Raw genomic sequence first — 50,458 nt, 5'->3', positions numbered from 1 at the left:
CTTGCAAGTATGGGACAACTAGTGAAATTACCGACAAGAAGGGAAAGGGCCTTCCCGAGAGTGGTAAAGGAGAGGCCCTGGAAATACCCCACAGCCCCGAAAAAGAGCCAGTCAGTTGCTTAACTGACTGGCATTACTCGTCATGAGAGGTTTTTTTATCTACCGCCCCCACTTTTTCCTGAAACGTTGCATATCGCGGCGAATTCCTGGAATCCAGCCCGCAATCCGGAACACTCCCCAGGTACAGACACTGAATTTCTATACAGCGAATTGCTACTCTGCTCAGACCAACAAGGAGGGGCGAACAATGATTCAAAACCAGACACTACCCCGTGAGATTTCCAGAATGGCTCGTCAACTGACCGTGAGCTATGTCAGAAAACGCCACCAGGATCCCAAAACACGGCGCACACGGCATTACAGCCGCCATCCAAGCCTGGTGCTAACCGGCAACTGGCTGGAAGAAGCAGGCTTTCCAACGGGCGCTGTCGTCAGCGTATCGATACAGCAAGGTTTGCTGATCCTGCAGGCAAAACAGCAAGGAGGTGACGCCGGGAGTTAACGGTAGCGGAGCGTCACTTTTCGTTGAGATTTTGGCTCGCCAGCAAGCGCAGTTTTTGCTGCGTGATCGTTGTCGTTCATGCGACAATGACGCCAACGATCGGTATAAAAAACACCTGAATATTATTGTTTTTCAACGAAATGGACATCATAACTCCATGGCCACACTTGAAAATTTCGACGCCCATACGCCCATGATGCAGCAGTACCTGAAGCTGAAAGCCCAGCATCCGGAGATCCTGCTGTTTTACCGTATGGGTGATTTCTACGAGCTGTTTTATGACGATGCCAAACGGGCCTCGCAGCTGCTCGATATCTCGCTGACCAAGCGTGGTGCCTCCGCAGGCGAACCCATCCCGATGGCGGGCGTGCCGCATCACGCTGTCGAAAACTATCTGGCGAAGCTGGTCAATCTCGGCGAGTCCGCGGCCATTTGCGAACAGGTTGGCGACCCGGCAACCAGCAAAGGCCCGGTTGAGCGCAAAGTTGTGCGTATTGTTACGCCGGGCACCATCAGCGACGAAGCCCTGCTTCAGGAACGCCAGGACAACCTGCTGGCCGCCATCTGGCAGGACAGCAAAGGCTACGGCTATGCCACGCTGGATATCAGCTCCGGCCGTTTTCGCCTGAGCGAACCCGCCGATCGCGAAACCATGGCGGCCGAGCTGCAGCGAACCAATCCGGCAGAATTGCTGTATGCCGAAGACTTCGCCGAAACGGCGCTGATTGAAGGGCGTCGCGGCCTGCGCCGCCGTCCGTTGTGGGAATTTGAAATTGATACCGCGCGCCAGCAGCTTAACCTGCAGTTTGGCACTCGCGACCTGATTGGTTTTGGCGTAGAAAACGCACCGCGCGGCCTGTGTGCTGCGGGCTGCTTGCTTCAGTACGTCAAAGATACGCAGCGCACGTCCCTGCCGCATATTCGCTCCATCACCATGGAACGTCAGCAGGACAGCATCATCATGGATGCCGCGACGCGCCGTAATCTGGAGATCACCCAGAATCTGGCCGGGGGCATTGATAACACGCTGGCGGCAGTGCTTGACCGCACCGTCACGCCGATGGGCAGCCGCATGCTTAAACGCTGGCTGCATATGCCAGTCCGCGATACCGCGATTCTGACCGAGCGCCAGCAAACAATCGGCGCTTTACAGGACAGATGCGACGAGTTGCAGCCTGTGCTGCGTCAGGTTGGCGATCTGGAACGTATTCTGGCACGCCTTGCATTGCGTACCGCCCGTCCGCGCGATCTCGCCCGCATGCGTCATGCTTTCCAGCAGCTGCCGGAGCTGCGCCAACAGCTGGCGGACGTTAACAGTCCGGCTGTGCAGAAACTGCGCGAAACCATGGGTGAGTTCAGCGAGCTTCGCGAATTGCTCGAGCGCTCAATCATTGAATCACCGCCGGTGTTAGTGCGAGACGGTGGTGTTATCGCCCCGGGTTACCACGAAGAACTGGATGAGTGGCGCGCGCTGGCAGATGGCGCAACCGACTACCTCGACAGGCTGGAAATTCGTGAACGCGAACGTCTTGGTCTGGACACGCTGAAAGTGGGCTATAACGCCGTTCACGGCTACTACATCCAGATCAGCCGTGGTCAGAGCCACATGGCGCCAATCCATTACGTCCGCCGCCAGACGCTCAAAAATGCCGAGCGCTACATCATCCCTGAGCTGAAAGAGTACGAAGACAAAGTTCTGACTTCTAAAGGCAAGGCGCTGGCGCTGGAAAAACAGCTTTATGACCAGCTGTTTGACATGCTGTTACCCCATCTGGCCGAGCTTCAGCAGAGTGCCACCGCGCTGGCAGAACTCGACGTTCTGGTGAACCTTGCAGAGCGTGCCTGCACCCTGAACTACACCTGCCCGCAGTTCAGCGATAAGCCCGGTATTCGTATTACTGAGGGCCGCCATCCGGTAGTCGAACAGGTCCTGAATGAGCCGTTTATTGCCAACCCGCTGAACCTGTCACCGCAGCGCAGAATGCTGATTATCACCGGGCCGAACATGGGCGGTAAAAGTACCTATATGCGCCAGACCGCGCTGATTGCGCTGCTGGCCTATATCGGTAGCTATGTTCCGGCGCAAAAAGTGGAAATTGGCCCTATCGACCGGATCTTCACCCGCGTTGGCGCAGCCGACGATCTTGCCAGCGGCCGTTCAACCTTCATGGTGGAGATGACGGAGACCGCCAACATCCTGCATAACGCCACCGAGCAGAGCCTGGTGTTGATGGATGAGATCGGGCGCGGCACCTCCACCTACGACGGCCTGTCGCTGGCCTGGGCCTGCGCAGAAGGGCTTGCTAACCGCATCAAAGCGCTAACGCTGTTCGCCACCCACTACTTCGAGCTGACCCAGCTGCCGGAGAAAATGGAAGGTGTGGCGAATGTGCATCTTGATGCGCTGGAGCACGGCGATACTATTGCCTTCATGCACAGCGTGCAGGACGGCGCGGCAAGCAAAAGCTATGGTCTGGCGGTCGCCGCATTGGCTGGCGTGCCGAAAGAGGTTATCAAGCGTGCGCGTCAGAAACTGCGCGAGCTGGAAAGCCTGTCACCGAATGCGGCAGCGACTCAGGTCGACGGCACGCAGATGTCGTTGCTTGCCGCCCCAGAAGAGACCTCCCCGGCGCTGGAAGCGCTGGAAAATCTGGATCCGGATTCCCTCACACCGCGTCAGGCGCTGGAGTGGATCTATCGGCTGAAAAGCCTGGTGTAAGCGCCCGCCCGGCGTGCTGTGCGCCGGGCCGTTTTCCCGAAGGCTAGAGTTTTGCCAGCAGCAGTGAAATATCCAGCTTCTGCAGCGCCTTCACAGCGCTTTCCGGTAATCCCTCGTCGCTAATCACCTGTTCAAACTCCCCCAGCGGCAGCGCAAGCCAGGTCGCCACTTTGCCGTATTTACTCGCATCGCAAACCAGCACGCGACGGCGGCTGGCCGCAGTCACCGCTCGCTTGACCGCCACTTTGTTCTCGGCCGGGGTGGAGATGCCGTTCAGATTCCACGAAGAGGCTGAAATGAAGGCCTGGTCGATCATCAGGTTGCGGATCATCGCCGCCGCCGCTTCGCCGACGCAGGAGCGGTTTTCACGGCAGACGGCGCCACCGGTGTGAATGATCGTGCAGTCACTGTTATCAAGAAGGAAATCGGCAATCACAAAATCGTTGGTGACCACCGTCAGTTTTTCAATCGCCGTCAGCTCACGGGCGATCGCAAGCGTCGTCGTGCCAGCGTCAAGGTAGATACAGCTCTCCGCCGCCACCTGGCTTGCCGCCAGTTTGCCGATGGCCACTTTCTGCGCGGCCGCCAGCGCGGTTTTCATCTGGTGAGAAGGCTCCTGTGCCACTCGCGAAGAGGACTGCACGCCGCCGGAGACCAGCATCACAGCCCCCTGCTCCTCCAGCTTCTGCAAATCCCTGCGGATGGTCATGTGCGACACCTGCATTCTTCCCGTCAGCTCAGCGATGCTGATAACGCCCTTCTCCGCCACCATATCCAGAATTGTTTGTCTGCGCTCTACCGGGATCACCCTGCACTCCTTTCTCTGCCGCCAGTTCTGGCGTCTATCATATCAGTTTGTCGACCCCCTTCACGACCAGCTTCACAAAAAATCACATGATTTGTGATAATTTGTGACACCCCGCACTTTCATCGACCTGCTCATCGCTTACATTCACAACATAGAACAAATTATAACTTAATTTAACACGGAGCGAAGATGGAACCTGAATCTCATGTCGGCGTGGTCGGGCTGGGCTCAATGGGCATGGGTGTTGCCCGTTCCTGCATTCGTGCCGGGCTGGCAACCTGGGGCGTTGACCTTAACCCTGCGGCCTGTGAGGCACTGCGTCAGGAAGGCGCGCAGGGCGTCGCGACGGATGCGGCTGAGATAGCCGCTCGCCTTGATGCACTGGTCGTGCTGGTGGTGAATGGTCAGCAGGTCAAACGGGTGCTGTTTGGCGAGAAGGGCGTTGCGCAGCGGCTGAAGGCGGGATGTACAGTGATGGTCTCCTCCACGCTCAGCGCCACGGATGCCCGCGAGATAGCCAGCCAGCTTGCGGCTCTCGGGATCGCTATGCTCGACGCCCCGATTTCCGGCGGTGCCGCCAAAGCCGCCAGCGGTGAGCTGACGGTGATGACCTCCGGCAGCGAACAGGCTTTCACCCGGCTGAAACCGGTGCTGGAAGCCATCGCCACAAGCGTTTACCGCATTGGCGATGAACCTGGCATGGGGTCAACGGTAAAAATCATCCACCAGTTGCTGGCAGGCGTCCATATTGCGGCCGCCGCCGAAGCGATGGCGCTGGCAGCCCGGGCAAACATCCCGCTGGAGCTGATGTATGAGGTGGTCACCCACGCGGCAGGCAATTCGTGGATGTTTGAAAACCGGATGCGCCACGTCGTCGAGGGCGATTACACCCCGCGTTCGGCGGTCGACATCTTCGTTAAGGATCTGGGTCTGGTGGCAGACAGCGCCCGAGCGCTCAACTTCCCGCTGCCGCTTGCCACCACTGCTCTCAATATGTTCACCAGCGCCAGCAACGCCGGGTTTGGCCAGCAGGACGACAGCGCGGTGATCAAAATTTTTTCCGGCATCAGGTTGCCCGAAGCGACACCACAGGAGAAGGGATGATGAAAATCGGCGTGATTGCAGACGATCTGACCGGGGCGACGGATATCGCCAGCTTTTTGGTGGCTAATGGCCTGCCAACCGTGCAGATGAACGGCGTACCCGTGGAGGATGCGCCCGCCGCCTGCGAAGCGGTGGTTATCGGGCTGAAAACCCGCTCCTGCCCGGCCCCCGACGCTATTGCGCTATCGCTTTCGGCGCTGAGCTGGCTCCAGGAGCAAGGGTGTCGGCAGATCTACTTCAAGTATTGCTCCACCTTCGACAGCACCGCGCAGGGGAATATCGGCCCGGTGACCCGCGCCCTGATGACCGCGCTCGACACCCCCTTTACCGTCTTCTCCCCGGCGCTGCCGGTTAACGGTCGCACGGTTTATCAGGGTTATCTGTTCGTGATGGATCAGCTGCTGGCAGAGTCAGGAATGCGCCATCACCCGCTTAACCCGATGAGCGACAGCTACCTGCCCCGGCTGGTGGAAGGCCAGGCCACAGGGCGCTGTGGGGTCGTCAGCGCGCAGACGCTGGATCAGGGCGCAGCAGCCACCCGGGCAGCGCTCCAGCGCTTGCAGGACGAAGGATATTCCTGGGCAGTGCTGGATGCACTGAACGAGCGCCATCTGGAGATCCAGGGTGAAGCGCTGCGCGATCTGACGCTGGTGACCGGTGGTTCCGGGCTGGCGATTGGCCTCGCCCGTCAGTGGGCGCGCGCCGGAGCGAGTGCTGACAGCGCCGCCAGCGGCTATCCGCAGCCAGGGCGTGCAGTCGTGCTTTCCGGCTCGTGCTCGGAGATGACCAATCGTCAGGTTGGGCACTATGCGCAGCTGGCCCCGGCGCAAGCCGTGGAGGTGGCACTCTGCCTCAAAGATCGTGAAGCCTACGCCAGTGAACTGGCGGCGTGGGCGCTGGCGCAAACCAGCGAGCTGGCACCGATTATCTACGCCACGGCTTCGGCGCAGGCTCTGAAAGAAATCCAGGCGCAGTTTGGCGCAGCCCGCGCCAGCGAGGCCGTTGAAGCGCTGTTCGCCAGCCTCGCCGTGAAGCTGGCCGAAGGCGAATTCCGCCGCTTTATCGTGGCCGGAGGTGAGACCGCCGGGGTGGTCTGCCAGCAACTGGGGATCACAGGCTTCCATATCGGCCCAACCATCTCGCCGGGCGTGCCGTGGGTGAAAGCGCTGAATCAGCCCGTTTCGCTGGCGCTGAAGTCCGGTAATTTTGGCGATGAAGCCTTCTTCTCCCGCGCCCAACAGGAGTTCCCGGTATGAGCCAACAGGAAGCCCGGCTTCGTGAAGAGATGGTCCGCATCGCCCACTCCTTCTTTCAGCGCGGTTACGCCACCGGCTCGGCGGGTAATCTTTCTCTGCTACTGCCCGACGGTAATCTGCTGGCGACCCCGACCGGCTCCAGCCTGGGCAATCTCGATGCAGGAAGGCTGTCAAAGGTGAGCGCTGAGGGCGAGTGGCTGAGCGGCGACAAGCCGTCGAAGGAGGTACGTTTTCATCTGGCGCTGTATCGCAACAATCCGCGCTGCCGGGCCGTGGTGCATCTGCACAGCGCGTGGTCGACGGCCCTCTCCTGCCTGCAAGGGCTGGATCCACAAAGCGTTATTCGTCCGTTTACCCCCTATGTGGTGATGCGGATGGGAGATATTCCGCTGATCCCTTACTACCGCCCGGGTGATGAACGTATTGCCTGCGATCTGGCGGCGCTGGCCGGTCAGCATCAGGCCTTTTTACTGGCCAATCACGGCCCGGTAGTCTGCGGCGAAAGCCTGCAGGAAGCGGCCAACAATGCCGAGGAGCTGGAGGAGACCGCGAAGCTTATCTTTATCCTCGGCGATCGTCCGATCCGCTATCTGAGCGCCGACGAAATAGCGGAACTAAGGAGCTAAGCCTATGCCACGTTTTGCTGCCAATCTGTCAATGATGTTTACCGAAGTGCCGTTTATGGAACGCTTTGCCGCCGCCGCGCAGGCGGGTTTCCAGGCGGTGGAGTTTCTGTTTCCCTACGACTATCCGCCTGCCACGATCCGCGAACAGCTTGATAAGTATGGGCTGACGCTGGCGCTGTTCAACACCAGCCCCGGCGAAGTCAACGCAGGTGAGTGGGGCCGCAGCGTCCTGCCGGGCCGGGAGCAGGAGGCGCGGGAAGATATTGACCTCGCGCTGGAATATGCGCTGGCGCTGGGATGCGAGCAGGTTCACGTGATGGCGGGCGTCGTCCCGCAGGATGCCGACCCCGAAGCCTGCCGGGCCACCTTTATCAGCAACCTGCGCTACGCCGCAGAGCGCTTTGCGCCGCACGGCAAACGCGTGCTGGTAGAGGCACTCAGCCCCGGCGTGAAGCCCGGCTACCTCTTCGCCAGCCAGTATCAGGCGCTGGCGATCGTCGATGAGGTGGACAGAGCGAACGTCTTTCTTCAGCTCGACACCTTTCACGCCCAGAAGGTGGACGGCAACCTCAGCCATCTGATCCGCGAGTATGCGGGGCGCTATGTCCACGTTCAGGTGGCTTCGCTTCCCGATCGCAACGAACCCGACGACGGCGAAATCAATTACCCCTGGCTGTTCCAGCTGTTCGACGCCGTGGGCTATCGCGGCTGGATCGGCTGCGAGTACCACCCAAGAACCACCACCGCAGCAGGGCTGGGCTGGCTTGCCGCCTGGCGCTGAGATACCCCCTACAATCAGAAATGAGGAGTTCCGGATGCAGATTATCATTACCGGCGGAGGCGGCTTTTTAGGCCAGAAGCTCGCCAGCGCCCTGTTACAGGCTTCGATCCCGTTCGATGAACTGCTGCTGGTGGACCTGAAGATGCCGCCCCGGCTGTCAGACTCTCCCCGCCTGCGCTGCCTGGAGGCCGATCTGACCCGCCCTGGCGTGGTTGAAGACCTGATAAGCGACCGCACCGGCGTGGTCTACCATCTGGCGGCTATCGTCAGCAGCCACGCCGAAGAGGATTTCGATCTCGGCTGGCAGGTCAATCTCGATCTGACCCGCCAGTTACTGGAAGCCTGTCGCCGCCGACCGGGGATCCGCTTCGTCTTCTCCAGCTCGCTGGCGGTCTACGGCGGAACGCTGCCGGGAACCGTTACCGATGCCACCGCGCTGACGCCCCGCTCCTCCTACGGCGCGCAAAAAGCCGCCTGCGAGCTGCTGGTGAACGACTACACCCGCAAGGGCTATGTCGACGGACTGGCGCTGCGCCTGCCGACCATCTGCGTACGTCCGGGCAAGCCGAACCGCGCAGCCTCTTCTTTTGTCAGCTCGATCGTGCGCGAGCCTTTGCAGGGCGATACCGCCGTCTGTCCGGTGCCGGAGAGCCTGCGGCTTTGGATCTCAAGCCCGGCGACGGTGATCGCTAATCTGCTGCGGGCCGCGACCCTTCCCGCTCCCGGCGACGCCCGCAGCCTCAATCTGCCGGGTCTCAGCGTCACCGTCGGCGAGATGCTGGAAACCCTGCGCGCGGTGGCAGGCGATGAAGCACGCGCCAGAGTCAGCCAGCAGCACGACGAGGCCATTTCCGCCATCGTCGCCTCCTGGCCGGGGCGCATCGATAATCAACGGGCGCTGGCGCTTGGTTTTCAGGCTGACGACAGCTTCCGCGCCATCGTCGATCGCTTCCTCACCGAAGATCTTGCGGAGGCGCCATGAGCAGCCTGCCAACGCCGATTATCGGCCTGATTATCGCGGTCTTCGTTCTCGTCTGGCTGGTGCTGCGCACCCGCGTCCACGCGCTGATCGCCATGCTGGCGGCGGCCTGTATCGCCGGGCTCATTGGCGGTATGGGCAGCGAGAAAACCCTGTCAGTGATCGTCAGCGGCTTCGGTTCGACGCTGGGCAGCATCGGTATTGTTATCGGGCTGGGGGTGATGATGGGGCGGCTGCTGGAAGTCTCCGGTGCCGCTGAGCGCATCGCCTGGAGCTTTATCAAGTGGCTTGGTAAGCGGCGGGAAGAGTGGGCGCTGGCGATCACCGGCTATATCGTCAGCATTCCAATCTTCGTCGATTCGGCGTTCGTCATCCTCTACCCGGTGGCGAAAGCGCTGGCGAAAAAAGGCAAGCGCTCGCTGCTGACCCTTGGCGTGGCGCTGGCGGGCGGACTGGTGGTGACCCACCATACGGTGCCGCCGACGCCGGGGCCGCTGGGCGTCGCCGGGATTTTCGGCGTGGATGTCGGCGCGATGCTGCTGACCGGAATGGTGCTGGCGGTGCCCTGCGTGATCGGCATCGTGTTTTATGCCCGCTGGCTGGATAAGCGCTATCCCGACTTCACGCCGCAAACCCTTAATCCGCAGGAAGTAGAGGCGGCACTGGAGCGCTACAACGCTGAAAAAGAGCAGAAGGATCTGCCGAGCCTGACGCTGTCGCTGCTGCCGATCGTCGTGCCGATTGTGCTGATCTTCCTTAAAGCGATCCTCACCACGCTCGCCACAGTCGAAGGACTTGACGGGTTGCTGGAAAATCCGCTGGTGGCCGCGATCGGCTTTGTGGGCAGCCCGATCATCGCCCTGGCGGTAAGCGTGCTGCTGGCGGTCTATACCCTGGTGCCAAAGATGGACAAACACACTACCGCCGAGCGGCTGGAGGAAGGCTTGCAGAGTGCGGGGATCATTCTGCTGGTGACCGGTGCGGGCGGCGCGCTGGGGGCTATTTTGCGCGAAAGCGGTGCAGGCCAACAGCTGGCGGAACAGGTGGCGAATCTGTCGATTTCGCCCATTCTGATCCCGTTTATCGTCGCCACGCTGGTGCGGCTGATCCAGGGCTCCGGCACGGTGGCGATGATCACCGCCGCCTCGATTTCCGCGCCCATTCTGGCGCAGATCCCCGGCATCAACATGCTGCTGGCCGCGCAGGCGGCGACGATGGGGTCGCTGTTCTTCGGCTACTTTAACGACAGCCTGTTCTGGGTGGTCAACCGGATGATGGGCGTGTCCGACGTCAAGCAGCAGATGGTGGTGTGGTCGGTGCCGACAACCATCGCCTGGGCTATTGGCGGTACGGGCGTGGCGCTTATCAACCTGCTGTTCGGCTCCGGCGGCAGTTGGCTGGATCCGTTACTGCCGGTGGTGGTGCTGGCGGCAATCATCCTCTGGGTTCGCCGACAGGCGCTGGGCATCAAGCAGGCGGTCAGTGAATAATGGCTAAGGCCCAAAAAGCAAAGACCCGCTATCAAAGCGGGTCTTTTTTATAGGAGGAGATTTTACTCGCGGAACAGCGCTTCGATATTCAGCCCTTGCCCCTGCAGGATTTCACGCAGGCGGCGCAAACCTTCTACCTGAATCTGACGGACACGTTCACGAGTCAGGCCAATTTCACGGCCAACATCTTCCAGTGTCGCAGCTTCATACCCCAGTAAACCGAAACGTCGCGCCAGCACTTCACGCTGTTTGGCGTTCAGTTCGAACAGCCATTTGACGATGCTCTGTTTCATGTCATCGTCCTGCGTGGTGTCTTCCGGGCCGTTGTCTTTTTCATCGGCCAGGATGTCCAGCAGCGCTTTTTCGGAATCGCCACCCAGCGGGGTGTCGACCGAGGTAATGCGCTCGTTGAGACGCAGCATACGGCTGACGTCATCAACCGGTTTGTCCAGTTGCTCAGCGATCTCTTCGGCGCTCGGTTCGTGGTCCAGCTTATGGGACAACTCACGTGCGGTACGCAGGTAAACGTTGAGCTCTTTGACAATGTGGATAGGCAGACGAATGGTACGGGTTTGGTTCATGATAGCCCGTTCAATGGTCTGACGAATCCACCAGGTTGCGTAGGTCGAGAAACGGAATCCGCGTTCCGGGTCGAATTTTTCGACCGCGCGAATCAGCCCCAGGTTGCCCTCTTCAATCAGGTCCAGCAGTGCCAGACCACGATTGCTATAACGACGGGCAATTTTCACCACCAGACGCAGGTTGCTTTCTATCATCCGGCGGCGCGAGACGACATCACCACGCAACGCACGACGTGCGAAATACACTTCTTCTTCGGCCGTTAGCAGTGGGGAGTAACCAATCTCCCCAAGGTAAAGCTGAGTCGCATCAAGCACACGCTGTGTGGCGCCCTGCGATAACAGCTCTTCCTCAGCCAGGTCGTTATCACTGGGTTCCTCTTCTACTAAGGCTTTCTCATCGAAAGCCTCTGCTCCGTTCTCATCAAATTCCGCATCTTCATTTAAATCATGAACTTTCAGCGTATTCTGACTCATAAGGTGGCTCCTACCCGTGATCCCTGGACGAAACACACCTCACGGTTGTTTCGCCAAATTATCGCTGCGGCAAATACTGCAGCGGGTTGACGGATTTCCCCTTGTAACGAATTTCAAAATGCAAGCGTGTTGAACTGGTTCCGGTGCTACCCATAGTAGCTATCTTCTGCCCCGCCTTGACCTCTTGTTGTTCCCGGACCAGCATTGTGTCGTTATGGGCGTAGGCGCTCAGGTAATCATCGTTGTGTTTGATGATAATAAGATTACCGTAACCGCGCAGTGCGTTACCGGCATAAACGACGCGCCCATCTGCGGTCGCGACGATAGCCTGTCCTTTACTGCCTGCAATATCGATACCTTTGTTGCCGCCATCGCCGCCACTAAAGTTTTCGATGATTTTGCCGTCAGTCGGCCAGCGCCAGGAGGAGATCGGCGAACTGGTAGACGTACTGCTTGCAGTTGGTTGGGTTGTACTGACAACAGGTGCCGTAACAGGCGCTGTGACAGGCGTCGCAGGCTTGTTATTAGGCAACATTTTGTTAGCACTTTGTTCACCTGAATCCTCAGAATACGTAATTGTTGGTTGAGACGCAACCACTGCGGAGGAATTTTGTGCAGGTTTTGAGACTAATCCAGGCGAAGCGGTGCTGGCTTGTTCACTGGCCTGTGCTACGGCGTTATTGCCGGTAATGGGCTGGCCGCTCGCGTTGCCCACTTGCAGAACCTGACCAACGTTCAGCGCATAAGGTTCAGCCACATTGTTGCGCTGCGCCAGGTCACGGAAATCGTTCCCGGTTACCCATGCGATATAGAACAGGGTGTCGCCGCGTTTAACGGTATAAGTGCTGCCACCGGTATAGCTGCCTTTTGGAATATCACCGTATTTACGGTTATAGACAGCATGGCCATTAACAATCTGGACGGTGCTTTGCGAGCTGGCTGCAGGCTGCGTCTGCATCGGCTGAATTTGGGGTTGTACAGGAGCCGTTTGCACAGGCTGTGGCTGTGGAGCCGTCTGCGGTGCCATGCCCCCTTTTTGCGCCGGGGTAATCAACATTCCAGAATCGGAGCCTGTGCCGCCGACAGAACTGACCGGAGCTGGCGCATTATTGGACGAGGTACATCCCGCCAGCCAGAGTGAAACCAGTGATAATGCCGCAACGCGACTAACGGTGAATTTTGGGCTTCCCGTGCTCATTTATCCCCCAGGAATGTGTTAACTGCCAGTGTCTTAGAAACCGCATAGCGCAGCGGTAATCACGCAAAAAAAGTGTGCTAACCCTACGCCAAAGAGCGCAGTGAAAGAAACAGGAAAACTCCTGTATTACGCCAGTTCGCCCTTCACTAAGGGTACAAAGCGAACCGCTTCTACGGTATCGATAATAAAGTCATCTCCCCGTCGGCGAACACGTTTCAGTAACTGATGTTCTTCGCCAACAGGTAAAACCAGAATGCCGCCTTCAGCAAGCTGTGACATCAGCGCGGTCGGAATTTCCAGCGGCGCTGCCGTAACAATAATGGCATCAAATGGCGCGCGTGCGTGCCAGCCTTGCCAGCCATCGCCATGCCGAGTTGAAACATTATGTAAATCAAGCTGTTTCAGGCGACGGCGAGCCTGCCATTGCAGGCTTTTGATTCGTTCGACGGAACAAACGTGATGCACCAGGTGGGCAAGAATTGCCGTCTGATAGCCTGAACCGGTGCCAATTTCCAGCACCCGGGAGTCCGGTGTCAGCTCAAGCAGCTCGGTCATCCGCGCCACCATGTAGGGTTGTGAGATGGTTTGTCCCTGACCTATTGGCAGCGCAACGTTTTCCCAGGCTTTGTGTTCAAAGGCTTCGTCAATAAACTTTTCGCGCGGAACCTGAGCGATAGCGTCGAGCACGTGCTCGTCCAGAATGCCCTGATTTCGCAGCTGATTGAGAAGGCTTTGTACGCGTTTGCTTACCATTGCACATCAACTCCAACACGATCTAACCAGCCAGCCACCACGTCCTGAGCGCTGTAAGCCGTCAAATCTACGTGCAGTGGCGTGACAGAAACGTAGCCTTCCTCAACGGCGGCGAAGTCTGTGTCAGGCCCGGCATCGCATTTGTCGCCAGGCGGCCCAATCCAGTAAAGCGTGTTGCCGCGCGGATCTTGTTGAGGAATGACTTTATCGGCCGGATGGCGGCTGCCGCAGCGAGTCACGCGAATGCCTTTGACTTCTGAGAGCGGCAGGTCCGGCACGTTGATATTCAGGATGCGGCCGGTGCGCAATGGCTCCCGGGCAAGGGCTCGCAGAATCGAGCAGGTGACCGCCGCGGCCGTATCGTAATGCTTGTACCCGTTGAGGGAGACAGCCAGGGCGGGAAAACCAAGATGGCGACCTTCCATTGCTGCGGCTACCGTGCCGGAATAGATAACGTCGTCGCCAAGATTTGGCCCGGCATTGATGCCGGAAACCACCACATCTGGGCGTGGTCGCATCAGCGTATTGACGCCAAGGAACACGCAATCGGTCGGTGTGCCCATCTGCACAGCGATATCACCGTTTTCAAAACTGAAGGTGCGAAGCGACGACTCCAGGGTCAGCGAATTAGATGCTCCGCTGCGATTACGATCGGGTGCGACAACCTGAACCTCGGCAAACTCGCGCAAGGCTTTGGCTAGCGTCTGTATACCTGGCGCATGAACCCCGTCATCGTTACTCAGCAATATTCGCATAATCACCCGTTGTGTTGATAAGTTCCCTTACCACACTGGTGGCAAAACTGCCTGCAGGCAGCCAGAAACGCACCTCAACGGTGACGTCATCCCACCAGTTCCAGCTAAGTTGTTGCGGATAGAGCAGCACTGCTCGTCGCGCCGCCTCGACTTTTTCGCGCAGCAATAAGGATTGCAGCAGCGTGTCGTCGGCAAGCGTTTGTTGCTCAAAATCCAGAGCGGCGCGCTGTGTTCCCCACTCACCGCTGCCAGGCAGTGACGCGGTGATCATCAGAGCGCGACTGTCGACCCGGGACTGAAGTTCGGACATCTCTTCGTCCGTTGCCACGAACCAGCTTCCCCGTCCCGCTAATTGTAGCGCATCGCCGTCAACAACTTGATTAAAGTCCGGTTTTTTTAACCGTTCACTGACCAGCTGATTAAACAACGCACTGCGGGCTGCCGACAACCAAAAACTGCGCTTATTACGGTCGCGGACGGGAGCATCACTCTGCGCCCAGCGCAATGCGCCCTGCAGGTTGCTGCCGCCAATCCCGAAGCGTTGCGCGCCAAAATAGTTCGGCACACCTTTTTCCACAATGGCCTGAAGACGAGCTTCCACGTCGTCGCGGTTAGTGATTTCCCGCAGAACCAGCGTGAACGCGTTGCCTTTCAGTGCTCCCAAACGCAGCTTGCGTTTATGGCGGGCATATTCAAGGACTTTACAGCCCTCAAGCTCAAATTTGCTTAAATCAGGCATCTCTTTGCCCGGCACGCGCGCGCAAAGCCATTGTTCGGTGACGGCATGTTTGTCTTTCTGTCCGGCGAAACTCACTTCACGGGCATGAATTTTCAGGAACTTTGCCAGCGCGTCGGCCACAAAGCGCGTGTTGCAACCGTTTTTCAGGATACGGACCAGCACGTGTTCGCCTTCGCCGTCAGGCTCAAAACCTAAATCCTCGACCACCAGAAAATCTTCCGGATTGGCTTTCAGCAGCCCCTGCCCCTGCGGTTTTCCGTGCAGGTAAGTGAGTTCATCGAGGGCAATCATGGCTTGACCTTATGCAACAACGCCACGGCTTCACAGGCAATCCCTTCTCCGCGCCCGGTAAACCCGAGTTTTTCGGTGGTGGTCGCTTTGACGTTAACGTCATCCATGTGGCAACCGAGATCTTCAGCAATAAACACTCGCATCTGTGGAATGTGCGGCAGCATTTTCGGGGCCTGCGCGATGATAGTGACATCGACGTTGCCAAGGCTGTAGCCTTTTGCCTGAATTCGACGCCAGGCTTCCCGCAGCAGCTCGCGGCTGTCGGCACCTTTAAACGCCGGATCGGTGTCCGGGAACAATTTGCCGATGTCGCCCAGAGCGGCGGCGCCTAACAGCGCGTCGGTCAGCGCATGCAGCGCTACGTCACCGTCGGAATGTGCCAGCAGGCCTTTTTCGTAAGGGATACGTACGCCGCCAATGATAATCGGGCCTTCACCGCCAAAAGCGTGTACGTCAAAACCGTGTCCAATTCGCATTATGCCTGCTCCTGAAGTCCGCATCGGGTAAGGTAAAATTCTGCCAGCGCCAGGTCTTCCGGGCGGGTCACTTTAATATTATCAGCGCGTCCGGCGACTAACTGTGGATGGAAGCCACAATATTCCAGCGCCGACGCTTCATCCGTTATCACCGCGCCTTCGTTGAGCGCCCGGGTCAGGCAGTCAAACAATAGTTCGCGAGGGAAAAATTGTGGGGTGAGCGCGTGCCAGAGATCGTTTCTGTCGACTGTATGGGCGATGGCATCTTTGCCGGGTTCGGCACGCTTCATAGTGTCACGCACGGGTGCAGCCAGAATGCCGCCGACACGGCTTGTTTCGCGCAGCGCTATCAGGCGCTCAAGATCGTCCTGATGCAGACAAGGCCTCGCCGCATCATGCACCAGAATCCATTGCGCATCGCCCGCCGCGCGCAGGCCCGCCAGAACGGAATCCGCACGTTCAGCGCCGCCTTCAACGACAGTGATTTGGGGGTGTTGCGCGAGGGGAAGTTGCCGGAAGCGCACATCACCGTCGCTAATCGCGATGATCACGCGTTCCACACCCGGGTGCGCCAGCAGTGCGGCTACCGAGTGTTCCAGAATCGTTTTGTTACCGATTGAAAGGTATTGTTTCGGGCATTCCGTTTGCATGCGGCGGCCAAAGCCGGCTGCCGGCACCACGGCACAAATGCCCGGAAAAGTGGCTGCCATGTCGTTATCCTGGCGTCTGTTTATCGATTGTTTTGCCCTGAGCTCTGGCTTTGATTACGTTTTGACGCATCAGGCACCAGACGATAAAAGGTTTCGCCCGGGCGCGTCATGCTCAGTTCGTTGCGAGCGCGTTCTTCGATAGCTTCCTGGCCACCATTGAGATCGTCAATTTCGGCGAAAAGCTGATCGTTGCGCGCTTTAAGTTTGGCGTTAGTTGCCTGCTGTGCGACCACGTCGTCATTGACGCGACTGTAGTCGTGAAGGCCATTCTTGCCGAACCACAATGAATACTGTAGCCAGACCAGTAAAGCCAGCAATAGCAGCGTTAATTTACCCATCCTGCCCCCTGAAAAACGGCATCATCATCCCGTAACTTGCCGGAGTACTCGCCTCTGGCGTGCGGACGATGCCGCATAACGCCGGGAATGTACCACATTTTGCTCGTCGAGTCGTATGACTCATTGCAATCAGAATGCATATCAGACAGGGATCAACCCAGCAGCCATAAAAACAGCAAAGCGAACAGCGCCGCTACGGTGATAAGCGTCACCACGATGCTGTAAAGCAGCCTGCCGTTGAGCAACGAATGCAGCGCGATACCAATCACCACCGAGACGGGTAACAGCGCCAGAAAGAAGGGCCAGGTGTAGAGGAAGAAAAACAGGGTGTTGCTGCCGTAGAACAAAACCGGGATACCCAGTGCCAGCAGCCACGCAACAAAACCCACGACTGCGCCAGAAAAAGACCAGGTAGTCTCTTCGTTGTCGCTGTTCATGGGTTCTGCACGGCTCAGGGTTATATTTTGGGTATTACGCATATCAAATCCTGTTTCCTGACTTGGCCGGAATACCGGCCGGGTCTCAGGATCTGATAATATCGCCCTGTCTCAGCAGGTCTAATAATTGGTTAACCAAATTTGTTACCAATTGTTCGCCATCAAGGTGGATTTCTGCCTTTTCTGGCGCTTCGTAAACGGAGTCGATTCCGGTGAAATTACGCAGTTCCCCGGCTCGCGCTTTCTTGTACAGGCCCTTAGGATCGCGCGTTTCACACACCTCAAGCGGCGTGTCGACAAACACCTCAATAAAGCGCGTTTCGCCCACACGTTCACGAACCATTTGCCGCTCTGCCCGATGAGGCGAAATAAACGCCGTCAGCACCACCAGCCCGGCATCGACCATCAGCTTTGCCACTTCACCCACGCGGCGAATGTTCTCTTTACGATCGTCATCGCTAAAACCCAGGTCGCTGCACAGACCGTGACGGACGTTATCGCCATCCAGCAGATACGTGCTGACGCCAATTTCATGCAGCGCCTCTTCCAGCGCACCGGCGACCGTGGATTTTCCCGAGCCCGAAAGCCCGGTAAACCACAGCACAACCCCACGATGCCCGTGGAGTTGCTCGCGCTGATGCTGCGTAACCGGATGCGCGTGCCAGACGACGTTTTCGTCATGCTGGGCCATTACTTGCCTCCCAGCAGGTCGCGTGCGCCCCAGTGCGGGAAGTGTTTGCGTACCAGCGCGTTCAGCTCAAGCTCAAAAGCGCTGTAATCCGTACCAGCCTGTGCCGTTTTTTCCTGCTGCGGTTCACGTACCATACCCGCGCCGACAGTCACGTTACTCAGACGGTCGATAAAGATAAGGCCACCCGTCACCGGGTTTTGCTGATATTTATCCAGCACCAGCGGCTCATCAAAGGTCAAATCAACCAGACCGATACCGTTCAGCGGCAGTTGCGTCGCTTCAAGCTGAGTCAGATTATTGATATCAAACTGATACTGCACACCGTCCACACGCGCACGGGTTTTCTTGCCCGCAATTTTAATCTCGTAACTTTGGCCCGGTTGCAGAGGTTGTTCCGCCATCCACACCACGTCCACACTGGCGCTTTGTACCGCAGGCAGGGTTTCAGTCACATCCACCAGCAGATCGCCACGGCTGATGTCGATTTCATCTTTCAGAACCAGCGTGATGGCCTCGCCCGCCGCAGCCTGTTGCAGGTCACCGTCAAAAGTGACGATCCGCGCAACAGCAGATTCCACGCCCGATGGCAGCACTTTCACGCGCTGCCCGACGCTCACCGTGCCGGAGGCCAGCGTGCCCGAAAACCCGCGAAAATCGAGGTTAGGACGGTTCACATACTGCACCGGGAAACGCAGCGGCTGGCTTTCCACCACGCGTTTGATTTCCACCGTTTCAAGCACTTCCAGCAGCGTCGGGCCGCTGTACCAGGGCATTTTCTCGCTCTGGCTGGCGACGTTATCGCCTTCCAGGGCAGACAGCGGCACAAAGCGGATATCCAGCTCGCCCGGCAACTGCTCGGCAAAGGTCAGGTACGCTTCACGGATTTCGTTGAAGGTGTCTTCGCTGTAGTTCACCAGATCCATTTTGTTCAACGCAACAACCAGGTGCTTAATCCCCAGCAACGTGGAGATAAAGCTGTGGCGACGGGTTTGGTCCAGTACGCCTTTACGGGCATCCATTAGCAGGATCGCAAGTTCGCAGGTCGACGCGCCGGTCGCCATATTGCGGGTGTACTGCTCATGCCCCGGCGTGTCGGCGATGATAAATTTGCGCTTCTCGGTGGAGAAATAGCGATACGCGACATCAATCGTGATGCCCTGCTCGCGTTCAGCCTGTAAGCCATCTACCAGCAGCGCCAGATCCAGCTTCTCACCCTGCGTGCCGTGACGTTTGCTGTCATTGTGCAGCGAAGAGAGCTGATCTTCGTAAATCTGACGAGTGTCGTGCAGCAAGCGCCCAATCAGCGTGCTTTTGCCATCGTCGACGCTCCCGCAGGTCAAAAAGCGCAGCAGGCTTTTGTGCTGCTGAGCGTGCAGATACGCTTCCACACCGCCTTCATCGGCAATCTGTTGTGCAATCGTGGTGTTCATGGCGGCTCCTTAGAAATAACCCTGACGTTTCTTAAGCTCCATGGAGCCTGCCTGGTCGCGGTCAATCACGCGGCCCTGTCGTTCACTGGTGGTCGACACCAGCATCTCTTCGATAATTTCCGGCAGCGTCTGCGCTTCAGACTCCACCGCGCCGGTCAGCGGCCAGCAGCCGAGGGTACGGAAGCGCACCATGCGTTGTTTGATAACCTCGCCCGGCTGCAAATCAATACGATCGTCGTCGATCATCATCAGCATACCGTCACGCTCCAGCACCGGACGCGGTGCCGCCAGATACAGCGGAACGATCTCAATATTTTCCAGATAGATGTACTGCCAGATATCCAGCTCAGTCCAGTTGGAGAGCGGGAACACGCGAATGCTCTCGCCTTTGTTAATCTGGCCGTTGTAGTTGTGCCACAGCTCCGGACGCTGATTTTTCGGGTCCCAGCGATGGAAACGGTCGCGGAAAGAGTAGATACGTTCTTTCGCACGAGATTTTTCTTCATCACGACGAGCCCCGCCAAATGCGGCGTCGAAACCGTATTTATTCAGCGCCTGCTTCAGGCCTTCGGTTTTCATGATGTCAGTGTGTTTAGCGCTGCCGTGCACGAACGGGTTGATGCCCATCGCCACCCCTTCCGGGTTTTTATGCACTAACAGCTCACAGCCGTAGGCTTTCGCCGTGCGGTCACGGAATTCGTACATCTCACGGAATTTCCAGCCGGTATCCACGTGCAGCAGCGGGAAAGGCAAGGTTCCCGGATAGAACGCCTTGCGCGCCAGATGCAGCATCACGCTGGAATCCTTGCCGATGGAGTACATCATCACCGGGTTGGAAAATTCAGCCGCCACTTCACGGATGATGTGGATGCTTTCCGCCTCCAGCTGCCGCAAGTGAGTGAGTCGTTTTTGGTCCATAACCGTTCCTTAAGCCAGATTCACCACGGAGGAGTTAAAGCCCTCCTGTTGTGGGTTGTGTTGAAACCAGGCGAGCTGATGATGCAGCTGCACCACCTCACCGACTACCAGCAGCGCTGGCATCGGGGCATCTTTCGCAAGGCTCTCGAGTTGTTGTAATGTGCCGACGCTGACCTGTTGATCTGCGCGAGTGCCGCGGCTTATCACCGCCACCGGGGTCGAAGCATCACGCCCATGCTGGATAAGCTGCTGGCTGATTTCTGCCGCCTTCATGGTGCCCATGTAAATCGCCAGCGTCTGACGACTTTGCGCCAGGTGCGCCCAGTCAAACGGCGTGCTGTCGGCTTTGTAATGTCCGGTCACGAAGGTCACGCTCTGGGCGTGTTCCCGGTGTGTTAATGGGATCCCGGCATAGGCCGTTGCCCCTGCGGCTGCGGTAACGCCAGGCACCACCTGGAACGGCACGCCAGCTTCTGCTGCCGCCTGTAGCTCTTCACCGCCGCGACCGAAAATAAACGGGTCGCCGCCTTTCAGACGCACCACGCTTTTGCCCTGAAGCGCGGCCTCCACCAGCAGCCGATTCGTTTCATGCTGAGGCACGCTGTGGCTGCCTGCGCGTTTGCCAACGCAGATGAGATCCGCATCGCGGCGAACAAGCTCAAGCACCGATTCCGTCACCAGATGGTCGTAAAACACCACATCGGCCTGCTGGATAACCTGCAAGCCACGAAGCGTGAGCAAACCTGCATCGCCTGGCCCTGCGCCAACCAGCGTGATATCGCCCATGCTACGTTCGGGCTGATTAAGTTCATCTTCCAGCGCCTGCTGAGCCGCCGCTTCATTCCCGGCCAGCATCTGGCTGGCGAAACGTCCGGTAAAGACGCGCTCCCAGAAACGACGACGCTCCGCCACGCTCTTCACCCGCGTCTGCAAGTGATGACGCCAATAGCTCGCCGCCTGCGCCATGCGTCCAATGTTGGTCGGCAGCAGCGCCTCAATTTTTTCCCGCAGCAGCCTTGCCAGCACCGGCGCTGAGCCGCTGGAAGAAATAGCCACCATCAACGGCGAGCGATCGACAATCGAGGGGAAAATGAACGAGCAAAGCGGCGGGTTATCAACCACGTTCACCAGACGCTGGCGAGCGTCCGCGGCAGCAAATACGCGCTGATTGAGTTCAGCATCGTCCGTCGCGGCGACTACCAGGAACACGGTGTCAATCTGGGCCTCGTCAAACTCTTCGGCGAGCATTGTGATATCACCGCTCTCTACTTGTTCGGCGATTTCTGGCGCTATCTCACGGGCCACCAGGCGCACGCGGGCACCCGCCCGGCGTAGCAGCACGATTTTGCGGGCAGCAACATCGCCTGCGCCGATCACCAAAACCGGGCGGTCTTTCAGTTCAGCAAAGAGAGGCAAATAGTCCACGGGGCGACAACTCGTTCACATTCAGTCATAGGGCGACTATAGGGGGAGGCTCAGATCAAATGAAATTACGAAATGGAATGAGTAGTTCCGCAAAGGAATAACACTTCAGCAAAGGTCAGATAAAAAAGTGCTTAGTGCGCGTTTTTTGGGCAGTTTAGGACGAAATGAAATTGTGTTGAGCCGATCACAGTTTCATACTAGTGCGGTTCATTATTTTGCCCTCATGTAAGGACACATTATGTTTTCCGCATTGTGCCGCCGCCTGCTGCCGCTCGCGATTGGCGCATGTTTTTCGACCTCTGTTTTCGCCGCCGCTGTGCCCGCCGGTCATATCGCCAATGAACAAGCACGCCATATCGCCACCTATTTTCCCGGGCGAATGACGGGCAGCCCGGCCGAGATGCTCTCCGCCGATTATGTCCGCCAGCAGTTATCCCAGATGGGTTACGAGAGCGATATCCGCACCTTTAAAAGCCGCTTCATTTATACCAGCAAAGATAATCGGCAGAACTGGCATAACGTCACCGGCAGCACGGTCATCGCCGCACACGAAGGCAAAGCCAGCCAGCAGATTATCGTGATGGCACACCTGGATACCTATGCCCCACACAGCGACACCGACGTGGAAAAGAATCTCGGCGGTTTGACGTTGCAGGGCATCGACGATAACGCAATGGGCGTCGGCGTGATGCTCGAACTGGCCGAACGCCTGAAAGATATTCCCACCGAATACAGTATTCGCTTTATCGCCACCAGCGGTGAAGAAGAGGGAAAACTGGGCGCAGAAAACATGCTTAAACGCATGAGCCCTGAAGAGAAAAAGAACACCCTGTTGGTGATTAATCTCGATAACCTGGTGGTGGGCGACAAACTTTATTTCAACAGCGGCAAAACCACGCCCGCCTCTGTGCGCAAATTGACACGCGATCGGGCGCTAAACATCGCACACAGCCACGGTATTCAGGCCATCAGCAATCCGGGGCTGAACCCAACGTATCCAAAAGGAACAGGCTGCTGTAACGATGCGGAGATCTTCGACAAAGCCGGCATTCCGGTGCTGTCCGTTGAAGCCACCAACTGGTCACTGGGCAATAAGGATGGATTCCAGCAGCGAGCAAAATCGCACGCGTTCCCGGATGGCACCAGCTGGCATAACGTCCAGTTGGATAACCAGCAGTACATCGACAAAGTTCTGCCGGGCCGCATCGAACACCGTGCCCGCGACGTTGTGCGCGTGATGCTGCCTTTGATGAAGGAACTGGCAAAGGCAGGGAAAATTAAGCATCAGTAACCAACCCGGTTTATGATGCCACTTCGCAAAACGGGTGGGTGAGCAATCACTCGCCCTTTTCTTTATCCCTCAATCGGGTCGGAAGGAAATATCAACAACTTGTGATAAGCGTCACCCGCAGTTTAGTCACACAGACAGGTTTTTTCGTTCCCCGTCCACCGCCCTAATGAAATCCCGGCCCTGCGTCCTAAGATGGCAGTCAGCAGCACACGCTGGCGAACAATGGCCATTAACCGGGACATCAAAGCATGGATAATACAAGATGAGCAGCGCGATAAGTGATGTTATCTCCCCTTCTCTGATCACCTTAAATGCCGTCTATCACGATCAGGACGATTTCTTTCAACACTCTTTCCAGGCCCTGTATCTTCAGGACTACGTGGCAGCAAGCTACCTCGACAACATTGTGGCCAGAGAGCAGGAATACCCCACAGGCCTGGCAGCCATGGGGCTGAATATTGCGATCCCTCATACCGATCCACAGCATATTAAAAAGCCCTTCATCGCCATTACTCAACTGGCAAAACCCCTGCCCTTTTTGGTGATGGGCACCACGGATGAAAAAATTGAAGTCGACTGGATTTTTTCACTGGGCGTAACCCAGGCAGAGAATCAAATCGCCTTGCTCCAGACACTCATGTCCCTTTTCTCGCACCACGATCGGGTACAGACACTGAAGGCATTAACCTCAACGGAAGACGTTTACGCCTTCTTTCATTCACTTTCATAAAAAGGTAAACACCATGATTATCTATAATATTAATGAAGCGCCCTTTATTAAGGAAATGAGCGATATTACCCTTAAGTTATGGGAAAAAGGCTGGGCCGAAAGAAATGGCGGGAATATCAGTTATCTTCTGAAGGAAGAGGAAGTCGCGCCTTATTTGAATACACAGCAGTATCTCGAAACCATTGCGCTTCCCATCGCCCTTCCGGATTTGGCCAATAAAATCTTCCTTGTGTCAGGTTCCGGGAAATATTTTCGCAACGTCATCAAAAACCCTGCCGACACCCTGGTTATTCTGAAAGTATCCGAGGATGGTCAGTATTATCATCGACTGTGGGGTCTGGTTAATGGCGGCACGCCGACCAGCGAACTGGCCTCTCATTTAAAATGCCACGATACGCGTCTGAAGCAGGATGCCGATCACCGCGTTATTCTGCATACCCATGCGACCGCCACGATTGCGATGACGTTTGTTCATGATCTTGATGAAAAGACATTTTCGAAAACGCTGTGGCAGCAGATTACGGAATGCCTGGTGGTGTTCCCGGAAGGCGTTGGCATCGTCCCCTGGATGGTGGCTGGCACCATCGAACTTGGCTTAGCCTCTGCCGCCAAAATGGAATATTGCCGCATCGTTATCTGGGCGCATCACGGCATTATGGGCGCAGGCTGCAATCTGGATGATGCCCTCGGCCTGGTCGAAACCGTCGACAAAGCCGCAGAGATTTATTTACGTGCCTCTGCCGCGACTTCAGGAATTAAGCAATCCATCACCACCGAAGAGCTAAAAGCGCTGGCAGACACTTTCAATGTCACACCGCGAGTCGGAATTTTATAGCCCACCAAAAGACCTATAAAGGAAGCAAAGATGAAAAATATCAATGTCATTTCTGTTTGCGGTTCTGGCACCGTCACCAGTTCGATGGTTGCCGAAAAAGTAAAAGACATCCTTGACGTCAATGGATATAAAGCCAAAACGGTTGAAGTCAATCCTGGTGGAGTGGAAGGCCAATTAAGCACAGGAAAATGGGATATTATTGTGCACACCAGCCCGTTGAAAGACACCTACTCTATTCCAACAATTAATGCCGTCGGATTATTAATTGGAACCGATGAAGATGGATTTATTGAAGAACTGCTCACCGCGGTAGAGAAATTAAACATTTAAATACCTTACCTCCCTAAACGCCAGTTTATGGAGACTGTTATTTTGTCACTCGCTGACAGCCCGTTTCTTTGTTGCAGAGGCTATTTTCTGCAAGAACGTGGCACACCCATCAGAAGGTATTGTGGGCCAGATCCTGAGTTCTCAGCCGCCTTCTGAATACAAAAGCATGAGAGGGGAATATGTTAGATCTTCTGTCAAAAATCATGAACTCCTTCGGCGCTGCGATAATCGTGCCCTTTATCATTTATATTATCGCGCTGATCATGAAGGTGAATCATAAAAAAGCGATGAAAGCCGGTTTGAATGCCGGTATTGGCCTCACGGGCTTTGGCATGCTGATTGGTGCCTATACGCCTGTGGTCACGCCGGTGATCACCAGGATGGTGGAAACATCCGGTATCTCGCTGCGCATCCTGGACACCGGATGGCAAGCGACCAGCGTTGTCGCTTACTCCACCCATGTCGGGATGATCTTTTTAGGCCTTGGGCTGCTGTTCCAGACGATCCTGTTTGCCACCCGATTCACCAACATCTTTATGCCGTCGGACATGTGGAATAACTTCTCCTTTATGCTCTGGGGCTCGATGCTCTATATCGCCACCGGCAACATCTATCTGGCGATTGGGCTGATGCTGCTGTCGAATTTGTACTCTTTGGTGTGTTCAGAAATTGTGGCCAAACGCTGGTCAAATTATTACGGCTATCCCGGCTGTACCATGACGGCCCCACACCACGTTTGTTCCGTACCGTTAGCCATTGTGGTCGACTGGATCCTTAACAAACTGGGAGCCAATAAGGTCAAATGGAACCCGGAAACCCTTCAGGAAAAACTGGGCTTTATGGGTGAACCCGTCAGTCTGGGTCTGGTATTAGGCTGCTTAATTGGCCTTGCGGGCAACTATACTCGCCTCGACAGCCTCGAAGCCTGGGGTGAAGTCTGTAAAGTGGGTGTCGCCACTGCGGCGGTGATGAGTATCTTCCCTAAAATTGCCGGCGTGTTTGCCTCGGCGTTTACCACCATCACTGATGCGTCCAGGAAAACAGCGAAAAGCAGCGGTAGAAATCGGGTCTGGTATCTGGCCATCAACGATGCGGCAGGCTACGGCGAATCCGCCACGCTGCTGACAGGTATGCTGCTGATCCCTGTCATTTTTATCCTGGCTATCGTGTTACCGGGCAATCAGACCTTGCCCATGGTCGACCTGATTGCCATCCCGTACATGATTGAGCTCATCATCGCTATCTCCGGCGGAAATATCTTTAAGTCGCTGATATCAGGTGCTATCTGGTGTGTTGGCGGCCTCTATATCATTACCGCTGTCGCGCCGGTTTTTACCGATGTGGCCAAAAGCGTTGGGGTTATTTTACCGGCCGGAGCACTGTTAATTTGCAGCTTTGCGGTGATGACCAACCACCTGATGGGCGGTTTATTCCTGATCTTCCTGACGCAAAACCCGCTCTATATTGCGCTCAGCGTCCTGGTTTATATCGTGTTCTATCTATTCGTACGCATTAAGCGCGATGCCATCCATGCGTATCTTGAAAGACAAGTCCTCCCACCCGATGAACCCAACCCCGCAATTGAACAAGGAGTGTCACAATGAAACTGGTTATTGTTGGAGATGCCCTGGTCAGCAGCGCGACGTTAATTGATGCCGCCAGGGGCATCGATTTCCCGGGGATGAATGGCGCAGAGCTGGAAATGACGACGTTCGAATGGTTCTCGCATCTGGAAAAGGAAGCGTTTCAGGCCAAAATCCTGTTAATTGAGAAAAACGGCCCTGAAGCCGTCCCTGTGCCGGAAGGCATTATCGAGGCGATGCGCGATGCCGATTACCTTTTGGTTCATATTGCGCCCGTCTCTGAGGCCATGCTGGAGGCCGCCGACAAGCTGAAGCTCATTGGAACCTGCCGCGGTGGGCTTGAGCATATTGCGCTGGATAGCGTGAAGAAGAAAAACGTGACGCTCATTCATGTGATCCGCAATGCTGAGCCGGTGGCCGACTTTACGTTGAGCCTGATGTACGCCGAGACGCGAAATATCGCTCGTGCGCACCATGCGATTAAAACGGGCCAGTGGCGTAAGAGCTTTTCCAATGACGCCTTTAAAACCGTCCTCGCCAGCCATACGGTTGGCCTGATTGGGCTGGGCTACATTGGCAAGCTAGTCGCCAGGAGGCTGAATGCTTTAGGGATAACCGTGATTGCACACGATCCCTTTATCGATCCCGCCACGCTGGAGAAAGAAGGCATTCAGGTGGCGCTGCTGCCTCTGGAAAAGGTGGTTTCACAAGCCGACATTCTGTCTTTACATATGCGCTTAACCCCCGAAACGGAAGGCATGATCAACAAAGCGATATTTGAACAGATGAAACCAGGCAGCTACATCATCAACACAGCCAGAGCGGGCGTCATCTGCAAAGAGGATTTGGTTGCCGCCTTACGGACCAAACGTATTGCGGGTGCGGCGCTGGATGTCAGCTGGTATGAACCGATTGAGCCTGGTGATCCTTTGCTTGAACTGGATAACATTACCCTTACGCCCCATATTGCGGGCGATACGATTGATGCGATCCCCAAAGCACCTTATTTGTTGAAAAGCGTGATGAACGATTATTTTACTACCGGGCACAGCGACATGCTGATAAAGCTTTAAGCACAGGCCAGGCCCAATTTCATTTATTTCCGGAAGAAAGCGAATGATTAAAGAAACGCTCAGGGTGAATAACACCACTGGCTTACATGCCCGACCGGCCAGTGCAATAGTAAAAATAGTCTCAAAGCATCACGCTAAAGTTGAGTTTTTATTTAAGGATAAGGTCATTAAGGGGAAAAGCGTCATCGGATTAATGACCGCAGGCATCACCGGAGGCGCCAGCGTCGAGGTAATTTGTGATGGACCAGACGAACAGGGGGTTTATTCAGATCTCAAAGCGCTGTTTGATGCAGGCTTCGGCGAAAAATAGGCTTCCTGCGTTGTGGACACGGTATGGGGAAATGCTGCCTCTGGGGCTGTTTTAGCGGAGTCCCTGCTGTAGTATCAGGGCCAGCTGGCCGTTCCCGCTGGCCCTGATCAAGCCTCAAAGGTGACTTTTTGCCCATGAATAAATCAACGTTTCAGGATCACTTTATTTCCGAGCATCAAAATATCATCATTACGTCCAGAACCCCGCAGCACTACTCGCCAAAACCCAACTTTAATTTCAGTAAAATCACCTTTATTACCAATGGCATTGGCCTGCACATTATTAACGACAAGCCCTACACCATTTACCCCAGAATGCTGTTTTTTACCCAGGCCAACGATCTGCAACTCTACGAACATACGCAAAATCTGAGTACGCTCAATATCTACTATCAGCCATCCGAACATTTCCATTTGATAAAAGGATTTGAGGCGCTAATCCCTAAACAATTTGCCTCATTTCATATTCACCGCTTTTTAGATCGAAACAGTGCCAGCCTGATTCAGGCATCGCTGGATAAATTAATCGCCAGCCAGGATAAAGGCTATATCGAACAGGAAAGCCTGTTTTTAAGGCTATTAGTCGATATCCGCTATTGCAGCTATTTTTATGATAAAAACAACACCAACGAGAGAAGGACGCTACGGTTAATCCGCTGGCTACATACGCACTATCAGGAGCAGGTCAACTGGGGAGAGGTGGCGGCACAATTTTCTATTACGGTGAGAACCATGCATCGCTACCTTGATAAAGATATCGGGCTGTCGCCTCAGCGCTATTTAAACAAATTGCGTCTGTTTAACGCACTGTATCAGCTGCTTTATACCAACAAAGCCATTACCTCTGTTGCACAGGACTGTGGCTTTGACGATCACTCCTGGTTTGCGACCTGTTTTCGCAAAGAGTTCGGGGTCCCGCCCCGGAATGTCAAAGTGCAGGGCTCAGCGTATGGTCAGTTGAAGAAGTGAATCACGTTGAGTCAGTCATTTCAGCAAAGAAGGTTTAGTGAATGGGTGCAGGAGAACCGACTGTCACACTCCGGTACGCGGGGTTGCCCCCGCGTTTTAGCTACTTCTTCGATTCGTAAGCGAGAACAGCTTTAAACTCCATACCACGCTCTCTGATACTTAACTCGCATAGCGAGTTGCGCACCATTAACGTGAATCCCAGCACTGTGAGACACAGTACGACGATCGCCACAAGGGCGTATTTTGTCAGCATGCCTTGCCTCCCTGCAAAGAAGAGACTAACATCCGAATTGCTAGGTTCGGTATGTAGGCCTCAGGTTGATAAAAATATCTCCTGGGGCTTTCATCTATCTGGAACCTCGCAAATGCTCAACGCCAGCTAGCCTCAAGCACCCGCCGTCATACTAACGCTGAATTCCCTGCTCTTGCTGCACCTAAATACGGATACTGGAAAGCGGCTCGCAAGATAAAAAAACGCCCCACACTTTTCAGCATGAGGCGTTCGCTATTTCTGAGAATCTTACCCTTCGTGCAACCCGCATTCGCGTTTTAACCCAAAGAAACGGGTTTCTTCTTCTGCCATGCCAGGTTCCCATTTGCGCGTGGTGTGCGTATCGCCCACGGACAAATAGCCCTGATCCCACAGCGGATGGTATTTCAGGCCATGCTTTTGCAGATACTGGTACACCGTGCGATTGTCCCAGTCGATGATCGGCAGTACTTTGAAGACTTCACGCTGAACAGCCAGCACCGGAAGCGTGGCGCGGCTGCCGGATTGCTCGCGGCGCAGGCCAGCAAACCAGGTTTGCGCGTTCAGCTCTTTCAGCGCCCGGTTCATCGGTTCGACTTTGTTGATGTCATTGTATTTCTCAATGCCTTCAACGCCCTGCTCCCACAGCTTACCGTAACGCGCTTCCTGCCACGCCGGGCTCTGTTCTGCACGATAAATCTTCAGGTTCAGATTCAGCTTGTCGGTCAGCTCATCGATAAACTGATAGGTCTCCGGGAACAAATAGCCTGTATCAGTGAGAATCACGGGAATACCCGGGCTGACCTGATTAACCAGATGCAGACTCACCGCCGCCTGAATACCGAAGCTTGAAGAGAGCACATACTCGCCGGGCAGGTTTTCCAGCGCCCAGGCGACGCGCTCTTCAGCGCTAAGCTTTTCCAGTTGAGCGTTGGTTTCCGCCAGTTGCAGCACGCGGTCGACTTTCGGCAGTTCGTTTAAGGCGTTCAGACTGAGTGATGACATAGTGACCTCACGTAGATTGCCCCTCACCCTAGCCCTCTCCTCAAAGGGGAGAGGGCATGATTTGCTCCCTCTCCCTTTAAAGGAGAGGGTCGGGGTGAGGGTAAAAAATGTTATTCCCAGAAATCGCGAGCGGGATCGAGCACAGGCCGCACAATCCCGGCACGCACGGTGAAATCGCCGAAGCCTTCATTGGCTTCACGTTCTTTCGCCCAGCGGCCCACCAGCTCGTCCACAGAATCCAGAATCTCAGATTCGGTGATGTTCTCGCGGTACATCCGCGGAATACGCGTGCCCATGCGGTTGCCGCCCAGATGCAGGTTGTAGCGACCCGGCGCTTTACCTACCAGCCCTAACTCTGCCAGCAGTGCACGGCCACAGCCGTTCGGGCAGCCCGTCACACGCAGAACAATGTGTTCCTCGCCCACGCCGTGACGTTCCATGACCGCTTCCACTTTATCGATAAAGGAAGGCAGGAAACGCTCAGCTTCGGCCATCGCCAGCGGACAGGTTGGGAATGCCACGCAGGCCATTGAGTTTTCACGCTGCGGCTTCACGGCGTTCATTAACCCATGCTCTTGCGCGAGTTTCTCAATCTTCGCCTTCTGGCTTTCCGGCACGCCTGCGATAATCAGGTTCTGGTTCGCAGTCAGGCGGAAATCACCTTTGTGGATCTTCGCTATCTCCAGCAGACCGGTTTTAAGCGGGCGGCCCGGATAATCCAGAATACGGCCGTTCTCGATGAACAGCGTCAGGTGCCATTTGCTGTCGATGCCTTTCACCCAGCCGATGCGATCGCCGCGTCCGGTAAATTCATACGGACGAATCGGGGCGAAGGTCATCCCTGCGCGACGTTCAACTTCAGCCTTAAACACGTCTACGCCGACGCGTTCCAGGGTGTATTTGGTTTTGGCATTTTTACGGTCGGTACGGTTACCCCAGTCACGCTGGGTGGTGACCACCGCTTCCGCCACGGCAAGCGTGTGCTCCAGCGGCAGGAAACCAAATTCGCTCGCGGTGCGGGCGTAGGTTTTCTTATTACCGTGATCGATAGATAAACCGCCGCCCACCAGCAGGTTGAAGCCCACCAGTTTGCCGTTCTCGGCGACCGCGACAAAGTTCATGTCGTTGGCGTGCAGATCCACGTCGTTCTGCGGCGGGATCACGACCGTCGTTTTAAACTTACGCGGCAAATAGGTTTCGCCCAGGATCGGCTCTTCGTCGGTTGTTGCCACTTTTTGCTGATCGTGCCAGATCTCTGCATAAGCGCGGGTACGCGGCAGCAAATGCTCAGAGAGCTTTTTCGCCCATTCGTACGCTTCGGCGTGCAGCTCAGACTCCACCGGGTTCGAGGTGCAAAGCACGTTGCGGTTCACGTCATTGGCGGTGGCCAGCGCGTCCAGGCCGACTTCATTCAGCATCTGGTGCGCGGGTTTGACGTTCTTTTTCAGTATGCCGTGAAACTGGAACGTCTGACGGTTAGTCAGGCGAATGCTGCCGTAGATCGTGTTGTTCTCAGCAAATTTGTCGATCGCCTGCCACTGTCTGGTGGTGATGATCCCGCCCGGCAGACGGCAGCGCAGCATCATGGCATGACGCGGCTCCAGCTTTTGTTCTGCACGCTCTGCGCGAATATCGCGGTCATCCTGCTGATACATACCGTGGAAACGGATCAGCAGGAAGTTATCGCCGTTGAAGCCGCCCGTCAGGCCGTCATGCAAATCTTCCGCGATAGTCCCGCGAAGATAGTTGCTCTCTTTTTTCAGACGTTCGGTGTCTGACAGCTTGCCTTCGACCACTAAAGGGCCTGGGTGTTTTTCGCTCATTAGTAGACATCTCGCTGATAACGGCGCTCTACGCGCAGCTCACTTAAATAATCGTCTGCCGCTTCGGCGTCCATTGCACCAAATTCAGCAATCACTTCAAGCATTGCCTGCTCGACGTCTTTCGCCATGCGATTAGCGTCGCCGCAGACATAAATGTGGGCACCGTCATTGATCCAGCGCCACAGCTCTGCGCCCTGTTCGCGCAGTTTGTCTTGTACGTAGATTTTTTCTTTTTGATCTCTGGACCAGGCCAGAGAGATGTTGCTCAGCACGCCGTCTTTGACCAGACGCTGCCATTCCACCTGATAGAGGAAATCGTCGGTGAAGTGCGGGTTGCCGAAGAACAGCCAGTTTTTGCCCTCCGCACCGTCTGCGGCACGCTGCTGCATGAACGCACGAAACGGCGCAATCCCGGTACCCGGGCCAATCATGATGACCGGCGTTTGCGGGTTCGCTGGCAGACGGAAGTTATCGTTATGCTCGATGAACACGCGCACTTCGCCGTCTTCTTCCACGCGATCGGCGAGGAAGCTGGAAGCGCCGCCGGTACGCGCCCGGCCTTCGATGTCATAACGCACTACGCCAACGGTCACGTGAACTTCGGTTTCCACTTCAGCCTGAGAAGAGGCAATGGAATAAAGACGCGGCGTGAGTGGACGCAGTAAATCCACCAGCGCTTGCGCATCAAGCTGTGCCGGGGAGAAACGCACCATATCCACGATCGGCGTCGTTGCGGCGTAGTGCTGCAATTTCGTCTTATCGCCCACCAGCGGCAACAATGATTCGCTGCGGGTCAGCGTGGCGTAATTTTCCACGATGTTGCCGGTGTTGACCGTCAATTCGAGATGCCACTCCAGCGCTTCACTCAGCGGCATTTCTTTACCGTGGACAGTGACGGTTTCGGTGCCTTTCAGCCACAGCAGCTCAGCCAGTTCCTGAACCAGAGCTGCGTCGTTCTGATACCAGACGCCCAATGCATCGCCCGGCTGATAGCGCAAACCTGAATCAGCCAGATCGATTTCGATGTGACGCACGTCTTTTTCGGAATCACGTCCGGTGATTTTTTGATTCACAGAAAGCGTCGCGGTCAGCGGCGCTTCTTTGGTGTACGGGCTGGAGTGAACTTCATTCACCACGCCTGTGGCCGTCAATGCAGCCTGAGCGGGAGTCTCTTTTGGCGCACGGGCTTTCAGCACGTCAACGATGCGTTCGCGCCATTCTGCCGCCGCCGCCTGATATTCAACGTCAGTATCTACGCGATCCAGCAAGCGTTCGGCGCCCAGTTCAGCCAGTTTGCTGTCGAAGTCTTTACCGGACTGGCAGAAGAATTCATAGGACGTATCGCCCAGACCAAACACCGCAAATGCGGTGCCGTTGAGTTTCGGCGCTTTTTTCGAGAACAGGAATTTATGCAACGCAACGGCTTCTTCCGGCGGCTCACCTTCGCCCTGAGTCGACGTCACCACCACCAGCAGTTTTTCCTGAGCGATTTGCTTGAATTTATAGTCGCCCGCATTCACCAGGTTGACGTTTAGTTTGGCCGCCAGCAAATCATCACGAAGCTGTTCTGCCACGCGGCGAGCATTGCCGGTTTGTGAAGCGGAAATCAGCGTGATGGCCGGAGCTTCAACCGCCGCAGGCGTTGCCGCCACGGTTGCGCCGGGCTGCTGATTGAGCATGCCCCAGAAATAGCCGGAGACCCACGCAAGCTGCGTCGGTGAAAGATCGGTCGTGGCCGCCTGCAGGCGTGCCAGTTGCTCCGGGTTTAACGGTAGCAAAGCGGAAGGTGGGGCCTGTGTCGTCATGCGTTGTTATGTTCCAGTAGCAGAGCCAATTTTTATCGTAATAACTCAAGTAACAGTAAGGTTAACGGCAGGAATAATAACAATTAAAGAAGGGATGGAAATATTAAATAACCAAATGGACTAACCTGTTTTAGTCATCAGTTTTATCGGCAAAACTGGTTAACTATCTCTATGATATTTCTCTTTTTTTCAGGGAGTCATGCCGTCTCACCGCGGAGCTCGTTTTAATGGCGGTTTTAGTTAATGCGAAAAAACGCCCTTTGCGGTAAGATTCGCCGGTTTTTTCCGCATTTTTCGAGAGTTCATGATGTCCACCACCCTGTTTAAAGATTTTATGTTTGAAGCTGCTCACCACCTGCCGCACGTGCCGGAAGGCCATAAGTGCGGTCGCCTGCACGGACACTCCTTTATGGTGCGTCTGGAAATTACCGGCGAGGTTGACCCGCATACAGGCTGGATCATGGACTTCGCTGAGCTGAAGGCCGCGTTTAAACCGACTTACGATCGTCTGGATCACTACTATCTGAATGACATCCCTGGTCTTGAAAACCCAACCAGCGAAGTGCTGGCGAAGTGGATTTGGAATGAAATCAAACCGCTGGTGCCGTTGCTTAGCGCGGTGATGATCAAAGAAACCTGCACCGCTGGCTGCATTTATCGCGGCGAGTGATTGTTGCCTTTGCGGCAGCGGTCAAACACCCTCTAAACCCGTCATGGTAGGGTGTGCGCTCTGAGGAAAAGGAGCGCAAGGTGGCGGACGATTTCGACGTTATTATTATCGGCGCAGGGATAGCAGGTTCCACCTGCGCCCTGCTTTGTGCCCGCGCCGGGTTGTCGGTTCTGCTGCTGGAACGCAGCGAACAGCCTGGCAGCAAAAATCTCTCCGGCGGCAGACTGTATGGTTACGCCCTCGCCGACATCCTTCCTGATTTTCAGCAACACGCCCCGCTTGAGCGCGCTATCGCTCGCGAAAACTTCACGCTGCTGACTGCCGATGGCGGCACAACCCTTGGCGGGCAGAACCCGGTCAGCCCGTCCTGGAGCATACTTCGCGCCCGTTTCGATCCGTGGCTTGCGGCTCAGGCTGAAGCGGCAGGCGCGCAGCTTTTGTGCGGCGTGACGGCAGAATCGCTTTATCGTGAAAATGGGCGGGTTGCGGGCGTCATTTGTGAAGACGACATCCTCAAATCCAACGTTGTGGTCGTGGCCGAAGGCGCTAACAGCCTGCTTGCCGAGCAACACGGGTTAGTTGCGCGTCCTGAGTTAAACAGCATGGCGCTGGGCATTAAAGAAACGTTGTCGCTGGAAAGCGGCCGAATCCATGAACGTTTCCACCTGGAAGCCAATCAGGGCGCGGCCTGGCTGTTCAGCGGGCAAATTTGCGGCACAAAACCCGCTGGCGCATTTCTGTATACCAATAAACAAACCCTGTCTCTGGGCGTGGTCGCCCCGCTCACCTCTTTGCGTAATGGCCCGGGTGAAGCCTCTGCTCTGCTGGCGAAACTGAAAAATCACCCGGCGATTCGGCCTTTGGTACGCGACACGGAAACGCTGGAATACGGCGCACATCTGGTACCCGAAGGTGGCCTGAACAGTCTGCCGCTGCAACGAGCCGGGGAAGGCTGGATGCTGCTCGGCGATACGCTCCGCACCTGCATCAATACCGGGCTGACTGTTCGAGGCATGGACATGGCGATCCTGAATGCCAAAGCCGCCGCCGGGGCGCTTATTTCGCACTTTCAGTCGCCGGGAAAACCCCTGCATCAGCGCTACGATCAGCATCTGACTCGCAGTGCGCTCTGGCAGCAGCTCAAGCGCTATCAGCACGTTCCTGACCTGCTCCAGCGCGAAAGCTGGTACCGCCAGTGGCCCACGTTCACTCAGGCTGTGTTGCAGGAAATGACGAGGGCAGAAGCCGATGCTAACCCGGCGTTGAGGCAAACGCTGCTGCGTCAAAGCCGTCGTTTCGGCCCACTACGGTTAGGGGCTGATATTGTGAGGAGCCTGAAGTGTCTGTAAACGAAAGTCTTACAAGAAATTGTTATCACCCCGCAAACACTTCTCATATCGCCGTGCGTGAATCGTTGAGTGACGAACAGTGTGCGTTGCTGGAAAAAATCTGCCCCGCCGGGTTGTTTAAGCGTGATGCCGATGGCAGGGTAAATGTGCATTTTCAGGGCTGCCTTGAGTGCGGCTGCTGCCGGCTGATTGCCGGGCAAGACTCGCTGAGCGACTGGCAATACCCCTCTTCTGGCGCGGGGATCACCCTGCGTTTTGGTTAACCACTGTAAGGATGTCTGTGTGCCTTTACTTCACCTGCTGAGACAAAACCCGGTGATCGCCGCGGTCAAAGATAATGCCAGCCTGCAGCTGGCGATTGAGTCCGATTGCCAGTTTATTTCGGTGCTGTACGGCAATATCTGCACCATTACCGGGATTGTGCAGAAGATCAAACTGGCGGGGAAATTCTGCTTCATCCACGTCGATTTACTGGAAGGTGCCTCCAATAAAGAGGTGGTGATTCAGTTTTTGAAGCTGGTGACCCAGGCAGACGGGATAATCAGCACCAAGCCGAACATGCTGAAAGCCGCCAGGGCTGAGGGGTATTTCTGCATCCATCGGTTGTTTATCGTCGACTCCATCTCCTTCCACAACATCGATAAACAGGTCGCGCAATCCAACGCTGACTGCATTGAAATCTTACCGGGCTGTATGCCGAAAGTGCTGAACTGGGTGACAGAGAAAGTCCGCCAGCCGCTGATTGCAGGCGGTCTGGTGTGCGATGAAGAAGATGCCCGCAATGCGATTGCAGCAGGCGTAGCTGCGTTGTCGACGACCAATATCGACGTGTGGAAACTGGCTAAAAAGCTGAATTAACCTCGCCCGGCGGCGCTGCGCTTGCACGGGCCTACAACAGCGTCAAGCTTGCCCGACACACTGCACAAGCGCCGTCAGCACTTCCTCGGCATCTCCCACAATACCTACATCCGCTGCGGCAAAAACTGGCGCGGCGGGATCGTGATTAATGGCAACAATCAGCCGACTTTGCTGCACGCCCGCCATAAACGCGGATGCGCCGGACGCCCCGGCGATCAAGCACACTTCCGGGGCAATACTCTGCCCGGAAATGCCGATCATTCGCTGTTCATCGCAGCCGCCCGCCATCACCCGCTGCCGCGTAAAACCCTGCTCTACGCCAAGCGCCGTAGCCAGTTGTTGAAAAGCATCGCCTGCTGCGCCCTGCCCGGTCGCCAGCACCCATTTCGCCGTTTGCAGCGGATGCTGTGATTTAGTGAGGATCTGCGGCGCGGGCAATTCTCTGGGCTGAGAAACTGTCTCGAGAGGGCTCTCTTCGGGTTGCAACGAAAGAGTGCCATCTTGCTGCGGTAACTGACGAGAGAGCGACAAACAAAGAGGAAAACGCTGCACCTCAAGCGCGGCCAACAGGCCATTTCCGTACACGGCTTTGGTCACCGTCTTTTGCGCCACATCATAAGCCAGCGCCTGGCATACCGCACTTCCCTTAAGCCGCCAGGCCAGCCGCGTGGCAAGCTCGTCGCCTTTCATCGTCGAAGGGAACAGAAGGATGTCCACTGGGGAGGCCCTGTATTCCGCCTCCAGCGCCGCCAGCATGGCTTCACTTGATGCGTTGTTATTCGGTACTCGCCAGCAGGTAATCTGGGAATCTGTCAACGAATTATCCGCAATGAATGCGGCGAACGTGGATTGTTCTTCGGCGCTGAGCAGAACAAGCGCAATCTTCATGACTGCCTCCTTGCGGCGAGATAGTCACGCCATAAACGTCGGGCGGCGTCCTGTGGCGTTTGCTCTCTGATAAGCATGCCTTCACGGTGCTGGATGCTGCGCGTTAAGGCCTTGCAGTGAAACTCTTCAGGCAACGAAGGCTCACAGTTTAGTTGCCTGATATCTGCTTTTGCTGCGGCCATTTTCGCTCTCATCCCCGGCACTCTCAGCGCCAGCTGCCCGCGATTTTGAACCATCAGCACCGCCGGGTTATTCACCTGCCACAGACTGCGCTGCTCTGTGTCTTCGCACTCTACTGCAAACCCTTGCGCTGTCTGGCTGAGTCCTGTCACCTGCGACAGACACGGCCAGCCCAGCATTTCTGCCAGCAGCCAGCCTGTCTGACCGTTTTGCCCTTCGCTGCTTTGCGTGCCCAGCAGCACTAAACGCGCCTCTGTTTTCCGGGCGTGATTAGCCAGTTGCTCTGCGACGAAAGCGGCGGAAAACCGGAGATCTCGCTCAGCCTGTATCAAAGTGAGATCTTCGAACCCGAGTGCCGCAAGTAGCCGTAGTGCGGGAAGTGCACGAGTATCGCCCAGCGTAACCGCATTCAGCGTTAAATCCGGGTCGATTTCACGCGCCTGAAGCATCAGCTCTGCCGCGCCTTGCTCATCATTGCCCATCGCCACTCGCATTAAAGCTGAGTCGGGGCCTGTGACCCCTTGCGTTGCCGCCTGCCAGTCGGCTTCCGCCAGCATCGCCAGATCCGGTTCGGCTTTAAACGCCAACAGAATGTTCATTGATCTTTCCCTGTGGCTTTGGCGGTAAATCTGCCGCCTCCACCAGCGACAAGTTTTTGGTTTCCGGTGCCCAGAGCAGCGAAACAATCAGCCCAATAATCAGCACCGCCACCAGCATCAAAAGAGTGCTTCTCATGCCCCAGACTGTAAGCGCAACCGGCAAAAGGCCCGTACCAATGGCCGCACCAAGACGGCTCATGGAGGTAGCAAACCCAACGCCGAGCGAGCGAATATCTGTCGGGAAACTTTCGGCAGGCAGAATGCCCACCAGATTGCTCGCGGCTGAGATAGCCATGCTGAACAACACGAACAGCAGCAGGATCAGCGCGCTGTTGCTGGCCGGCGTATACGCCAGCACCGTCAGCACGATGGCTAACAGCAGAAAACTGCCAATCAAAAACTGGCGGCGAGTCAGCCACCACGTCAACACCAGGCCAAGCAGCGCGCCAACAATAAGCAGGCTGTTGAGGATAAGGCTCGCGGTCATCGCGTCTTCAAGACCGATAGTCAAAGCGATAGTGGGCAGCCAGGTATAAATCACGAACCACGGCACCACCAGGCAGATAAAGAACAGGCTGTTAAATGCGGTTCTCCGCCAGTAACGGGCTGAAAATAGCGTACTAAAATGGCGCGTTGTCACCCCGGAAATCTCATCCCCAGGTAAGACATTCGCCCCCAGAAAACGTCTCACCACGGCATGGGCTTCGGTTATTCGCCCCTGACGCATCAGCCAGCGTGGCGATTCGGGCGTGCCCATTCGCAGCAGCGTGATGGCCAACGCCGGCAGCGCCGCAGAAGCCAGCAGCCAACGCCAGGCTTCCGGATCGCTGTTAATCCAGTGATGCCCGGCCACGCTCGCCAGCACATAGCCAAACGTCCAGACCACGCTGAACGCGCCGAGCAGCATGCCGCGATAGCGTTTTGGAGAGAACTCGGCCAGCAGCGTATGCCCGACGGAGTAATCGCCGCCAAGGCCAAAGCCTATCAGCACGCGCAGGAAAATAAGTTGTTCTGGTGAGGTCACAAAGAACTGCAAAAAAGAGGCCAGCGTGATCAGCAGAAAGCTGAACGTGAAGATACGCTGGCGACCAATATGGTCAGAAATCCAACCGAGTATCAGGCTGCCGAGAAACAGGCCAAACAGCGCCGAGCCGCCAATCAACCCTTCCAGTAACGGGGTCAACTGCATTTGCGACTGAAGCGGGATAATCGCGTAGCCGATGACGCCAAGCACGTAGCCATCAGTCAGATGCGCGCCAAAGGTCAGCCCGGCAATACGCCAGTGAAATCGGGTTAGCGGCAGATCGTCCATGCGAACAGGTGACGCGCTCATGGCTCCCCCTTAAAAATGAGAACGGCTTCCCGCGAAGAGAAGCCGTGAGGGTGATTATTTTTCAATCGGGTAGATCGTTCCTGGGTTCATGATGCCATTCGGGTCGAACTGCTTTTTCAGCCCTTCCAGGAGTGCCCAGGCGCTGCCGTGCTCGGCTTTCGCCCAGTGCACACGGTGCTTGCCAATACCGTGGTGGTGCACCATGGAGCCACCCAGACGAATGGTCTCTTCGCAGATGATTTTGTTCAGCGGATTGTGGTACTTGTCGATTTCCTCTTCCGGCTTGCAGTCCACCACGTTGTAGTCATAGACGAAGTACATGTTGGTGCCGTTGATGTAGCTATGGGACGAGTGTCCGCCAAGCATGGTGATGTCGTCTGCGTGCGGGAACTCCGTGCGAATACGGTGGATCACACGTTCGTAGATTTCGTTGATGCTGCTCCAGTCGCCGGACACTTCTGTGGTGAAGCCCATGTTGCCGGTTTTGAGGATTTGTACGCGTTCCGCTGCCACTTTTTCAGGGCCCCAGTTGAGATGATTGAACCAGTTTTCAATCAGCTTACTGTCAACGCGAGTGCACTGTGGGTAGCGAGCCACGATCTCGGCAATGCCTTCGCCGGTCGCACGCGCCATACGCGGATTCCCTTCAGCCATGAAGATCAGCACGCATTTGCCATCAGCAAAATGGGTGAAGTGCTGCGTGCCATCTTCGGCGTCATACAAGCGAGCAATCGACGGACGATAACCTTCAACCATCACTTCGCGCAGGATCTCAAACCCGGTCTTCATCTCATCAAGAATGTAGCCGTAGAAGAGATTGTTTTCTGGGGTGTATTTGAAGATTTTCACCGTGACTTCAGTGATGTAGCACAGTGCGCCTTCGTTACCGATAATGATGTGGCGAATGTCCGGCCCGGCCGCACGGCGCGGTACGTTCTTAATACGGGTGATGGTGCCGTCCGGCAGCACAGCCTCCAGGCCAACCACCATATCTTCAATCGCGCCGTACAGCGTGGAGAACTGCCCAATGCTGCGAGTGGCAACCAGGCCGCCCATCTGCGCTAACGGTTTTGACTGCGGCGAGTGCCCGGTGGTGTACCCTTTGGCGCGCAGCGCGTTTTCAAGAACCTCCAGCGGCACGCCGCACTGCGCGGTGGCTTGCATATTTTCGATGTCGATATCGATAATCTTGTTCATCCCGGAACCATCAAGCACCAGCGTGTCTTTGACGACCGTTTCTAACCCGCCTTCCGTAGCGGATGCACCCGTTCTCGGAACCGCAGCTATTTTGTGCTCGTTCATAAATGCCAGCACTTGCGAAACTTGCCCGGTTGAACCGAGTTTCACCACCGCTGCCGGCAAGGGTAAGGTATAAACACCGTGAATGTCAGCGTACTTCCTGAAACGGTCATAGCTGTTTTTCTTCAGAACAGTTTCATCGGTGACCACACGGGCGGGGCCAACAATTTCTTTGACCTGTTCAACAATGGCTTCGCGGGATAAAGACATAACGCTTCCTTTTTCAAGTAAGTATAGAAAATTGCAGGAACCACCTGTTCAACTAACAATATCAATAAGACTACTCTGCATTAGCGGACCAAATATCCACCATCGACGACCAATAAATGACCATTTACGTAATCAGAGGCTCGGCTGGAAAGAAATACCATTGCGCCCATTAAATCCTGAGTATCTCCCCAGCGATTGGCTGGAATATGATCTAACACCCGTTGGTTTGTTTCCGGATTACTGCGAGTCGCTAAAGTGATATCGGTTGCATAATAACCAGGCGCAATACCATTGACCTGAATATTGTACTGACCCAACTCATCGCAATAGGCTTTAGTAAAACCTGCTAACGCATGTTTCGTGGCAGAATAAGCCGGTGACCATTGCCCACCTAAATAAGAAAATAACGAACAGATATTGATAATTTTTCCGTGCTTTTGCGGGATCATCATTTTTGCGGCTTCATGACTTAATTCAAAAGCGGCAGTCAGGTTAACGTCAATCATTGGATCCCAGTCGGCACGACCAAAATCCAGCACCTTATTCAGCTTACAAATCCCGGCGTTGTTGACCAGAATGTCGACGCCACCAAAGCGTTCGCAGCACGTGGCGATGATGTCGCGGGGTGCGCCTTTGGTGGTGATGTCGACCTGCATGAACTCAACCTGAACGCCCTGCTGCTCAATCAGCTCACGGGTTTCGCCGTTGTCCTTGATGAAGCTTGGGATAAACAAGTTAGCCCCTGCTTTCGCCAGCGCCATGGCAAAAGCCTGGCCCAGCCCGCTGTTGCCTCCGGTGACAATGGCGGTTTTACCTTTGAGCGAGAAGAAATCCATGGAAAATGCGTTTAAAGATTCAACAGACATAATGGGCTCCAAAATCCTTTAGGCAAAAAAAAAGAAAGGCAACTTCCCCCGGTTTGAGGGAAGTCACCTTTCTCATATTCTCTGGTAACTGGGGATATTTTTTAGCACAGGCTGACACCCGGCTAATGTGATGAATATCACAGACAAGAATTTACCTTCAGCAGAAAAGAGTAATCCTCAGAAGCGTGATAATTCTCACACCTAAAAAAGCATGACCATGTTATTTCTGGTGGCAATTACTAGAGACCAAGAGAAAAGTAATCCGCCTTCCAAAGGGTGGTTTACCTTTCTCTTTTTTTTGTCTGTCATACAGACTAAATAACGCGAGATAACAAGATGCAACACTCACCCTGGCGACGTTGGATTACCCTCGCTATTATAAGCTTTAGCGGGGGCGTTAGTTTTGACCTGGCCTATTTACGCTATATTTACCAAATCCCGATGGCAAAATTTATGGGATTCAGCAATACCGAAATTGGGTTAATCATGAGCACTTTCGGTATTACCGCTATTATTCTTTATGCGCCCAGTGGGATTATTGCGGATAAATTCTCCCACCGTAAAATGATCACCTCCGCCATGATAATCACCGGTTTACTGGGCTTTGTGATGGCAACGTATCCCCCACTTTGGGTAATGCTATCCATTCAGGTGGCTTTTGCTATTACCACGATCCTGATGCTCTGGTCGGTCTCCATTAAAGCCGCCTCGCTGCTCGGCGATCACAGCGAACAGGGCAAGATCATGGGCTGGATGGAAGGCCTGCGCGGTGTCGGTGTGATGTCACTGGCGGTCTTCACCATGTGGGCATTCTCTCGTTTCGCACCGGACGACCCTGACAGCCTGAAGACCGTTATCCTGATTTACAGCGTGGTCTATATTCTGCTGGGTCTTCTGTGCTGGTTTTTCGTCAGCGACGGGGTTAGCCAGGAGTCGGCGCCTGGTGCTGAGAAGAAGAAAACCTTCCAGCTTTCAGACATCCTTTCCGTCTTACGCATCAGCACGACCTGGTACTGCAGCCTGATCATCTTCGGCGTGTATACCATCTACGCGATCCTGAGCTACTCCACCAACTACCTGACTGAAATGTACGGCATGTCGCTGGTTGCGGCGAGCTACATGGGGATTGTCATCAACAAGATTTTCCGCGCGATGTGTGGCCCATTAGGCGGGCTTATCACCACCTACAGCCGGGTTAAATCCCCGACTCGGGTTATCCAGATCCTCTCGGTTATCAGCGCCCTGACGTTGGTTGCCTTGCTCATGACCAACAGTAATCCCCAATCCGTTGTCATCGGCATTGGCCTGATCCTGCTGCTGGGCTTTACGTGCTATGCCTCACGAGGCCTCTATTTTGCCTGCCCGGGTGAAGCCAAAACGCCGACGTTCATTATGGGCACCACCGTTGGGATCTGCTCCGTCATCGGCTTTCTGCCGGACGTGTTTGTCTACCCTGTGGTCGGCCACTGGCAGGACACCCTGCCTGCCGAAGAGGCGTATCGAAATATGTGGTTGATGGGGCTGAGCGCCGTCTGCATGGTGATTGTGTTCACCTTCCTGCTAGCCCGAAAAATTCGCGCCACGCAGCGCACCGAAAACGAGGCGCCACTGACTAGCGAAGCGGTTAGCGAGTGACGCTGTTAATTTAAAGGAGAATGAGCATGGCTAAGAAGTACATCATTGGCATTGATGGCGGAAGTCAGAGTACCAAAGTGGTGATGTATGACCTGGAAGGCAATGTGGTGTGCGAAGGCAAAGGCTTGCTGCAGCCGATGTACACGCCAGATGCCGACACGGTTGAGCATCCCGATGACGATCTCTGGACCTCGCTCTGCTCGGCAGGCAAGGATTTGATGCGCCAGTTCACTGGCAACAAAGCGGATATCGTGGGCATTGGTCTCGGTTCGATTCGCTGCTGCCGTGCGTTGTTAAAAGCAGATGGAACGCCAGCCGCACAGTTGATCAGCTGGCAGGATTCCCGCGTGACCCGCCCTTACGAACATACCAACCCGGATGTGGCGTATGTGACGTCTTTCTCAGGCTATCTGGCACATCGACTGACCGGCGAGCGCAAAGACAACGTTGCCAACTATTTTGGGCAATGGCCGGTGGATTACAAAACCTGGAACTGGAGTGAAGATGCGGAAGTCTTCACGAAATTTAATATCCCCCGCGAAATGCTGTTTGATGTGCAGATGCCGGGCACGGTGCTGGGCCATATCACCGCACAGGCCTCGCAACTTACTGGTTTCCCTCAGGGCCTGCCTGTGGTTTGTAGCACCAGCGATAAAGCGGTTGAAGCACTCGGTGCGGGCTTGCTGGACGATGAGACGGCGGTCATTTCGCTCGGGACTTACATTGCGCTGATGATGAACGGCAAAGCGCTGCCGAAAGACCCGCAATCCTACTGGCCTATCATGTCTTCGGTGCCGGAAACGCTGCTTTATGAAGGCTATGGCATTCGCAAAGGGATGTGGACTGTCAGCTGGCTGCGCGACATGCTCGGCGAATCGTTAATTCAGGATGCGAAGGCGCAGGACCTTTCCCCGGAAGATTTGCTGAACCAAAAGGCCGCCCAGGTGCCACCGGGCTGCGACGGACTGATGACCGTGCTCGACTGGCTCACCAACCCCTGGGAACCGTACAAACGCGGGATCATGATTGGCTTCAACGCCACGATGGACTATGCGTGGATTTACCGCTCGATTCTTGAAAGCATCGCCCTGACGCTGAAGAACAACTTCGACAACATGACCGAAGAGATGCAGCACACAGCGAAGCAAATCATCATCACCGGCGGCGGCTCTAATAGCGACCTGTTTATGCAGATTTTTGCCGATGTCTTTAATCTTCCCGCAAGACGCAATGTGATTAACGGCTGCGCCAGCCTGGGTGCGGCAATTAACACAGCCGTCGGGCTTGGCCTCTACTCTTCCTATCAGCAAGCCGTTGACAACATGGTACGGGTGAAAGACGAGTTTGTGCCCGTCGCAGCCCATGCGGCGCGCTATGAGGCCATGAACAAAGGGATCTTCAAAGAGCTGACGAAGCACACCGACCCGATCCTGAAAAAATCGTACCAGGTGTTCCATGGGGATTTAGATAACGTGGACGCAATTCAGAGTTGGTCGAATGCCTGATTGTTTACCTGGGGCAGAGTGCCCGGTGGCGGCTACGCCTTACCGGGCCTACAAAAAACAATGAAGTGTAGGCCGGGTAAGCGCCTGCGCCACCCGGCATTTTTCCACCGAACTTTTTGTATCAGGCAATATTCAGATACTTATGCGTCTGCATCGACAAACGCCAGTTACGGGCGATACAGGTTTCAATGCACAGACGGGTGGCATCTTCTTTCTGGCTGATGGGCTGCAGGGCGATGACTCGCTGTTTGTCATCGCTCAAGGTGTCGAGCAATTCGTCCAGCGCTTCGATGTCACGCACACGACCAACAGGGTGTTTGATCTCATCGGCGCGATGCAGTGCCTGAGACAACACTTCGTAACCGCCACGCATGTTCACCTTCGGCGACACGGTAACCCAGGTGCTGTGAGAGCAACGGACTTCATGCGTACCGCTGGTTTCAATCTGGCAGCTGTAACCGTTCTGCTCAAGCAGCGTGGTGAGCGGTGTTAAATCGTGGATGCACGGTTCGCCACCGGTGATCACCACATGGCGCGCCGTCCAGCCCTGGCGGGTAATGGCAGTCAGCAGGTCTTCTGCTGTCGCTCCGCCCCATTTGTCGCTCTCTTTGGTCTTCGCCAGAATGCTGAACAGAGACACTTCCCGATCCTCGAGCATATCCCAGGTGTGTTTGGTATCGCACCACGCGCACCCTACCGGGCATCCCTGCAGTCGAATAAAGATGGCAGGCACGCCAGTGAAGTAACCCTCGCCTTGCAGGGTCTGGAACATTTCGTTAATCGGGTACTGCATAGTCATCTCTGATAAGGGGGTAAACCGTAATTATCGCAGATTTAGCCCATCAGGGCGAGACAAGCGGCTGCGCGGCAGATTTCTGAACGGCGGGTAAACAACCCGGTTATTCCTTGCTATCGGCAAATGCCATTTACGCCTCGTTGAAATCCGGCTCACTACAATCGCCAGATTCAACAATGCGAGACTGTTATCGTGAAGACGTTATTGATTACGGGTGTGACGGGGTTTCTTGGCGGGGCGGTATTTGAAAAAGTGCTGAATGAGCAAAATGACGTGAAGGTCCTTTTACTCGTCAGAGCCTCCGACCGGCAAGCGGCCATCGAGCGCGTTAAGGACAACATGCGGAAATTCAGCGTCAGTGAAACGGCACTGGCGCGGCTCAGCGAAGAGCATATTCTGTTGGGCGATCTGGCGACGCCAGAGAGCTTCCTTGACGATCCACGCCTCGACGGCGTCACGCACGTGCTGAACTCTGCCGCTATTGCGTCGTTTGGTAACAATCCGCTTATCTGGAAAGTGAACGTAGAAGGTACGCTCAAATTTGCTCGCCGTATGGCGCAGGTTAAGGGCTTACAGCGCTTTCTGCATGTGGGCACCGCGATGTCCTGTGCGCCTGATCCAGACTCACTGGTTGCGGAAAGCAGCGAGTTTCACGATCGCGCCGAGCATCTTGTCGACTATACGCACTCGAAATCCACCATCGAGCGCCTGATGCGTGAGCAGTGCCCAACATTGCCTTTAGTGATTGCGCGACCGTCGATTGTGGTGGGCCACACTCGTTTTGGTTGCCGTCCTTCCAGCAGTATTTTCTGGGTATTCAGCATGGCGTTGATGCTGCAAAAATTCATGTGCTCGCTTGACGACAGAATTGACGTTATCCCGGTCGACTACTGCGCGGACGCATTGCTGATGTTGATCTCCGGCAATCTCGCGCGTGGCGAAGTGGTGCATATTTCGGCGGGTGAAGAACACAGCGTTCGCTTTGCGGATATCGATTTCGCGATGGCTGCCGCACTTGAGAAAGCGCCAGTGAGCGACAAATATGCCCAGGTCAGTTACGAAACGCTGGTGAAAATGCGCCGTGAACTGAAAGGGATCTTTGGGCCGTGCAACGAACGCCTGATGCTGAAAGCGATGCGTCTGTATGGCGCGTTCGCGATGCTCAACGTGCGCTTCAGTAACGACAAGCTGTTGCGTCTTGGGATGCCAAAACCGCCGCGTTTCACCGACTATATTGACCGCTGCGTGCAGACTACGCGCGAACTGACCATCCCCGAACAGATGGCTGTTGATTTCAAATAAGCAGAAAAAACCCGCCGAGGCGGGTTTTCTTCACTCAGGATTTAATCGCCGCCGCAAACCGCGCCGTAATTTGTTGAGGACGGGTAATCGCCCCGCCAACAACCACAGTATGCGCCCCAAGCGACAGGCAACGAGCCGCCAGTTCTGGCGTTTCAACATTTCCTTCTGCCACGACAGGCACCGTCACTGCAGCCAACACTTCGCGCAGGAAGGCGCAGTCATTCTCCGGCAACGTGTGGCCTGCTGTTTCTGCCGTGTAACCGTAAAGCGTGGTGCCCACGCAATCAAATCCGAGTGCTTGCGCAGTGACAGCTTCTTCCACCGTTGAGATGTCTGCCATCAGCAGCAATGACGGATAACGGGCCCTTATTTGCGCCACTAAATCTGCCAGTGTTTGCCCGTCAGGACGTGGGCGAGCGGTGGCATCAAGCGCAATGATTTCCGGCCCGACGCCCATCAGCTCATCCACTTCTTTCAGCGTGGCGGTGATAAACACGTTGCTGTCAGGATAATCGCGCTTGATGATGCCAATCACCGGCAGCGACACCTGCTGCCTGATGGCGGCAATATCGACCACGCTGTTCGCACGAATGCCCTCAGCCCCCCCTTCTTCTGCTGCGACAGCCATTCGGGACATGATAAACGGGCTGTGCAGCGGTTCATGTTCCAGCGCCTGACAAGAGACAATCAGTTTTCCTTTGAGGGTATCCAGTACAGTTTTCATTACGATAAAATCTCTTCTACTTCGTTTTTAATGATCGTGACATGTGGGCCATAGATGACCTGCACTCCGTTGCCGCGCAGGATAACGCCTCGTGCGCCTGTGGCTTTCAATGCTTCCTGATTAACCTTTCCACCGTCTTTAACCGTCACGCGCAAGCGTGTCGCGCAGCAGTCCACTTCCTCCAGATTGTCACGCCCGCCCAGCCCGGCAATCACTGCCGCCGCACGTTCACTTTGCGGAAGTGCACTTTCGACGATGTTTTCTTTTTCACGGCCAGGCGTCAGAAAATCGAAGCGATTAATCAGGAAGCGGAACGTGAAGTAGTACAGGAAGAACCAGGGCACGCCGACCAGCGGCACATACATCCAGTGGGTTTTGGCTTCGCCCTGCAACACGCCGAAGAGGATGAAATCGATAAATCCGCCGGAGAAGGTCTGACCGATGGTGATGTGCAGAATGTGGGCAAGCATAAACGCCAGCCCGTCGAAGAAGGCGTGAATGACGTACAGAACAGGCGCAACAAACAGGAAGGAGAACTCAATCGGCTCGGTGATGCCGGTCAGGAAAGAAGTCAGCGCTGCGGATAACAACAGGCCCGCCACGCGCTTTTTGTTCTCCGGCTTCGCCGTGTGATACATCGCCAGACATACTCCAATCAGGCCAAACATCATGGTGATGAAGCGCCCGGACATAAAGCGGGAAGTGCCAACGTAGAACTGCTGAGTGTTCGGGTCAGCTAACTGGGCGAAGAAAATACGCTGCGTGCCTTCTACCAGCTGCCCGTTAACGATTTCACTGCCGCCAAGTGCGGTCGTCCAGAACGGTAAATAGAAAATATGGTGCAGACCAAAGGGCCCGAGCATGCGCAGGATAAAGCCATACAGCAGCGTGCCGAGATAGCCTGTGGCATCAACCAGCCCGCCCAGGCCAAAAATCAGTTTCTGAAAATGCGGCCACACCACCGTCATGATGGCACCGACCAGTATCGCTGCCAGCGAACTGATAATCGGCACAAAGCGCGAGCCGCCGAAGAAGCCGAGGAACTGCGGCAGCGCAATTTTATTAAAGCGATGATGCAGAGCGCAGGTCACCAGGCCAATCACCACCCCGCCAAACACACCCGTTTCGAGCGTCTGAATGCCCAGCGTCATGCCCTGCCCGACCGCGCCGGGATTCTCATGAGCCAGTGTGCCATTGAGGATGAGCAAGGCGTTGATCGTGGCATTCATCACCAGAAACGCCAGCAGGGCCGCCAGCCCGGCGGTACCTTTGTCGGTTTTTGCCAGGCCAACCGCGACACCCACAGCAAACAACACAGAGAGGTTGGCGAAAACAATGGAGCCAGCGCTGCTCATGATGGTGAATATCGCCTGTAACCAGCCGACATCCAGGAAGGGGTAAGCCGTTAAGGTATTCGGATTGGATAACGCGCCGCCAATCCCCAGCAGCAACCCTGCCGCAGGTAATACCGCAATCGGCAGCATGAACGATTTACCGAACCGCTGCGCCTTTTCAAACCATGCCCCTGAGGAGGCGCCACTGAACATTTGATTCATTTTTTCATTCCCCTGTCGTTGTAATGAAAATTTTTACCATATAAATTATTTAAAGTGAAAATTATCACCGAAAACCAGGAAGCCGATCATACTTTTTTAAAATGACTGGCATCGATCCCCTGCTTTCCGCCACACTAGTCACAGAGAAACGCATTAAGGATCCTGCATGTCAGAAAATGAAAATCTGCTGTTGAGGCTGCGCCAGGGAGTTTCCGGCTACAGCCCGACACAGCAAAAGCTGGGGGAGTTTGTGCTGGGCGATCCGGCCAGGGTGTTGTATCTGACCATCACCGAACTGGCGCGTGAAAGCGACACCAGCGAGGCCAGCGTCACCCGCCTGTGTCGCACGCTGGGTTGTAAAGGCTATAACGAATTTAAAATGGCGCTGGCGCTGGATATTCAGCAGGGACAACCGGCTCAGCGGAGCGGGGATGACATTGATAACGTAGTCAATGAATCCGTTCAGGCGTTGCAGGACACAGCGAAGCTGCTGGACAGAGCGTTGCTGGAGAAAGCCGCGCAGGCGCTGCATCAGGCAGATGCAGTCCAAATCTACGGCGTGGCGGCCAGCGCGATCCTTGGCGAGTATTTGCATTACAAGCTGCTGCGTCTTGGGAAACCAGCACAGCTTTTTAGCGATATGCATCGAGCGGCGATGAATGCGACGACGCTGACGAAAAACACCCTGGTGGTTGCGATTTCCAGTTCCGGCTCCACTCGCGACTTACTGCATGTGGTGAAACTGGCCCGTAAACGCGGTGTGCAGGTGCTGTCGTTAAGCAACACTCCACGCAGCCCGCTGGCTTCGCTTAGCGATATTCAACTGGTCGCCGCCAAACCCGAAGGGCCGCTAAGTGCGGGAGCGTTGAATGCCAAAGTTGGCGTGATGCTGTTGGTTGAACTGCTCACCACGTCGCTTATCGGTCTTGATGAGCATTACAGTGAGGTCAATCAGCAAACGGCTAGTGCTACGTTGCCGCTGTTGCTCTGATTTGCGGTTGTGCAGGCATAAAAAAACCCGCCGAAGCGTAACACCGTTCACTTAAGATGCTTTGAGTGAACGGGATACTGGGTTTTTGAGATACGAACGGTCCTTTCTTTGGGCCGTTTTCTTTTCTCAGGCAGGATAAATTGTTTCACGTTT

Annotated in this window: 51 protein-coding genes and 1 pseudogene; 26 read left to right on the top strand and 26 right to left on the bottom strand. The window is 55.5% G+C overall.

The features are described 5' to 3' along the window. The 3 genes from ACRCWW_RS02775 to mutS form a co-directional block, all read left to right on the top strand. The coding region (locus tag ACRCWW_RS02775; protein WP_241013015.1) for a hypothetical protein at positions 1-123 on the top strand (123 nt) is incomplete at its 5' end. Between the two features lie 184 nt (positions 124-307). Continuing rightward, entirely contained in the window at positions 308-562 is a 255-nt protein-coding gene (locus tag ACRCWW_RS02770; protein ID WP_438681031.1) for a SymE family type I addiction module toxin, read from the top strand. Positions 563-719: 157 nt separating this feature from the next. After that, the gene (gene mutS / locus ACRCWW_RS02765; RefSeq protein ID WP_438681030.1) at positions 720-3,281 is read left to right on the top strand and encodes a DNA mismatch repair protein MutS; all 2,562 of its coding nucleotides are present in this window, start codon (positions 720-722) and stop codon (positions 3,279-3,281) included. A gap of 43 nt (positions 3,282-3,324) precedes the next feature. On the opposite strand, the gene ygbI is transcribed toward mutS, so the two are convergent. After that, positions 3,325-4,089 carry a DNA-binding transcriptional repressor YgbI gene (gene ygbI, locus ACRCWW_RS02760; RefSeq protein ID WP_438681029.1) on the bottom strand — a complete coding sequence of 255 codons (765 nt, stop codon included), beginning with the start codon at positions 4,087-4,089 and terminating at the stop codon, positions 3,325-3,327. A 189-nt stretch (positions 4,090-4,278) separates the two neighbouring features. Here ygbI and ltnD point away from each other — a divergent pair, with 189 nt between their 5' ends. Genes ltnD through ACRCWW_RS02730 form a run of 6 tightly spaced genes read left to right on the top strand, consistent with a single transcriptional unit; the run spans position 4,279 to position 10,325 of the window. Further along, entirely contained in the window at positions 4,279-5,193 is a 915-nt protein-coding gene (gene ltnD / locus ACRCWW_RS02755; RefSeq protein WP_438681028.1) for an L-threonate dehydrogenase, read from the top strand. After that, positions 5,190-6,449 carry a 3-oxo-tetronate kinase gene (gene otnK, locus ACRCWW_RS02750; RefSeq protein ID WP_438681027.1) on the top strand — a complete coding sequence of 420 codons (1,260 nt, stop codon included), beginning with the start codon at positions 5,190-5,192 and terminating at the stop codon, positions 6,447-6,449. The genes ltnD and otnK overlap by 4 nt, the downstream gene beginning before the upstream one ends. Continuing rightward, entirely contained in the window at positions 6,446-7,075 is a 630-nt protein-coding gene (otnC, locus tag ACRCWW_RS02745) for a 3-oxo-tetronate 4-phosphate decarboxylase (RefSeq protein WP_438681026.1), read from the top strand. Before otnK ends, otnC begins: the two co-directional genes overlap by 4 nt. Before the next feature lie 4 nt (positions 7,076-7,079). Beyond that, entirely contained in the window at positions 7,080-7,856 is a 777-nt protein-coding gene (locus ACRCWW_RS02740; protein WP_438681025.1) for an HPr family phosphocarrier protein, read from the top strand. Between the two features lie 34 nt (positions 7,857-7,890). Further along, positions 7,891-8,838, top strand: a complete 948-nt coding sequence (denD, locus tag ACRCWW_RS02735; RefSeq protein ID WP_438681024.1) for a D-erythronate dehydrogenase — start codon at positions 7,891-7,893, stop codon at positions 8,836-8,838. Then, positions 8,835-10,325: a GntP family permease gene (locus tag ACRCWW_RS02730; protein ID WP_438681023.1), complete on the top strand. Its 1,491-nt coding sequence runs from the start codon at positions 8,835-8,837 to the stop codon at positions 10,323-10,325. The genes denD and ACRCWW_RS02730 overlap by 4 nt, the downstream gene beginning before the upstream one ends. Before the next feature lie 62 nt (positions 10,326-10,387). Here the strand turns inward: ACRCWW_RS02730 and rpoS are convergent, their stop codons facing one another. Both rpoS and nlpD read right to left on the bottom strand, forming a co-directional pair. Further along, positions 10,388-11,380: an RNA polymerase sigma factor RpoS gene (rpoS, locus tag ACRCWW_RS02725; RefSeq protein WP_438681022.1), complete on the bottom strand. Its 993-nt coding sequence runs from the start codon at positions 11,378-11,380 to the stop codon at positions 10,388-10,390. Between the two features lie 58 nt (positions 11,381-11,438). Beyond that, entirely contained in the window at positions 11,439-12,527 is a 1,089-nt protein-coding gene (gene nlpD / locus ACRCWW_RS02720; RefSeq protein WP_438681032.1) for a murein hydrolase activator NlpD, read from the bottom strand. Here nlpD and ACRCWW_RS02715 point away from each other — a divergent pair. Then, positions 12,469-12,600, top strand: coding sequence for a peptidase (locus tag ACRCWW_RS02715; RefSeq protein ID WP_330982913.1), 132 nt, complete (start codon positions 12,469-12,471; stop codon positions 12,598-12,600). The genes nlpD and ACRCWW_RS02715 overlap by 59 nt on opposite strands. A 104-nt stretch (positions 12,601-12,704) precedes the next feature. Here ACRCWW_RS02715 and ACRCWW_RS02710 read toward each other — a convergent pair whose 3' ends face one another. From ACRCWW_RS02710 to cysG, 11 genes are all read right to left on the bottom strand, one after another. Beyond that, positions 12,705-13,331: a protein-L-isoaspartate(D-aspartate) O-methyltransferase gene (locus ACRCWW_RS02710; protein WP_438681021.1), complete on the bottom strand. Its 627-nt coding sequence runs from the start codon at positions 13,329-13,331 to the stop codon at positions 12,705-12,707. Further along, a complete protein-coding gene (gene surE / locus ACRCWW_RS02705; protein ID WP_438681020.1) occupies positions 13,325-14,086 on the bottom strand; it encodes a 5'/3'-nucleotidase SurE in 762 nt (253 codons plus the stop codon). The genes ACRCWW_RS02710 and surE overlap by 7 nt, the downstream gene beginning before the upstream one ends. Then, on the bottom strand, positions 14,067-15,116 hold the full coding sequence (gene truD / locus ACRCWW_RS02700) for a tRNA pseudouridine(13) synthase TruD (protein WP_438681019.1): 1,050 nt from the start codon (positions 15,114-15,116) through the stop codon (positions 14,067-14,069). The genes surE and truD overlap by 20 nt, the downstream gene beginning before the upstream one ends. Beyond that, on the bottom strand, positions 15,113-15,592 hold the full coding sequence (gene ispF, locus ACRCWW_RS02695; protein ID WP_404658330.1) for a 2-C-methyl-D-erythritol 2,4-cyclodiphosphate synthase: 480 nt from the start codon (positions 15,590-15,592) through the stop codon (positions 15,113-15,115). The genes truD and ispF overlap by 4 nt, the downstream gene beginning before the upstream one ends. Continuing rightward, positions 15,592-16,302 carry a 2-C-methyl-D-erythritol 4-phosphate cytidylyltransferase gene (gene ispD, locus ACRCWW_RS02690; protein WP_438681018.1) on the bottom strand — a complete coding sequence of 237 codons (711 nt, stop codon included), beginning with the start codon at positions 16,300-16,302 and terminating at the stop codon, positions 15,592-15,594. The genes ispF and ispD overlap by 1 nt, the downstream gene beginning before the upstream one ends. Before the next feature lie 20 nt (positions 16,303-16,322). Further along, positions 16,323-16,640, bottom strand: coding sequence for a cell division protein FtsB (gene ftsB, locus ACRCWW_RS02685; RefSeq protein ID WP_330982890.1), 318 nt, complete (start codon positions 16,638-16,640; stop codon positions 16,323-16,325). A 152-nt stretch (positions 16,641-16,792) separates the two neighbouring features. Continuing rightward, the gene (locus tag ACRCWW_RS02680; RefSeq protein ID WP_438681017.1) at positions 16,793-17,119 is read right to left on the bottom strand and encodes a DUF3561 family protein; all 327 of its coding nucleotides are present in this window, start codon (positions 17,117-17,119) and stop codon (positions 16,793-16,795) included. 43 nt (positions 17,120-17,162) lie between these two features. Further along, positions 17,163-17,768, bottom strand: coding sequence for an adenylyl-sulfate kinase (gene cysC / locus ACRCWW_RS02675; protein ID WP_438681016.1), 606 nt, complete (start codon positions 17,766-17,768; stop codon positions 17,163-17,165). Next, positions 17,768-19,198 (bottom strand): sulfate adenylyltransferase subunit CysN, encoded by a 1,431-nt coding sequence (gene cysN / locus ACRCWW_RS02670; protein ID WP_438681015.1) that lies wholly within the window; start codon positions 19,196-19,198, stop codon positions 17,768-17,770. The genes cysC and cysN overlap by 1 nt, the downstream gene beginning before the upstream one ends. Before the next feature lie 9 nt (positions 19,199-19,207). Beyond that, complete coding sequence (cysD, locus tag ACRCWW_RS02665; RefSeq protein WP_312628706.1) at positions 19,208-20,116, bottom strand: sulfate adenylyltransferase subunit CysD; 909 nt, start codon at positions 20,114-20,116, stop codon at positions 19,208-19,210. 9 nt (positions 20,117-20,125) lie between these two features. Next, positions 20,126-21,541, bottom strand: a complete 1,416-nt coding sequence (gene cysG, locus ACRCWW_RS02660; RefSeq protein ID WP_438681014.1) for a siroheme synthase CysG — start codon at positions 21,539-21,541, stop codon at positions 20,126-20,128. 238 nt (positions 21,542-21,779) lie between these two features. Here cysG and ACRCWW_RS02655 point away from each other — a divergent pair, with 238 nt between their 5' ends. From ACRCWW_RS02655 to ACRCWW_RS02620, 8 genes are all read left to right on the top strand, one after another. Continuing rightward, entirely contained in the window at positions 21,780-22,832 is a 1,053-nt protein-coding gene (locus ACRCWW_RS02655; protein WP_438681013.1) for an aminopeptidase, read from the top strand. 262 nt (positions 22,833-23,094) lie between these two features. Further along, a complete protein-coding gene (locus tag ACRCWW_RS02650; protein ID WP_438681012.1) occupies positions 23,095-23,562 on the top strand; it encodes a PTS sugar transporter subunit IIA in 468 nt (155 codons plus the stop codon). Positions 23,563-23,575: 13 nt separating this feature from the next. Further along, positions 23,576-24,397 carry a rhamnulose-1-phosphate aldolase gene (gene rhaD, locus ACRCWW_RS02645; RefSeq protein WP_438681011.1) on the top strand — a complete coding sequence of 274 codons (822 nt, stop codon included), beginning with the start codon at positions 23,576-23,578 and terminating at the stop codon, positions 24,395-24,397. Positions 24,398-24,427: 30 nt separating this feature from the next. Continuing rightward, a complete protein-coding gene (locus tag ACRCWW_RS02640) occupies positions 24,428-24,727 on the top strand; it encodes a hypothetical protein (RefSeq protein ID WP_438681010.1) in 300 nt (99 codons plus the stop codon). 179 nt (positions 24,728-24,906) lie between these two features. Next, complete coding sequence (locus ACRCWW_RS02635) at positions 24,907-26,331, top strand: PTS galactitol transporter subunit IIC (RefSeq protein ID WP_438681009.1); 1,425 nt, start codon at positions 24,907-24,909, stop codon at positions 26,329-26,331. Continuing rightward, positions 26,328-27,383, top strand: a complete 1,056-nt coding sequence (locus ACRCWW_RS02630; protein WP_438681008.1) for a 2-hydroxyacid dehydrogenase — start codon at positions 26,328-26,330, stop codon at positions 27,381-27,383. Before ACRCWW_RS02635 ends, ACRCWW_RS02630 begins: the two co-directional genes overlap by 4 nt. 43 nt (positions 27,384-27,426) lie before the next feature. Then, the gene (locus tag ACRCWW_RS02625; RefSeq protein ID WP_438681007.1) at positions 27,427-27,693 is read left to right on the top strand and encodes an HPr family phosphocarrier protein; all 267 of its coding nucleotides are present in this window, start codon (positions 27,427-27,429) and stop codon (positions 27,691-27,693) included. A gap of 134 nt (positions 27,694-27,827) precedes the next feature. Then, on the top strand, positions 27,828-28,661 hold the full coding sequence (locus ACRCWW_RS02620; protein ID WP_438681006.1) for a helix-turn-helix domain-containing protein: 834 nt from the start codon (positions 27,828-27,830) through the stop codon (positions 28,659-28,661). Positions 28,662-28,761: 100 nt separating this feature from the next. On the opposite strand, the gene ACRCWW_RS02615 is transcribed toward ACRCWW_RS02620, so the two are convergent. From ACRCWW_RS02615 to cysJ, 4 genes are all read right to left on the bottom strand, one after another. Further along, positions 28,762-28,914, bottom strand: a complete 153-nt coding sequence (locus ACRCWW_RS02615; protein ID WP_438681005.1) for a Hok/Gef family protein — start codon at positions 28,912-28,914, stop codon at positions 28,762-28,764. Between the two features lie 267 nt (positions 28,915-29,181). Then, positions 29,182-29,916: a phosphoadenosine phosphosulfate reductase gene (cysH, locus tag ACRCWW_RS02610; RefSeq protein WP_438681004.1), complete on the bottom strand. Its 735-nt coding sequence runs from the start codon at positions 29,914-29,916 to the stop codon at positions 29,182-29,184. Between the two features lie 110 nt (positions 29,917-30,026). Beyond that, a complete protein-coding gene (cysI, locus tag ACRCWW_RS02605; protein WP_438681003.1) occupies positions 30,027-31,739 on the bottom strand; it encodes an assimilatory sulfite reductase (NADPH) hemoprotein subunit in 1,713 nt (570 codons plus the stop codon). Beyond that, the gene (gene cysJ, locus ACRCWW_RS02600; RefSeq protein ID WP_438681002.1) at positions 31,739-33,544 is read right to left on the bottom strand and encodes an NADPH-dependent assimilatory sulfite reductase flavoprotein subunit; all 1,806 of its coding nucleotides are present in this window, start codon (positions 33,542-33,544) and stop codon (positions 31,739-31,741) included. Before cysJ ends, cysI begins: the two co-directional genes overlap by 1 nt. Positions 33,545-33,848: 304 nt before the next feature. On the opposite strand from cysJ, the gene queD reads away from it, so the two are divergent. The 4 genes from queD (at position 33,849) to ACRCWW_RS02580 (ending at position 36,421) form a co-directional block, all read left to right on the top strand. After that, positions 33,849-34,214 carry a 6-carboxytetrahydropterin synthase QueD gene (queD, locus tag ACRCWW_RS02595; protein ID WP_438681001.1) on the top strand — a complete coding sequence of 122 codons (366 nt, stop codon included), beginning with the start codon at positions 33,849-33,851 and terminating at the stop codon, positions 34,212-34,214. 80 nt (positions 34,215-34,294) lie between these two features. Further along, a complete protein-coding gene (locus ACRCWW_RS02590) occupies positions 34,295-35,563 on the top strand; it encodes an FAD-dependent oxidoreductase (protein WP_438681000.1) in 1,269 nt (422 codons plus the stop codon). Continuing rightward, positions 35,554-35,826 carry a ferredoxin family protein gene (locus tag ACRCWW_RS02585; protein WP_438680999.1) on the top strand — a complete coding sequence of 91 codons (273 nt, stop codon included), beginning with the start codon at positions 35,554-35,556 and terminating at the stop codon, positions 35,824-35,826. Before ACRCWW_RS02590 ends, ACRCWW_RS02585 begins: the two co-directional genes overlap by 10 nt. A gap of 19 nt (positions 35,827-35,845) precedes the next feature. After that, positions 35,846-36,421 (top strand): glycerol-3-phosphate responsive antiterminator, encoded by a 576-nt coding sequence (locus tag ACRCWW_RS02580; RefSeq protein ID WP_438680998.1) that lies wholly within the window; start codon positions 35,846-35,848, stop codon positions 36,419-36,421. Between the two features lie 42 nt (positions 36,422-36,463). Here ACRCWW_RS02580 and ACRCWW_RS02575 read toward each other — a convergent pair whose 3' ends face one another. The 5 genes and pseudogenes from ACRCWW_RS02575 to ACRCWW_RS02555 all read right to left on the bottom strand — a co-directional run bounded on the left by ACRCWW_RS02575 (position 36,464) and on the right by ACRCWW_RS02555 (position 41,796). Then, entirely contained in the window at positions 36,464-37,309 is an 846-nt protein-coding gene (locus ACRCWW_RS02575; protein ID WP_438680997.1) for an electron transfer flavoprotein subunit alpha/FixB family protein, read from the bottom strand. Continuing rightward, positions 37,306-38,088: an electron transfer flavoprotein subunit beta/FixA family protein gene (locus ACRCWW_RS02570; RefSeq protein WP_438680996.1), complete on the bottom strand. Its 783-nt coding sequence runs from the start codon at positions 38,086-38,088 to the stop codon at positions 37,306-37,308. Before ACRCWW_RS02570 ends, ACRCWW_RS02575 begins: the two co-directional genes overlap by 4 nt. Next, a pseudogene (locus ACRCWW_RS02565) lies at positions 38,066-39,430 on the bottom strand (MFS transporter); the annotation flags it as partial. The pseudogene ACRCWW_RS02565 and the gene ACRCWW_RS02570, both read right to left, overlap by 23 nt. A 45-nt stretch (positions 39,431-39,475) precedes the next feature. Then, positions 39,476-40,930 (bottom strand): FAD-binding oxidoreductase, encoded by a 1,455-nt coding sequence (locus ACRCWW_RS02560; RefSeq protein WP_438680995.1) that lies wholly within the window; start codon positions 40,928-40,930, stop codon positions 39,476-39,478. A gap of 80 nt (positions 40,931-41,010) precedes the next feature. Beyond that, entirely contained in the window at positions 41,011-41,796 is a 786-nt protein-coding gene (locus tag ACRCWW_RS02555; RefSeq protein WP_438680994.1) for an SDR family oxidoreductase, read from the bottom strand. 336 nt (positions 41,797-42,132) lie between these two features. Here ACRCWW_RS02555 and ACRCWW_RS02550 point away from each other — a divergent pair, with 336 nt between their 5' ends. Then, positions 42,133-43,431: an MFS transporter gene (locus ACRCWW_RS02550; RefSeq protein WP_438680993.1), complete on the top strand. Its 1,299-nt coding sequence runs from the start codon at positions 42,133-42,135 to the stop codon at positions 43,429-43,431. A 26-nt stretch (positions 43,432-43,457) separates the two neighbouring features. After that, positions 43,458-44,936, top strand: coding sequence for an FGGY-family carbohydrate kinase (locus tag ACRCWW_RS02545; protein ID WP_438680992.1), 1,479 nt, complete (start codon positions 43,458-43,460; stop codon positions 44,934-44,936). Between the two features lie 121 nt (positions 44,937-45,057). Here ACRCWW_RS02545 and queE read toward each other — a convergent pair whose 3' ends face one another. Beyond that, the gene (gene queE / locus ACRCWW_RS02540; protein ID WP_438680991.1) at positions 45,058-45,729 is read right to left on the bottom strand and encodes a 7-carboxy-7-deazaguanine synthase QueE; all 672 of its coding nucleotides are present in this window, start codon (positions 45,727-45,729) and stop codon (positions 45,058-45,060) included. A 195-nt stretch (positions 45,730-45,924) separates the two neighbouring features. Between queE and ACRCWW_RS02535 the strand changes: the two genes are divergently transcribed. Beyond that, entirely contained in the window at positions 45,925-47,034 is a 1,110-nt protein-coding gene (locus tag ACRCWW_RS02535; RefSeq protein WP_438680990.1) for an SDR family oxidoreductase, read from the top strand. Between the two features lie 34 nt (positions 47,035-47,068). On the opposite strand, the gene ACRCWW_RS02530 is transcribed toward ACRCWW_RS02535, so the two are convergent. Together ACRCWW_RS02530 and ACRCWW_RS02525 are read right to left on the bottom strand one after the other, a co-directional pair. Beyond that, positions 47,069-47,758: an N-acetylmannosamine-6-phosphate 2-epimerase gene (locus tag ACRCWW_RS02530; protein ID WP_438680989.1), complete on the bottom strand. Its 690-nt coding sequence runs from the start codon at positions 47,756-47,758 to the stop codon at positions 47,069-47,071. After that, a complete protein-coding gene (locus ACRCWW_RS02525; protein ID WP_438680988.1) occupies positions 47,758-49,314 on the bottom strand; it encodes a PTS transporter subunit EIIC in 1,557 nt (518 codons plus the stop codon). Before ACRCWW_RS02525 ends, ACRCWW_RS02530 begins: the two co-directional genes overlap by 1 nt. Before the next feature lie 166 nt (positions 49,315-49,480). Here ACRCWW_RS02525 and ACRCWW_RS02520 point away from each other — a divergent pair, with 166 nt between their 5' ends. After that, a complete protein-coding gene (locus ACRCWW_RS02520) occupies positions 49,481-50,305 on the top strand; it encodes a MurR/RpiR family transcriptional regulator (protein WP_438680987.1) in 825 nt (274 codons plus the stop codon). The last annotated feature ends 153 nt before the right edge of the window (positions 50,306-50,458 follow it).

Source organism: Scandinavium sp. (genome assembly GCF_051650185.1).
GTDB lineage: Bacteria > Pseudomonadota > Gammaproteobacteria > Enterobacterales > Enterobacteriaceae > Scandinavium.
This window is presented reverse-complemented; position numbering and strand designations above follow the sequence as displayed.

Coding starts and splice junctions, on each gene's coding strand:
- rpoS (WP_438681022.1), bottom strand. CDS start 11,380: ATGAGTCAGAATACGCTGAAAGTTCATGATTTAAATGAAGATGCGGAA.
- otnK (WP_438681027.1), top strand. CDS start 5,190: ATGATGAAAATCGGCGTGATTGCAGACGATCTGACCGGGGCGACGGAT.
- ACRCWW_RS02560 (WP_438680995.1), bottom strand. CDS start 40,930: ATGTCTTTATCCCGCGAAGCCATTGTTGAACAGGTCAAAGAAATTGTT.
- ACRCWW_RS02545 (WP_438680992.1), top strand. CDS start 43,458: ATGGCTAAGAAGTACATCATTGGCATTGATGGCGGAAGTCAGAGTACC.
- truD (WP_438681019.1), bottom strand. CDS start 15,116: ATGATTGCCCTCGATGAACTCACTTACCTGCACGGAAAACCGCAGGGG.
- ACRCWW_RS02570 (WP_438680996.1), bottom strand. CDS start 38,088: ATGAACATTCTGTTGGCGTTTAAAGCCGAACCGGATCTGGCGATGCTG.
- ACRCWW_RS02530 (WP_438680989.1), bottom strand. CDS start 47,758: ATGAAAACTGTACTGGATACCCTCAAAGGAAAACTGATTGTCTCTTGT.
- surE (WP_438681020.1), bottom strand. CDS start 14,086: ATGCGAATATTGCTGAGTAACGATGACGGGGTTCATGCGCCAGGTATA.
- ACRCWW_RS02630 (WP_438681008.1), top strand. CDS start 26,328: ATGAAACTGGTTATTGTTGGAGATGCCCTGGTCAGCAGCGCGACGTTA.
- ACRCWW_RS02550 (WP_438680993.1), top strand. CDS start 42,133: ATGCAACACTCACCCTGGCGACGTTGGATTACCCTCGCTATTATAAGC.
- cysD (WP_312628706.1), bottom strand. CDS start 20,116: ATGGACCAAAAACGACTCACTCACTTGCGGCAGCTGGAGGCGGAAAGC.
- ACRCWW_RS02640 (WP_438681010.1), top strand. CDS start 24,428: ATGAAAAATATCAATGTCATTTCTGTTTGCGGTTCTGGCACCGTCACC.
- queD (WP_438681001.1), top strand. CDS start 33,849: ATGATGTCCACCACCCTGTTTAAAGATTTTATGTTTGAAGCTGCTCAC.
- ACRCWW_RS02525 (WP_438680988.1), bottom strand. CDS start 49,314: ATGAATCAAATGTTCAGTGGCGCCTCCTCAGGGGCATGGTTTGAAAAG.
- rhaD (WP_438681011.1), top strand. CDS start 23,576: ATGATTATCTATAATATTAATGAAGCGCCCTTTATTAAGGAAATGAGC.
- ACRCWW_RS02555 (WP_438680994.1), bottom strand. CDS start 41,796: ATGTCTGTTGAATCTTTAAACGCATTTTCCATGGATTTCTTCTCGCTC.
- ACRCWW_RS02740 (WP_438681025.1), top strand. CDS start 7,080: ATGCCACGTTTTGCTGCCAATCTGTCAATGATGTTTACCGAAGTGCCG.
- cysN (WP_438681015.1), bottom strand. CDS start 19,198: ATGAACACCACGATTGCACAACAGATTGCCGATGAAGGCGGTGTGGAA.
- ACRCWW_RS02520 (WP_438680987.1), top strand. CDS start 49,481: ATGTCAGAAAATGAAAATCTGCTGTTGAGGCTGCGCCAGGGAGTTTCC.
- ACRCWW_RS02625 (WP_438681007.1), top strand. CDS start 27,427: ATGATTAAAGAAACGCTCAGGGTGAATAACACCACTGGCTTACATGCC.
- ACRCWW_RS02730 (WP_438681023.1), top strand. CDS start 8,835: ATGAGCAGCCTGCCAACGCCGATTATCGGCCTGATTATCGCGGTCTTC.
- ltnD (WP_438681028.1), top strand. CDS start 4,279: ATGGAACCTGAATCTCATGTCGGCGTGGTCGGGCTGGGCTCAATGGGC.
- ACRCWW_RS02710 (WP_438681021.1), bottom strand. CDS start 13,331: ATGGTAAGCAAACGCGTACAAAGCCTTCTCAATCAGCTGCGAAATCAG.
- ACRCWW_RS02635 (WP_438681009.1), top strand. CDS start 24,907: ATGTTAGATCTTCTGTCAAAAATCATGAACTCCTTCGGCGCTGCGATA.
- cysI (WP_438681003.1), bottom strand. CDS start 31,739: ATGAGCGAAAAACACCCAGGCCCTTTAGTGGTCGAAGGCAAGCTGTCA.
- ACRCWW_RS02680 (WP_438681017.1), bottom strand. CDS start 17,119: ATGCGTAATACCCAAAATATAACCCTGAGCCGTGCAGAACCCATGAAC.
- ftsB (WP_330982890.1), bottom strand. CDS start 16,640: ATGGGTAAATTAACGCTGCTATTGCTGGCTTTACTGGTCTGGCTACAG.
- ACRCWW_RS02620 (WP_438681006.1), top strand. CDS start 27,828: ATGAATAAATCAACGTTTCAGGATCACTTTATTTCCGAGCATCAAAAT.
- cysJ (WP_438681002.1), bottom strand. CDS start 33,544: ATGACGACACAGGCCCCACCTTCCGCTTTGCTACCGTTAAACCCGGAG.
- ispD (WP_438681018.1), bottom strand. CDS start 16,302: ATGGCAGCCACTTTTCCGGGCATTTGTGCCGTGGTGCCGGCAGCCGGC.
- ACRCWW_RS02575 (WP_438680997.1), bottom strand. CDS start 37,309: ATGAAGATTGCGCTTGTTCTGCTCAGCGCCGAAGAACAATCCACGTTC.
- cysC (WP_438681016.1), bottom strand. CDS start 17,768: ATGGCCCAGCATGACGAAAACGTCGTCTGGCACGCGCATCCGGTTACG.
- ACRCWW_RS02650 (WP_438681012.1), top strand. CDS start 23,095: ATGAGCAGCGCGATAAGTGATGTTATCTCCCCTTCTCTGATCACCTTA.
- ACRCWW_RS02655 (WP_438681013.1), top strand. CDS start 21,780: ATGTTTTCCGCATTGTGCCGCCGCCTGCTGCCGCTCGCGATTGGCGCA.
- ACRCWW_RS02615 (WP_438681005.1), bottom strand. CDS start 28,914: ATGCTGACAAAATACGCCCTTGTGGCGATCGTCGTACTGTGTCTCACA.
- otnC (WP_438681026.1), top strand. CDS start 6,446: ATGAGCCAACAGGAAGCCCGGCTTCGTGAAGAGATGGTCCGCATCGCC.
- denD (WP_438681024.1), top strand. CDS start 7,891: ATGCAGATTATCATTACCGGCGGAGGCGGCTTTTTAGGCCAGAAGCTC.
- ACRCWW_RS02770 (WP_438681031.1), top strand. CDS start 308: ATGATTCAAAACCAGACACTACCCCGTGAGATTTCCAGAATGGCTCGT.
- queE (WP_438680991.1), bottom strand. CDS start 45,729: ATGCAGTACCCGATTAACGAAATGTTCCAGACCCTGCAAGGCGAGGGT.
- cysH (WP_438681004.1), bottom strand. CDS start 29,916: ATGTCATCACTCAGTCTGAACGCCTTAAACGAACTGCCGAAAGTCGAC.
- mutS (WP_438681030.1), top strand. CDS start 720: ATGGCCACACTTGAAAATTTCGACGCCCATACGCCCATGATGCAGCAG.
- ispF (WP_404658330.1), bottom strand. CDS start 15,592: ATGCGAATTGGACACGGTTTTGACGTACACGCTTTTGGCGGTGAAGGC.